Genomic DNA, 56,956 nt, shown 5'->3' with positions numbered 1-56,956 from the left:
GATCCTGCTCCTGGAGCTGGCCGGCACCACAGCGCTGCTGCTGGACGAGCCGACGGACAACCTCGACCTGGAGTCGGCCGAGGCCCTGCAGGACGGGCTGGAGGCGTACGACGGCACGGTCATGGCGGTCACGCACGACCGCTGGTTCGCGAAGTCCTTCGACCGGTACCTGGTCTTCGGGTCGGACGGGGTGGTGCGGGAGACCAAGGAGCCGGTCTGGGACGAGCGCAGGGTCCAGCGGGAACGGTAGGGACGGCGCGTTTTGACCCGTCCCCACAGGGGCGGGTACTGTCGGGGGTTGTTATACGTACCGGCTCGGTCGTTCTCACGCGATGAGCCCGTACGTAGGTTCTCTGGAGCAGTTACCAGTGGCTCGCATACGGGCATCGTCCCCGGCAGTGTGAGCCCCAGCTGCATGATCGCTTCAGGGGTGCCATGTGTCTGGACCTCATCCACTGAAGAAGCGAAGGCTACGAAGTGCGTACGTACAGCCCCAAGCCCGGCGATGTCACTCGCCAGTGGCACATCATCGACGCCGAGGACATCGTTCTCGGCCGTCTGGCCACCACGGCTGCCAACCTCCTCCGCGGCAAGCACAAGGCGACCTACGCCCCCCACATGGACATGGGCGACTTCGTCATCATCATCAACGCCGAGAAGGTTCACCTCTCCGGTAACAAGAAGACCCAGAAGATGGCGTACCGCCACTCGGGCTTCCCGGGCGGTCTCCGTTCGGTGCGTTACGACGAGCTTCTCGCGAAGAACCCCGAGAAGGCTGTCGAGAAGGCCATCAAGGGCATGATCCCCAAGAACACCCTGGGTCGTCAGATGCTCTCGAAGCTGAAGGTCTACGCGGGCGACCAGCACCCGCACGCTGCGCAGCAGCCTGTCCCGTTCGAGATCACCCAGGTCGCGCAGTAGTTCCGGCCTCCCCCCTAAGACGTAAAGAAAGATCTGAGGAGAATCGTGGCCGAGACCACTGCAGAGACGCCCGTCGAGGGCACCGACGGCGAAGAGACCTACGCCGAGGTGACCACCTTCGAGTCGGAGGTCCCCGTCGAGGGTGAGTACACCTCCGAGTCGCTCGCGGGCCGCTTCGGCGACCCGCAGCCCGCGGCCGGCCTTGGCCGTCGCAAGAACGCCATCGCCCGCGTCCGGATCGTCCCGGGCACCGGCAAGTGGAAGATCAACGGTCGCACCCTTGAGGACTACTTCCCCAACAAGGTGCACCAGCAGGAAGTCAACGAGCCCTTCAAGGTGCTCGAGCTCGACGGCCGCTACGACGTCATCGCCCGCATCTCGGGTGGCGGCGTCTCGGGTCAGGCCGGCGCCCTGCGCCTCGGTGTGGCCCGCGCGCTGAACGAGGCCGACGTGGACAACAACCGCGCCACGCTGAAGAAGGCCGGCTTCCTCTCCCGCGACGACCGTGCGGTCGAGCGCAAGAAGGCCGGTCTCAAGAAGGCCCGCAAGGCCCCGCAGTACAGCAAGCGCTAAACCGCCTGCTCGTCTGCTTTACACGTTCGCCCCGGCGGCACGCATTGTGCTGCCGGGGCGTTCGTTTATCAGTCCTTGCGGGCGTATAACGGCTTAAGACGTTTACACGTTCATAGGACTGACGGCCTCAGGTGCGTCCACTTTTGCCGCGCCTCGCCGCGCTTTGCCCTATTTTGTTTACTTTGGTTTTGCGGTTTCGGAGCATCTTCGGAGGACACCAGTGGGACGACTCTTCGGCACGGACGGCGTACGCGGTGTCGCCAACGCGGATCTGACGGCCGAGCTCGCGCTCGGTCTCTCGGTCGCGGCGGCGCACGTACTGGCCGAGGCGGGCACCTTCGAGGGGCACCGGCCGACCGCCGTGGTGGGCCGTGACCCACGCGCGTCCGGAGAGTTCCTGGAGGCCGCGGTGGTGGCCGGCCTGGCCAGCTCAGGGGTGGACGTGCTGCGCGTCGGCGTGCTGCCGACGCCCGCGGTGGCGTATCTGACCGGAGCGCTCGGCGCCGACATCGGTGTCATGCTCTCCGCCAGTCACAACGCGATGCCGGACAACGGCATCAAGTTCTTCGCCCGCGGCGGGCACAAGCTCGCCGACGAGCTCGAGGACCGCATCGAGACCGTCTACGAGCAGCACCGCACGGGTGAGCCCTGGTCCCGGCCGACCGGCGCCGGCGTGGGCCGCGTCACCGACTACGCGGAGGGCTTCGACCGGTACGTCGCCCACCTCATCGGTGTCCTCCCGAACCGGCTCGACGGCCTGAAGATCGTCCTCGACGAGGCGCACGGCGCCGCCGCCCGTGTCTCTCCCGAGGCGTTCGCCCGGGCCGGTGCCGAGGTCGTCACCATCGGCGCGGAGCCGGACGGCCTGAACATCAACGACGGATGCGGCTCCACCCATCTCGCGCTGCTCAAGGCGGCCGTCGTCGAGCACGGCGCCGACCTCGGCATCGCCCACGACGGCGACGCGGACCGCTGCCTGGCCGTGGACGCGTCCGGCGAGGAGGTCGACGGGGACCAGATCCTGGCCGTGCTCGCCCTCGCCATGCGTGAGGCCGGGCAGCTGCGCAAGGACACAGTCGTCGGCACCGTCATGTCGAACCTCGGCTTCAAGCAGGCGATGGAGCGGGAGGGCATCCAGCTCGTCCAGACCGCCGTCGGCGACCGCTACGTCCTGGAGTCGATGAAGGCCGAGGGCTTCGCGCTGGGCGGCGAGCAGTCCGGCCACGTCATCGTCCTGGACCACGCCACCACGGGGGACGGCACGCTCACCGGGCTGATGCTGGCCGCCCGGGTCGCCGCGACCGGCCGTTCGCTCGCCGAACTCGCCGGTGTGATGCAGCGCCTCCCGCAGGTCCTCATCAACGTGCCGGACGTCGACAAGTCCCGCGTGGAGACCTCGCCCGAGCTGGCCACCGCGGTGGCCGTCGCGGAGCGCGAGCTGGGCGACACCGGACGCGTGCTCCTGCGGAAGTCCGGCACCGAGCCGCTGGTGCGGGTCATGGTCGAGGCGGCCGATCTGGAGCAGGCACGCGCCGTGGCCGGACAGCTGGCCGACGTCGTCAAGTCCGCGCTGGGCTGACCCGGCATCGGCTGTGCCGCGGGCCCGGCCTCATGGCCGGGCCCGCGGTGCTTCCTCGGCCCGGGGTGCGAGACCCAGTTCGGCGGTGAGGCGGGCCAGTACGGCCGGAGCGGCGGCCAGGCGCACCGGCACACCCGCGTCGTCGAGTTCGGCGATGTGCCACCCCACGGGAACGGTGTCGCCGTCACCGCCCCGGGGACGCCGTACGGCGGTGAGGGTGAGCCGCTCCACCGGTATCCGGTGCGCCGCGAAGCGGCCCGGACCGCTGTGGGGGACCACGGCGGGCGGGCCGCCACCGAGGACGATGTGGGTGCCGAAGCCATGCGGGTTGTAGTCCGTGTCGTCGAGGAAGCGGGCGGTCACGAACTCCTCCTCGTCCTCGGCCCGTGCCCGTGCGCTGCCGGTTCCGCCACCCGCCCGACAGCCGGTACCGCCCCGCCTGCCCCGAGCAGAGCCAGCGAGTGCAGGGCGCGAGTGCGTCCGGTTCGGCAAATCACCTGGTGGGCTTCGGTCATGCGCCGGATCGTGCCACCGGCCGAGCGGCAGCCACCAGTGCCGGGTCCGGCAGCGATGCCCTGCCGCACGCTGCCGGACCCGCGCGGCGGGCCGGGGCGGCGTCAGCCGGAAGCGCCCGCCTTCACCCGGCGGACGGGGGCGGAGGCGCGCGTGAGGTTCCACAGTGCCTTCTGGATCAGCAGCGTCACGGTGCCCGCCAGGACGATGCCGCCCAGGTTGGCCAGCAGCTGCACGGACGACCCCCAGGCCTGGTCCAGGTCCTGGTAGCTGAAGGCGACGGCCGCGTTGGCCGCGGCGGGCACCGTGGTCACGGAGATGGCGACGCCGATCAGCGCCCCCGATTTCGCCGAGGTCAGCGACAGTGTCCCCGCGATACCGGCCAGCAGGGCCACCACGAACGACATCCAGTCCGGGTGCCAGATGAAACCGGTCTGCGGCCGCGGAGCGGTGATCATGTCCTCGTTGAACAGGTCCAGCGCGTCCATCAGCCAGGCGAACCCGGCGGTGAGCACCATCGCCGCGAGGAACCCGGCGATCAGCGCCCACAGCGACCTGGCCACCAGCCGGGGCGCGCGCTGCACCAGCGCCGTCGAGATGCCGGCGAGCGGACCGAACTCCGGACCCACCGCCATCGCCCCCACGATCAGGACCGCGTTGTCCAGCATCACGCCGCAGGCGGCGAGCATCGTGGCGACGGCGAGGAACGTCACGTAGGTGGCGCTGAACGTCGACTCCTCGTGGGTGACCTCGCTCAGTTCCTCCCAGAGCACGGCGTCCATGCCCTCACCCGGCGCCTCCCGCTCCGCCTCGTCGGCACGCCTGGATAGGGTGAGGTCCATGTTCTCGACCGTGATCGAACCGCAGTCGTCGATGCCCAGTTTCCGCAGGCCGCCGATGAGTTCGTCGCCCGCCTCACGTGCCACGTCGCACAGGACGACGTCCCCGGCGGGATTGCGTGCCGCCCCCGAGAGCACCGCGACATGGGCCGTTCCCACCGTCGCCTCGATCAACTCCAGCACCTCGTCGGTGCGTTCTGCGGGCACGATGAGGCGCAGATGCAGCACGGTGCACCCTTTCCTGGATCAGCGGAGCAGCGTGGGACAGCGGATCAGAGCTTGCGCAGGGAGAGGCGCTGGACCTTGTGGTCCGGCCCCTTGCGCAGCACGAGCGTCGCACGGCTGCGCGTCGGTGCGACATTCTCCAGCAGATTGGGCCTGTTGATGGTCCGCCACATGGTGCGCGCGTAGTCCAGCGCCTCCCCCTCGGAGACCTGGGTGTACTTGCGGAAGTACGAGAACGGGTTCTGGAACGCCGTCTCGCGCAGCCTCCGGAAGCGGTGGAGGTACCACTGCTCGATGTCCTTCTCCTTCGCGTCCACGTACACGCTGAAGTCGAAGTAGTCGGCGAGGCCCACCCTGGTGCGGCCGTCCTTGCCGGGCAGCGCGGGCTGGAGCACGTTGAGGCCCTCGACGATGAGGATGTCGGGACGCCGCACGGTCAGCCGCTCACCCGGCACGATGTCGTAGATCAGGTGGGAGTAGACCGGGGCGGTGACCTCGTCCTTGCCGGCCTTGATGTCGGCGACGAAGCGGGTCAGCGCCCGCCTGTCGTACGACTCGGGGAAGCCCTTGCGCGACATCAGCCCGCGCGACTCCAGCTCCTTCATCGGGAGGAGGAAGCCGTCCGTCGTCACCAGCTCGACGCGGGGGTGCTCCGGCCAGCGCGCGAGCAGTGCCTGCAGGATGCGGGCGGTGGTGGACTTCCCGACGGCGACGCTTCCCGCGACTCCTATGACGAAGGGGGTGCCCCGCTGCTCACCGTGACCGTTGCCGGCGTCGCCCAGGAAGGTGTTCAGCGCGCCCCGCAGGCCCGATGTGGCCTGGACGTAGAGGTTCAGCAGCCGCGAGAGCGGCAGATAGACGTCCCGGACCTCGTCGAGGTCGATGACGTCACCGAGCCCTCTCAGTCTCTCGACCTCCTCGGCGCTCAGTGGGAGCGGCGTCTTGTCACGCAGGGCGCTCCACTCGGCCCGGGTCAGGTCGACGTAGGGCGTCGGCGCGTGCTCGGTGCGGCGGGTGCTCCGTGCGGGTGAGGTGATCACGTGTTCATTGTCGCGGGACTTCCGGCGGAGTGGGGGGTGGGGTGGGTCACGTGGGTGCGGGTCATCCGGCCGGGGAGGTGCTGCCCGGACTACCCGCCGCCGAGTTCCGCTCCGAGCGCCCGCGCGATGTCGTCCGCCCGCCCCTCGGTCACCTGCTGCTCCGCCGGGCGCCGCAGCAGGCCGAAGACGCCGGGCCCCCGGTACTCCGCCGGCAGGTCCGCGGCGCGTGGCACGACGTGGAAGTGCACATGAGCGAAGCCCTCGGCCTCGGCGAACTGGACGACGTACGTCTTCTCGCAGCCCGTCACCGCGCGCAGCGCCCTGCTGAGCCGGACCTGCCACGCCCCCAGCCCGGCCGCCTCCGCGTCGGTGAGCTCGTGCACCGCGGTGATGTGCCGCCGCGGCAGCAGCACCAGCCACCCGGGCAGTGAGGTCCCGGTCGCGTGGGCCACCCGCCAGTACCGGTCGTACGCGACGCGCTCGCGCGGCGGCAGCGCGTCGAACTCCGCTTCCATGGCGCACGTGTGGCAGTCCGGTGCTGTCATGGCGCGCAGCGTAGCCCCGGCCGACGGGTCCGCCCGGGCCCACCGGGGACACCGCGCGGCGCACCCCTGCTGTCCCCCGCCCCTTCCCGGCCTTATGGTGCCGATATGTGCGGAATCGTGGGTTACGTCGGAGCGCAGTCGGCGCAGGATGTCGTCGTCGCGGGGCTGAAGCGGCTGGAGTACCGGGGGTACGACTCCGCGGGGGTCGCCGTCCTCGCGGACGGGGGGCTGGCCGCCGCGAAGAAGGCGGGGAAGCTCGTCAACCTGGAGAAGGAACTCAAGGACCGGCCGCTGCCCTCCGGGAACACCGGTGTCGGGCACACCCGTTGGGCCACGCACGGGGGGCCCACCGACGCCAACGCCCACCCGCACCTCGACAACGCGGGCCGGGTCGCCGTCGTGCACAACGGGATCATCGAGAACTTCGCCGCGCTGCGCGAGGAGCTGGCCGGACGCGGGCACGACCTGGCCTCCGAGACCGACACCGAGGTCGTCGCCCACCTGCTCGCCGAGGCCTACTCGTCCGGTGGGGATCTCGCCGAGGCCATGCGGCAGGTGTGCCGGCAGCTGGAAGGCGCGTTCACCCTGGTGGCCGTGCACGCGGACGAGCCGGACGTGGTGGTCGGGGCCCGGCGGAACTCACCGCTCGTCGTCGGTGTGGGGGACGGCGAGATGTTCCTCGCCTCCGACGTCGCCGCCTTCATCGCGCACACCCGCGATGCCATCGAACTCGGCCAGGACCAGGTCGTCGAGCTGCGCCGTGACGGGGCCACCGTCACCGGGTTCGACGGCTTCCCCGCCCCCACACGCGACTACCACGTCGACTGGGACGCCTCGGCCGCCGAGAAGGGCGGCTACGCCTCCTTCATGCTCAAGGAGATCGCCGACCAGCCCAAGGCCGTGGCCGACACCCTCCTCGGCCGGGTCGACGGCTCCGGCACCCTCCACCTGGACGAGGTGCGCATCGCGCCGGGGGTGCTCCGGGAGGTCGACAAGGTCGTGATCGTCGCCTGCGGGACCGCCTTCCACGCCGGGATGATCGCCAAGTACGCCATCGAGCACTGGACCCGGCTGCCCTGCGAGACCGAGCTGGCCAGCGAGTTCCGCTACCGCGACCCGATCCTCGACCAGCGCACCCTGGTCGTCGCGATCTCGCAGTCCGGCGAGACGATGGACACCCTGATGGCGGTGCGGCACGCCCGTGAGCAGGGGGCGAAGGTCCTCGCCATCTGCAACACCAACGGCTCGACCATCCCGCGGGAGTCCGACGCCGTGCTCTACACGCACGCCGGCCCCGAGGTCGCCGTCGCCTCCACCAAGGCGTTCCTGACGCAGCTCGTCGCCTGCTACCTCGTCGCCCTGTACCTGGGGCAGGTACGCGGCACCAAGTGGGGGGACGAGATCCGTACCGTCGTGCGCCAGCTCACCGAGATGTCCGGGGCCGTGGAACGCGTCCTCGGCACGATGGAGCCGGTACGCGAGCTGGCCCGCTCGCTCTCCGGACACGACACGGTCCTCTTCGTCGGACGGCACGTCGGCTACCCGGTGGCCATGGAGGGAGCGCTGAAGCTCAAGGAGCTCGCCTACATGCACGCCGAGGGCTTCGCCGCGGGAGAGCTCAAGCACGGGCCGATCGCCCTGATCGACGAAGGGCTCCCGGTGGTGGTGATCGTGCCGTCCCCGCGCGGGCGTTCGGTCCTGCACGACAAGATCGTGTCGAACATCCAGGAGATCCGGGCCCGTGGCGCGCGTACCGTCGTCATCGCGGAGGAGGGCGACGAGGAGGTCGTGCCGTACGCCGACCACCTCATCCGGATCCCCGCTACGCCTACGCTGCTTCAGCCGCTGGTCGCCACGGTGCCGTTGCAGGTGTTCGCCTGCGAGCTGGCGACGGCCCGGGGCAACGAGGTGGACCAGCCGCGCAACCTGGCGAAGTCCGTGACAGTCGAGTGAGTGAGTGAGCGCGTGATCATTGGGGTCGGGATCGATGTGGCGGAGATCGAACGCTTCGGCGCCGCGCTGGGGCGCACACCCCAGCTGGCCGAACGGCTCTTCCTCGACCGGGAGCTGACGCTGCCGGGCGGGGAGCGGAGGGGGATCGCCTCGCTCGCGGCCAGGTTCGCGGCCAAGGAGGCCCTGGCCAAGGCGCTCGGCGCCCCCGCCGGGCTGCTCTGGACCGACGCCGAGGTGTGCGTCGAGGAGAGCGGGAGGCCCCGGCTGGAGGTCCGGGGGACCGTCGCCGCCCGGGCCGCGGAGCTCGGCGTACGCAGCTGGCACGTCTCCCTCAGCCATGACGCGGGGGTGGCGTCGGCCGTGGTGATCGCCGAGGGTTGAGAGCATGCGACACGCCTACAGCGTCGAGACGGTACGGGCCGCCGAGAAGGCCCTCATGGCACGGCTCCCGGAAGGGGCGCTCATGCAGCGCGCCGCCGCCGGGCTCGCGGTGGCCTGCGGTGACCTGCTCCGGCGCGACGGGCGGGTGTACGGCGCACGGGTGCTGCTCCTCGTCGGCAGCGGGGACAACGGCGGGGACACCCTCTACGCCGGAGCCCGGCTGGCCCGGCGCGGAGCGGGCGTACGAGCCGTCCTGACCTCCCCCGGCAAGGTCCACGGCCCCGCGCTCGCGGCGCTGCTCGCCGCGGGCGGGCAGGTCCTGGACGGACCGGACCTCGGCCCCTTCGGCCCCGTCGACCTCGTCGTCGACGGCATCACCGGCATCGGTGGACGGGGCGGTCTGCGACCCGGAGCAGCGGAACTGGTGGACGCCGTCACCCGGGGGCACGCCCCGGTCGTCGCGGTCGACCTGCCGAGCGGGGTCGAGGCGGACACCGGGCAGGTGCTCGGACCGGCCGTACGCGCCGACGCCACCGTCACCTTCGGCACGTACAAGCCCGGGCTGCTCATCGATCCGGCGGCCGGGCACGCCGGGGCGCTCCGACTCGTCGACATCGGCCTGGCGGCCACCCTGCCCGAACGGCCCGACCTGGAGGCACTGCAGTACGCCGACGTCGCCGCCCTGCTGCCCGAACCCGCCGCCGAGAGCGACAAGTACCGCCGCGGGGTGGTGGGTGTGGCCGCCGGCTCGGAGCGGTACCCGGGGGCCGCCGTACTCGCCGTCGCGGGGGCGCTGCGCGGCGGAGCCGGAGCCGTGCGCTACGCCGGACCGGGCGCCGCCGCGGTGATCGCCCGCTTCCCGGAGACCCTGGTGCACCCCGGGCCGCCCTCGGAGGCCGGACGGGTGCAGGCCTGGGTGGTGGGCCCCGGGCTCGGCGACTCGGCGGCCGCGGCCGCCGCGGTGGCCGACGTGCTGGCGACGGACGTCCCGGTGCTGGTGGACGCCGACGGGCTGCGGCTGATGGACGCCGAAGCCGTGCGCGGACGGGCCGCCGCCACCGTCCTCACCCCGCACGCCGGTGAGGCCGCCGCGCTGCTCGGGGTGGCCCGCGACGAGGTCGAGGCCGGGCGGCTCGCCGCCGTGCGCGAACTTGCCGCACGCTACCGCGCCACCGTGCTGCTGAAGGGCTCGACGACGCTCGTCGCGGAGGCCGGGGACACGCCCGTGCGGGTCAATCCGACCGGCACGCCGTGGCTCGCCACCGCGGGCAGCGGCGACGTGCTGTCGGGGCTGACCGGCTCTCTGCTGGCCGCCGGACTCGCCCCGCGTGACGCGGCGTCGGTGGGCGCCCACCTGCACGGGCTCGCCGCGCGCCGGGCCTCCGCGGGGGCGCCGGTCGCCGCGTCGGACGTGGCAGACGCGCTGCCCGCGGCGTGGCGGGACGTACGGGCCTGATCCACGCTGGAGGGGACCGGTACGGGAGGTCCGACATGAGCGGTGGCAGCGGGAGCAGGATCCGGGTGCGCAGGGTGTACGACCCTCCGGAGGAGGACGACGGCACCCGGGTGCTGGTCGACAGGCTCTGGCCGCGCGGCATCTCCAAGGAGGACGCCGCCGTCGGCCTCTGGGCCAAGGACGCCACTCCGTCGAAGGAACTGCGCACCTGGTACCACGAGGACCGCACCGGCGGCCGGTACGACGCCTTCGTCGACCGCTACCGCACCGAGCTGGGCGATCCCGACCACGTGGAGGCGGTCCAGACACTGCTCGCGCTGCTCCGAGAGGGGGGCGCCGTCACCCTCGTCACGGCGGTGAAGGACGTCCCGGCCAGCCATGTCCCGGTCCTGGTCGAGCATCTGGAACACGCCCTGGACCACCGCTGACCGCCTCACCGGGCACCGAGGATCGAGGGCACGGGCGTACGGCTCTGAGAGACTGGGCGCGATGAACGAGACAGCGACCCTGAGAGCCCGTGCCGAGATCGACCTCGCCGCGTTGCGCGCCAATGTGCGCGCCCTGCGTGCGCGGGCGTCCGGGGCGCAGCTCATGGCCGTGGTGAAGTCCGACGCCTACGGGCACGGCGCGGTGCCCTGCGCCCGTGCCGCTCAGGAGGCCGGCGCGTCCTGGCTGGGCACCGCCACGCCGCAGGAGGCGCTCGCGCTGCGGGCGGCGGGCATCGGGGGCCGGCTGATGTGCTGGCTGTGGACGCCCGGCGGCCCCTGGCGGGAGGCGGTCGAGGCCGACATCGATGTCTCGGTGAGCGGGATGTGGGCCCTCGACGAGGTCGTCGCCGCGGCCACGGCGGCCGGGATCCCGGCCCGGGTCCAGCTCAAGGCCGACACCGGGCTCGGGCGCAACGGGTGCCAGCCCGCCGACTGGCCGGCGCTCGTCGGCGCGGCCCGGGCGGCGGAGGAGGCGGGCGTCCTGCGCGTCACCGGGCTCTGGTCGCACTTCGCCTGCGCCGACGAGCCGGGGCACCCCTCGATCGCAGCCCAGCTGAACGTCTTCCGCGACATGGTGGCGTACGCCGAGAAGGAGGGCGTGCGCCCCGAGGTGCGGCACATCGCGAACTCGCCGGCGACCCTCACGGTGCCCGAGTCGCACTTCGACCTCGTGCGCACCGGCATCGCCATGTACGGCATCTCGCCCGCCCCGGAGCTGGGCACCCCGGCCGACTTCGGGCTGCGTCCCGTCATGACGCTCGCCGCCTCGGTCGCCCTGGTCAAGCAGGTGCCCCCGGGGCACGGCATCAGCTACGGCCACCACTACACGACCTCCGCCGAGACGACGCTCGCGCTGGTGCCCGTCGGATACGCCGACGGGGTGCCGCGCCACGCCTCGGGCCGGGGCCCCGTCCTCGTGGGCGGCAAGGTCCGTACGGTCGCGGGCAGGGTCGCCATGGACCAGTTCGTCGTCGACCTCGGGGGCGAGTCCCTGGAGGCCGGTGCGGAGGCGGTGCTCTTCGGGCCGGGCGACCGGGGCGAGCCGAGCGCCGAGGACTGGGCGGTGGCGGCGGACACGATCGCCTACGAGATCGTCACCCGCATCGGGGCACGCGTCCCCCGCGTCCACCTCCACGAGGACGCCGGCCGGGACTGAGCCCGTACCCGCGAGATCATGGCCCGACGACGACGAGAACGACGACGAAGGAGCGCGGCACGGTGAGCGAGACCAGCGCGGAGGACGTGGTGGCGACGGCGGCCGTCGCGGCGGCCGGCTGGCGCCGGGCGGGCGTGGCCGGGGCGGCGATAGGCGTCATCGCGGCGGGAGCGGCCGCCGGGGTCGCCGTCGAGAGGCTCACCGTCGGCCGCGGCATGCGGAAGAAGGCCCGGCTCGCGCTGGACGCCTCGGGCCCGTACGGCTCCCTGCGGGGGACGCCGGGGCGCGCGGTCGCGGACGACGGCACCGAGCTGTACTACGAGGTCGACGAGATCGAGCCGGAGGCGGTCACAGGCGGCCGTGCGGGCAAGGGCTCCGGGACGGCGGACCGGGCAGGTTCCGGTTCCCGGCGGCGGCGGCTCTTCGGCAGCAAGGACCCCGCGCCCCTGACCGTGGTCTTCAGCCACGGGTACTGCCTGGGCCAGGACTCCTGGCACTTCCAGCGGGCCGCCCTGCGCGGGCTGGTCCGTACCGTCCACTGGGACCAGCGCAGCCACGGCCGCTCCGAGCGGGGCCGCGCGCAGGCCGCGGGCGAGCCGCTGGGAATCGACCAGCTCGGGCGCGACCTCAGGGCGGTCATCGACGCGGCGGCCCCCGAGGGCCCGCTGGTGCTCGTGGGCCACTCCATGGGCGGCATGACGATCATGGCGCTGGCCGACCGCCACCCCGAGCTGATCCGTGACAGGGTTGCCGCGGTCGCCTTCGTCGGTACGTCGAGCGGGAAACTCGGCGAGGTGAACTTCGGACTCCCGGTGGCCGGCGTGAACGCGGTGCGGCGGGTGCTGCCGGGGGTGCTGAAGGCGCTCGGCTCGCAGACGGAGCTCGTGGAGCGCGGACGGCGGGCGACCGCCGACCTGTTCGCCGGGCTGATCAAGCGGTACTCGTTCGGGTCGAGGGACGTGGACCCGGCGGTCGCGCGGTTCGCCGAGCGGCTGATCGAGTCGACCCCCATCGACGTGGTCGCCGAGTTCTACCCGGCGTTCACCGAGCACGACAAGAGCGGGGCGCTGCCCGCCTTCGGCGGCGTCCCGGTGCTGATCCTGGCCGGCGACAAGGACCTCGTGACACCCAGCTCCCACAGCGAGGCCATCGCGGACCAGCTCCCGGACGCCGAACTGGTCATCGTGCCGGACGCCGGCCACCTGGTGATGCTGGAGCACCCGGAGACGGTCACCGACCGGCTCGCGGACCTCCTCGTGCGGATAGGAGCCGTTCCGGCCGGGACGCGCTGATCCTCTAACGTTGGTCGGCATGGAAGCAGCGCACAACGTTCCGGTGGCGGGCTCCGCCGCACCGGAGACCGTCACCCTGGACGTCGCCGTCGAGTCCCCCGAAGAGATGAAGCGGCTGGGCCGCCGGATCGCCGCCGTGCTGGCCCCGGGCGACCTGGTCATGCTCACGGGCGAGCTCGGCGCGGGCAAGACCACCCTGACCCGCGGTCTCGGTGAGGGCCTCGGGGTGCGCGGTGCGGTGACCTCGCCGACCTTCGTGATCGCCCGGGTCCACCCGCCGCTGGGCGAGGGCCCCGCCCTGGTCCACGTCGACGCGTACCGCCTGGGCGGCGGGCTCGACGAGATGGAGGACCTGGACCTCGACGTCTCCCTGCCGGACTCCGTGATCGTCGTGGAGTGGGGCGACGGCAAGGTGGAGGAGCTCTCCGACGACCGCCTCCACGTGGTGATCGACCGCGCCGTCGGCGACACCGACGACGAACGCCGCAGGGTGACGCTGGTGGGCGTCGGCGCGCGCTGGGCGGGGCTGGGGAACGCGCTCGCGGAGCTCTGAGCGGCGTCCGCGGCGGCGCCCGGCGTTCCGCGGCCGCCGGACGGGGATGCTTTCCGACAGGCCGTCGGTAAAATGTTGCGCGGGAGAGCTCTGCCGTGGTCACATGGGAGCAGAGAGGGGTTAGGTCTACCTAACTCCGCCTCTCATCGAGGCCCGAGGAGGCATCCATGCCGGCACCCGAGCACGACGCGCGGCCGCAGTCGCCGCAGGCGCAGACACCGGTGGCTTCAGGTGTGTCGATGAAGGACCTGCTGGCGTCCTGCGCGGCCGCCACCGCGGTGTCCACGCCGCCCGCCGAGGCCGACGAGGATGCGGCAGAGGGCGACCGGCCCGCCGAGCGGCGCGACGCGGCCTGACCCCCGGGCGCGGGAGCGGCCCACGGGGTTGTCTCGCGCGAGCGCGGCCACGGGGCGAACCGCCCACGAGCGCTAAGGGACGACGACGACCTTCACGCCCACCGTGGCGAACGTCCACATCGCGTTCCCGTCGGGGCGCTTCATCCGCACCCCGCCGGTCCTCAGGGTGGGGTCGGGGCTCTCCATCGAGTTGTCCTGCGCGGCACTGAAGCCGATCACCACGTCGTCCACACTCGCGAAGCGCACCACGTGCTCGATCAGCACGCCGTCGGAGCCCTTGATGCTGCCGGAGCGTGAGGTGACCTGGTAGACGCCGGGCTCCGGGTTCACCGAGCTCGGCATGACCGGGAACGTCCGGAGCGCCTTCCCGGCGTCGTCCACGAGCCAGACGCGGCGGTCCTTCAGGGCGTACACGACCCGGGTGCCCGCGTCGGATCCCGCGGGCACCGCGAGCGGGTCCTTCGGGGGAGCGGGCTTCCTGGACGGGGTGGCCGAGGGGCCCGGGGAACCGGCGGAGGGTGCCGCGACCGAGTCCGGTGCGTTAGCCGACGCCTGGTAGGCGAGGAAACAGACCGCGGCCAGCGCCGCGGCGGTGAGCCCGGCCACGATTCCCGAGCTGCCCCTTGCCACCGTGAGGTCCCCTTTCACATGCGCCCGTCGCATGTCGTACAAGCATTTACGTCGTACACGCGTATACCCGGCGACGGTACCAGCAGCGGAAGGCGAGACCCGGACGCTGTACGGCCGGGCCATGGCCCAGTCGGCGGAGCCGTAGGCTGTTTGTGTGCTGCTGCTCGCCATGGATACCGCAACCCCCGCCGTCACCGCCGCCCTCCACGACGGCACCTCCGTCATCGCCGAGACCGGGCAGGTCGACGCCCGCCGGCACGGGGAGCTGCTGCTTCCCGCCGTGCACCGGGTCCTGGCGGAGGCCGGGACGACGCTCGACGCGGTGACCGGGGTCGTCGTCGGGGTGGGACCGGGCCCGTACACCGGTCTGCGTGTCGGCCTGGTCACCGCGGCGACCTTCGGTTCCGCCCTGTCGGTGCCCGTGCACGGCCTGTGCACGCTGGACGCCCTCGCGTACGCCGCCGGCCGGGACGGCCTGGAGGGCCCGTTCGCCGTCGCGACGGACGCGCGCCGCAAGGAGGTCTACTGGGCGCGGTACGACGCGTCCGGCGCCAGGGCCGGCGAACCCGGCGTGGACAGGCCCGCCGACATCGCGGAGCGCCTCGCCGGACTCCCCGTCGCCGGCGCCGGCGCCCTGCTGTACCCCGAGGCGTTCCCCGACGCCCGCGGGCCGGAACACGTCTCGGCGGGCGCGCTCGCCGCCCTGGCCGCCGAGCGCCTCGCCGCCGGGGCCGAACTGCTGCCGCCGCAGCCCCTCTACCTGCGCAGGCCCGACGCCCAGGTCCCGAAGAACTACAAGGTGGTCACCCCCAAGTGACCACCGCGACCGCTGTGCTCCGCGAGATGCGCTGGTGGGACATCGAGCCGGTGCTGGACCTCGAACACGAACTCTTCCCGGACGACGCGTGGTCGCCCGGCATGTTCTGGTCCGAACTGGCCCACGCCCGCGGGCCCGGCGCCACCCACCGCTACGTCGTCGCCGAGGACCCCGCCGACGGCCGGATCGTCGGCTACGCGGGCCTCGCGTCGGCCGGCGACCTCGCCGACGTCCAGACGATCGCCGTCAGCCGCTCCCACTGGGGCGGCGGACTCGGATCCGAACTCCTGACCGACCTCCTCAGGCACGCCACCGCCTTCGAGTGCGCCGCCGTGCTGCTGGAGGTCCGTGTCGACAACACACGCGCGCAGAAGCTCTACGAACGCTTCGGCTTCGAGCCCATCGGCTTCCGCCGGGGCTACTACCAGCCCGGGAACATCGACGCACTCGTCATGCGCCTGACCGTACAAGGAACAGAGACAGACTGATGGCTGACGAACCGCTCGTACTCGGTATCGAGACCTCCTGCGACGAGACCGGCGTCGGCATCGTGCGCGGCACCACGCTGCTCGCCGACGCCGTCGCCTCCAGTGTGGACACCCACGCACGCTTCGGCGGCGTCGTCCCCGAGATCGCCTCCCGCGCGCACCTGGAGGCGATGGTCCCCACCATCGAGCGCGCCCTGAAGGACGCCGGGATCAGCGCCCGCGACCTCGACGGCATCGCCGTCACCGCCGGACCCGGGCTCGCGGGAGCGCTGCTCGTCGGCGTATCGGCGGCCAAGGCGTACGCGTACGCGCTGAACAAGCCGCTGTACGGGGTGAACCACCTGGCCTCCCACATCTGTGTGGACCAGCTGGAGCACGGCCCCCTGCCCGAGCCGACGATGGCGCTCCTGGTGAGCGGCGGGCACTCCTCGCTGCTGCTGGCGCCGGACATCACCAACGACGTACGGCCGCTGGGCGCGACCATCGACGACGCGGCGGGCGAGGCCTTCGACAAGATCGCCCGGGTGCTGGACCTCGGCTTCCCCGGCGGTCCCGTCATCGACCGGCTGGCCAGGGAGGGCGACCCGAAGGCGATCGCCTTCCCGCGCGGACTGACCGGCTCACGCGATCCCGCCTACGACTTCTCCTTCTCCGGCCTCAAGACGTCCGTGGCCCGCTGGATCGAGGCCAAGCGCGCGGCCGGCGAGGACGTCCCCGTACGGGACGTGGCGGCCTCCTTCCAGGAGGCGGTGGTGGACGTGCTCACCCGCAAGGCCGTCCGGGCCTGCAAGGACGAGGGCGTCGACCACCTGATGATCGGCGGCGGAGTGGCGGCCAACTCGCGGCTGCGCGCCCTCGCCGAGGAGCGGTGCGAGCGGGCCGGTATCCGGCTGCGCGTCCCCAGGCCGAAGCTGTGCACCGACAACGGCGCCATGGTCGCCGCCCTCGGCGCCGAGATGGTCGCCCGCAACCGGCCGGTCTCCGACCTCGGCCTCTCGGCGGACTCCTCGCTGCCGGTCACCGAGACCCATGTGCCGGGAGCGCACGGACACGGGCACACGCACGGCCACGACCATGTGCACGAGGTCAGCAAGGGCAACCTCTACTCATGAGCGTCGCCCTGATGTGGGAGGCCCGCGCGGCGGAGGGCCGCGGCGCGGAGCTGCTGGAATGGGCCGAGGCGCGGGCCGGCGAGCTCGACCCGCGGCCGCTGCGCGGCGAACTGCTGCGCGCCCCCCAGGACCGGGTGCTGGTCCTGACCTGGTGGGACGCGGCGTACGACGCCGAACTGCCCGAGCTCCCGGAACCGGAGGCGGGGCTCACCGCCCGCCCGGTGCACCGGTGGCGCTTCGAGTCCCTCGGACCCACGGGCCGTTGACGGCCGGGGCCCCGCGTGTCCGATGAGTTCACGGGGCTGGACCGGTCTACCTTGCACGCGGACCACGATGTTCCGAGGCGAGGAGAAGACCATGCAGAAGATCAGGCCCTGTCTCTGGTTCGACGACAAGGCGCAGGAGGCCGCGGAGTTCTACGTCTCGGTCTTCGGCGGGGACTCCCGCATCGTCGAGATCACCCACAACTCCGACTCGGCCCCCGGTGAGACCGGCGCGGTCCTGACCGTGGACTTCGTGCTCGCCGGACAGGAGTACATCGGCCTCAACGGCGGCCCGCACTTCACCTTCAGCGAGGCGGTCTCGCTCAGCGTGGACTGCGCGGACCAGGAGGAGGTCGACAGGCTGTGGGCGGCGCTGACCGCCGACGGCGGCGAGGAGAGCATGTGCGGATGGCTGAAGGACAGGTACGGGCTGTCCTGGCAGATCGTCCCCCGCGTGCTGCCCGAGCTGATCGGCGGCGCCGACCGCGAGCGCGCGGACCGGGTGATGAAGGCGATGATGGGGATGCGGAAGCTCGACGTGAAGGCGCTGCAGGAGGCCTGAGCCCGGCCCGCACGCCGTGCGTCGCGCGGGGAACGGGCGCACCCTGGAGTGAGGGAAACTCCGGGAGGTGACCGTGATGATGGAGACGACCGTCGGATGGCATGTCGAGCTGGAGTTCGAGGAGGACGCGCACCGCACCCGTGCGGCGGCCCTCGTGCGACTCAGCGACGGGACCGAGGTACGGGCCCACGGATATGCCAGCCGCCACCCCTCCGACGCGCAACAGCCGCGAGTGGGCGAGGAGATCGCCGGGGCCCGCGCACTCAACGAACTCGCGATGAAGCTGCTCACCAAGGCACACGACGAGATCGACGAGGCGTCAGGCCGGACGTCGTATCCGCTGACCTGAGCGTGGGGTCCGGATCCAACTGCCGCAGTCCGGCAGGGAGTCGGTAGTGTCTGGCGCATGTCACGCCGTGCGCCGCTGCCGCCCCCGCCCCCGCCGACGGAGCTGCGGTCCTGGCCGGACCGGGACGCGCTGCTGCGCGACCGAGCGCTGGTCCTCGGCGAGCTGACCAGGACGTTCATGGGGCCCGGCAGCCTGGGCCTGCTCTGGATGTGGGCGGGTGCCGCGGTGGTCGGCTGGTCCCTGGTGGGCCTCGCGCTCGTCTCGTTCGAGGAGGGGGCGGACCCCTTCTCCGCGCTCCTCGGTGCCGTCTTCCTCGCCGTCGGCGCGGCGGTGATCATCCCCGCGGTGGCCTTCGTCGCCGTGGGCGCCGCCAGGGACCTGCGGGTCCACCGGCTCCTGACGCAGTGGGGCGGGCTGGACCGCGATCCGGCGGTGGACCTGCCCCTGCGCATGCCGCGGGTGGCGCTCGTCTGGCTGACGACGTCGTTCGCGCTCTGCGCGGTGGGCCTCTTCCTCTGTGTCGCGGTCCCGGCGAAGGCCAGGGCGGGCGAGGACACCTACGCCCAGGTGGCCTGGCTGATGGGTATCGGGTTCCTGGCGTGGCTGACCGGGCTGACCGGACTGGTCAAGGCGTTCGCCCACCGCCGCTGGGTCGTCCGGGTGCTGGCCGGGGTGCCCGCGCGGCCGCTGCTCTCCGTGGACCGGTGATCCGGGCCGCCGGCCGGGCGCCGCTGACGAAACCGCCCGCCGGCGGGCGTGAATCAGGGCCGGTCACCAGGGGCCGGTCACACCAGGGCCGGTCCTCAGGACCGTCTCGGCGCGACGGCCACCCGAGCCGCTGATCAGGACAACCCGGCCGGCCGGCCGATCAGCATGGTCGGGGCACCGGCCACCCGTGTGAGGAAGACGGTCGCCACGTGCGGCCCCCGGAGCTTCATCTTCCGCCGGAGCTCCTCCGGTTCGACGGCGGAGCCGCGCTTCTTGACCGTCAGCACCCCGACCTCACGCTCCCTCAGCAGCGCCTTCAGCTTCTTCATGTTGAAGGGGAGCTGGTCGGTGATCTCGTATCCGGACACCGCCTCGGAGGCGTACGGGCTGTCGCTCGTCACGTACGCGATCGTCTCGTCGACCAGCCTTCCCCCGGACTCCTCGACGATCCGGGCGACCAGATGCGCCCGGATCACGGCGCCGTCCGGCTCGTACAGGTACCGGCCGACGGGGCCCACCGGCGGGGCGGGGAGCGGACCCGCGGCGAGGAGCGTCGTGCGGGACGGGAGCAGCGTCGCCCGGTACCCGCCGGGCGTGAAGCCCTCACCGAACCAGAGCACGGCCTCCTTCACGTCGCCGCCGTCCGAGATCCATTCCGCCTCGGCCCGGGGCTCGATCGCCTCGTGCGGCACGCCGGGGGCGATCTTCAGCGCGGCGCGAGGCGCGTCGAGCGCGGCACGCGTCGCCCAGGACAGCGGCGGGGAATAGGCCTCGGGGTCGAAGATCCTGCCCCGTCCGCCGCGTCGCGCGGGATCGACGAAGACCGCCTCGTACGCGGACGTGTCGGTCTCCGTGACGTCCGCGCACCGCACCTCGATCAGGTCCTGGAGGCCGAGCGCCTCCGCGTTCGCGGCGGCGACCGCCGCGGTGAGCGGGTCACGGTCCACGGCCAGTACCGAGATGCCCGCCCTGGCCAGCGCGATCGCGTCACCGCCGATGCCGCAGCAGAGGTCGGCCACGCTCCGCACGCCGAGCTGGGCGAACCGTCCCGCGCGGTATCCGGCGACCGAGGTGCGGGTGGCCTGTTCCACGCCGTCGGGGGTGAAGAACATGCGGTACGCGTCCTGCGTACCGAACTTCGCGACCGCCCGCTGACGCAGGCGCGCCTGCCCGAGGGCCGCCGACACGAGCGCCGCGGGGTGCGACCGGCGCAACCGGGTCGCGGTCGCCAGTTCGCGGGCGGGGTCGTGGTCGCGCAGCTCCTCGAGGAGCGCCGCCCCCTCGGGGGTGCGGAGTGCGCCGAAGGCCGCGAGCGGGTCCGCGGGGTCGGTGTGGCCGGGAGGGGGGAGGGCGTTCACCGGTCCATTGTGAGCCAGCCGGGGGACCCGGGGGATCCGCCGAGGTGTCTTACGGGGGTACCGGGCGCCCCGGTGGCAGGATGCGGCGCCATGCAGCTAGTACGACAAAACGACAAATCAGCCATGAAGCGGGGTAAACCGATCCGCGCGGTGCTGGCCGCACTGCTCGTCGCCGCCGTCGCCTCGGGGTGCGCGGACGGTGCCGGCGGCACGGCCGGCCGGGACGACGCCCGGGAGAAGGCGGAGGCCGGCCAGCAGGGCCCCGCGGCCGCTCCCGCCGGCCCGGTCGCGGCGGCGGAGGCGCGCGTCGAACGGCTCAGGAAGCAGCACGCCGCGCGGGTCGCCGCCGTGCGGAAGTGGGGCCTGGCGAAGACCCCGCTGGCCCCTCCGGAGCCGCCCGCCGAGAAGCCCCGCATCACCACCCGCAAGGGGTTCGAGGTGGAGGGGGGTGAGAACCTGCCGCCGGTGTTCACCACCGTTCCGACCAAGGAGCGCGTCGTCTTCCTGACGATGGACGACGGGGCGGAGAAGGACCCCGAGCTGCTGAGGATGATGACGGAACTGAACATCCCGTACAGCGCCTTCCTCAGCGACTACCTCACCAGCGACGACTACGGGTACTTCAAGGACATGCAGGCCCGGGGCGTCACGCTCAACAACCACACGCTCAACCACCGCTACCTCCCGGGGCTCTCGGCGTCCGAGCAGCGGAGGGAGATCTGCGGCGAGCAGGACAAGATCGAGAAGTACTTCGGGAAGCGCCCCACCCTCTTCAGGCCGCCGTACGGCAACTACAACGGCGACACCCTGCGCGTCGCCAAGTCCTGCGGCGTCGAGGCCGTGCCGCTGTGGGCCGCGGAGGCGTTCCCCGACCACATGGAGTGGCGCGAGGCGGACCAGGACCTTCACCCCGGCGACATCATCCTCACCCACTTCCGGGGCGAGGAGGACTGGGACGGTTCCATGGCCGACATGATCCGGCAGGTCATGAAGACGGTCACGGACAAGGGGTACGCGGTCGCCAGGCTGGAGGACTACGTCTGAGGCGCCGTGCGGGGCACGCCCGGTACGGGGCACGTGTCCGGCGACTGTGGGGCGGACCGCGCGGCGGTCCGCCCCACAGCCGTGGGGGCCTCGGGGTGCCCGCGGGGCCCCCGGCGCCACGCGAGGGTGGTGAATTGGCACTCCGCTTGACCGAGTGCTAATCGCGGTCATAGTCTCAGGTCTGGCACTCCCCGAGGGAGAGTGCCAGCACAGCCGCGCGACAGGGCAGGTCCGGCACCCGCGACGACGGATCCACCTGGTCGCCATCCACAGACTGTTAAACCCCGTGAGATCTCCGAAGGGGGAGACCGGATCGTGTCGACCACCAGCTCCAAGGTTGCGATCAAGCCGCTCGAGGACCGCATTGTGGTCCAGCCGCTCGACGCCGAGCAGACCACGGCTTCCGGCCTGGTCATTCCGGACACCGCCAAGGAGAAGCCCCAGGAGGGCGTCGTCCTGGCCGTGGGCCCGGGCCGCTTCGAGAACGGCGAGCGCCTTCCGCTCGACGTCAAGACCGGCGATGTCGTCCTGTACAGCAAGTACGGCGGCACCGAGGTGAAGTACAACGGCGAGGAGTACCTCGTCCTCTCGGCCCGCGACGTGCTCGCGATCGTCGAGAAGTAATTCACCCACGTTTGCTTCTGTTCTGCGCCCCTGGCCCCCTGCGAAACGACTAGCCGGGCGGCGAGGGGCGCAGTTCGTTTGAGAGGACAGCTCAGCCCATGGCGAAGATTCTGAAGTTCGACGAGGACGCCCGTCGCGCCCTTGAGCGCGGCGTCAACAAGCTTGCCGACACGGTGAAGGTGACGATCGGTCCGAAGGGCCGCAACGTCGTCATCGACAAGAAGTTCGGCGCCCCCACCATCACCAACGACGGTGTCACCATCGCGCGCGAGGTCGAGCTCGACGACCCGTACGAGAACCTCGGTGCCCAGCTGGTGAAGGAGGTCGCCACCAAGACCAACGACGTCGCCGGTGACGGCACCACCACCGCCACCGTGCTCGCCCAGGCCCTCGTCCGCGAAGGCCTGCGCAACGTCGCCGCGGGTGCGTCCCCGGCCGCCCTGAAGAAGGGCATCGACGCCGCCGTGAAGGCCGTCTCCGAGGACCTCCTCGCGAGCGCCCGCCCGATCGAGGACAAGGCCGACATCGCCGCCGTGGCCGCGCTCTCCGCGCAGGACCCGCAGGTCGGCGAGCTCATCGCGGACGCGATGGACAAGGTCGGCAAGGACGGTGTCATCACCGTCGAGGAGTCCAACACCTTCGGTCTGGACCTCGAGTTCACCGAGGGCATGGCCTTCGACAAGGGCTACCTGTCCCCGTACATGGTGACCGACCAGGAGCGTATGGAGGCCGTCCTCGACGACCCGTACATCCTGATCCACCAGGGCAAGATCGGCTCGATCCAGGAGCTGCTCCCGCTGCTGGAGAAGGTCATCCAGGCGGGTGGCTCGAAGCCGCTGCTGATCATCGCCGAGGACGTCGAGGGCGAGGCGCTCTCCACCCTCGTCGTCAACAAGATCCGTGGCACCTTCAACGCCGTCGCGGTGAAGGCCCCCGGCTTCGGTGACCGCCGCAAGGCCATGCTCGGCGACATCGCCACCCTCACCGGTGCGACCGTCATCGCCGAGGAGGTCGGCCTCAAGCTCGACCAGGCCGGTCTGGACGTGCTGGGCACCGCCCGCCGCGTGACCGTCTCCAAGGACGACACCACCATCGTCGACGGCGGCGGCGACTCCGCCGACGTCAAGGGCCGGGTCAACCAGATCAAGGCCGAGATCGAGGCCACGGACTCCGACTGGGACCGCGAGAAGCTCCAGGAGCGCCTCGCGAAGCTGGCCGGCGGCGTCTGCGTGATCCGCGTCGGTGCGGCCACCGAGGTGGAGCTCAAGGAGAAGAAGCACCGCCTGGAGGACGCCATCTCCGCGACCCGCGCCGCGGTCGAGGAGGGCATCGTCTCCGGTGGTGGCTCCGCCATCGTCCACGCCGTCAAGGTCCTCGAGGGCAACCTCGGCAAGACCGGCGACGAGGCCACCGGTGTCGCGGTCGTGCGCCGCGCCGCCGTCGAGCCGCTCCGCTGGATCGCGGAGAACGCGGGCCTCGAGGGCTACGTCATCACCTCGAAGGTCTCCGACCTCGACAAGGGCCAGGGCTTCAACGCCGCGACCGGCGAGTACGGCGACCTGGTCAAGGCCGGCGTCATCGACCCGGTCAAGGTCACCCGCTCCGCCCTGGAGAACGCCGCGTCCATCGCGTCGCTGCTGCTCACGACCGAGACCCTGGTCGTCGAGAAGCCGGCCGAGGAGGAGGCCGACGCCGGTCACGGCGGCCACGGCCACTCCCACTAGTACGGCTCCGTACGCCACCGAGGCCCGGTGCCCCCGTCGCGGGGGCACCGGGCCTCGGTGCGTCGGCGGCCCCGGGGCCGGTCCGGCTACTTCGGGCCGTAGCTGCGGCCCGCGCGGTTGGTGACGCCCCCCAGCACGCTGCGGGGCGTCAGCTTCACCAGACTCATCAGCGCCTTGTACCGGGGGTCCGGGATGGACACCGACCGGCCCCGGGCCAGGTCGGCCAGGGCCGCCGCCACCAGCTTGTCGGCGTCCAGCCACATCCAGCCGGGGATGTCGCCCGTCCCCATCCCCGCGCGCGCGTGGAACTCCGTGCGCACGAAGCCCGGGCACAGCGCCATCAGCCGCACCCCCGTACCCGCCAGGTCCCTGGCCGCGCCCTGGGTGAACTGGACGACCCACGCCTTCGACGCGCCGTACGTCCCGCGCGGCAGGAAGGCCGCGACGGAGGCCACGTTGACGACACCGCCGCGACCGCGCTCCCGCATCGAGCCGGCCGCGGCCGAGGTGAGACGGAGCACCGCCTCGCAGTGCACCTTCAGCATCGTCAGCTCGTCGGCGATCGAGACGTCCAGATAGCGGCCCTTGTTGCCGAAACCGGCGTTGTTCACCAGCAGGTCGACCGGGCTCACCCGGTCCGTCAGCCGCGCTTCGACCGCCTCGATCCCGGAGTCCGTGGAGAGGTCCGCGGTCAGCACCTCGGCCTCGATGCCGTGCCCGTCGTGCAGCTCCGTGGCCTGGGCGCGCAGCCGCTCCGTGTCGCGGGCCACCAGCACCAGGTTGTGCCCGTCAGCCGCGAGCCGCCGCGCGAAGGCGGCCCCGATCCCCGCCGTGGCGCCCGTAATCAGTGCAGTCGTCATAGGCGGCACGTTAGCGTCCGGCCGGAGGCGCGGCGGACCCGCCCGTGCGCTCCTGGACGGCAGGTGGGACGTGTGCGGGACCCGGCGGTCAGGTGACGGGGCTCTGCCTCGCGACGTACTCCCTCGCGGCTCGCAGCGCCTCGGGGTGCAGGGCGTCCCCGGCGTCGAGCAGCCGCGGGAGCAGCTCGCGTTCCGTGGTCGTCGCCCTGAACTCCATCGCGGCGGTGACCTCGTGACGGGGTGTGTGCACCACCTCGACCACGTCGCCGGAGCGGATCGTCCCCGGTTCGATCACCCGCAGGTAGGCGCCGGTGGCCCCCTCGCGGGTGAACCGCTTCACCCAGCCGCGCTCGCCCAGGTGGCCCGCGAACGTACGGCAGGGGATGCGGCCGGACGTCACCTCCAGGACCAGCTGGTCGCCGATGCGCCAGCGCTCCCCGATGAGCGCCTCGCTGACGGTGAGGCCGAGCGTCGTCAGGTTCTCGCCGAACGCCCCGTTGGGCAGCGGGCGGCCGAGCTCCCGCTCCCAGGCGTCGAGCTCCTCGCGGGCGTAGGCGTAGACCGCCTGGTCGGTGCCGCCGTGATGCCGCAGGTCGCACACCGCGTCCCCGGCCAGACCGCTGCCGCCCCTGCCCTTCGGCCCGGGGTCCGCCACCCGCACCGGACCGTCGTGCGGCTGCTTGGCGATCCCGGTGAGCCCGCCGGCGCCGTCGGAGTCGGGCGATGCGGTGGGACGGCCGATGTTCACGGTGAGGACCTTCATGGACGAAGAGCTTACGGGCCGGTCACCCAAAGGCGCCCGCGAATATTCTCCGAAAGCTGCAAGCGCCGCTTATGGTTGAAGGGTGATCGAAGCCCGTCATCTCCGAGTCCTGCGCGCCGTGGCCACCACCGGTTCGTTCTCCGCCGCCGCGCGGGACCTGGGGTGCACCCAGCCCGCGGTCAGCCAGCAGATGAAGGCGCTGGAGAGCTCCGCCGGCACGCCCCTGCTCATCCGCACGGGGCGCGAGATGCGTCTCACCCAGGCCGGTGAGGCGCTGGTGCGTCACGCCTCCGGCATCCTCGCGGGGCTGACCGCCGCGGAGGAGGAGGTCGCCGCGATCGCCGGACTGCGGGCGGGCAGGGTCCGGCTCGTGTCCTTCCCGAGCGGCAGTTCGACGCTCGTACCCGGCGCCCTGGCCGCCCTGCGCGCCGAGCACCCGGGGACCAGGGTCTCCCTCGTCGAGGCGGAGCCGCCGCGCTCGGTGGAGATGCTGCGCGACGGCGACTGCGACATCGCCCTGGCGTTCCGCTACGGCGGCTCCGGCGGCGAATGGGACGACCTGGTCGTCCGCCCGCTGCTCAGTGACCGCCTCATCGGCCTGGTCCCCGAGGGGCACCGGCTGGCCGGAGCGGACTCCGTGGGCATCGAGGACCTCGCCGACGAGCCGTGGATCGCGGGGTGCCCGCGCTGCAGGCGTCAGCTGGTGGAGGTCTGCGAGGCCTCAGGCTTCACCCCCCGGATCGACTTCGCCACGGACGACTACCCGGCGGTCATCGGCCTCGTCGGGGCAGGCCTGGGTGTCGCCGTGCTGCCCGGCCTGGCCCTGGAGTCCGTCCGGCCCAAGGGGGCACTCACCGTGACGGTGGAGCCGGCCGTGGAGCGGGAGGTGGTCGCCCTCACGCTGCCGGACCTGGCGCGCGTCCCGGCGGTGGAGGCGACCCTGGACCAGCTGGCACGGGCCGCCTCGCGCTGACGCACCGGACGCCCGTGCCCGGCGTACGCGTCCGGGGAGTGGGCGCCGGGCGGCCGAAAAAACGTTTCTGCGTTCGATGGGTCAGGGGGCGTCGCCGCCCTCCTGGGCGGAGCCCGAGTGGGCGGTGATCAGGCGGTTGCGGGCGCGTCCCATGAGTTCCTCGCGCTCGTCCTCGGTGAGGCCGCCCCATACGCCGTAGGGCTCGCGTACGGCGAGGGCGTGCGCCGCGCACTCGGCGCGCACCGGGCAGCGCATGCAGACCTCCTTCGCCGAGGTCTCACGGGCGCTCCGGGCTGCTCCGCGTTCCCCCTCGGGGTGGAAGAAGAGCGAACTGTCGACCCCGCGGCATGCGGCCAGCAGCTGCCAGTCCCACAGGTCCGCGTTGGGTCCGGGAAGGCGGGAGAAATCTGCCATTGCGTGTCCCCTCGAAACCTTGCTGGTTCGGAAACGGCGTCCTCGACGGCTGTCGCTCGTCCGTCTCGATGACCGGAGTCCCGACCGTACATCTACGGTGTTAGTAGATGTAAATATGACTGATTGCGAATCTAGCCATAGACGCCAGCAAAAGGGAAGAAAACCCGCTAAATGGGGCATGGCGTCGGTTGGGCGGCCGGTTCGGTCGCGGGCGACCCCGTGTCGTTCTCCTCCGTGCGCGGTCCCTCACTTAGAGTGCCGAACCGGATGCTTCGGCCCGTAACTCTTTCGAGTGACCGTCGTTGATGAGGACGAGGCGGTTGACGGAGATCGAGCTCGGGCAGATGTCCGAGGGGGTCGACCGCACAGGTGACGACTTGTATCAGCCTGGAGGCTCAAGGTGACGCGCATCAGCTGCGGAGGACGGTCATGACATCCGTCCTCGTCTGCGACGACTCCCCGCTTGCCCGAGAGGCGCTCCGCCGCGCGGTTGCGACCGTGCCCGGCGTCGAGCGTGTGACGACGGCGGCCAACGGCGAGGAAGTCCTCCGCCGCTGGGGGGCCGATCGTTCGGATCTGATTCTGATGGACGTACGCATGCCCGGTCTGGGGGGTGTGGAGACGGTCCGGCGGCTGCTCTCCGCCGACCCCGGGGCCCGGATCATCATGCTGACCGTCGCCGAGGACCTGGACGGCGTCGCGCTCGCGGTCGCCGCCGGCGCCCGCGGGTATCTGCACAAGGACGCCTCGCGTGCCGAACTGCGCGCCACCGTGACCCAGGCGCTGGCCGATCCGACGTGGCGGCTCGCCCCGCGCCGGCTGCGGTCCGCCGAGATGGGCGCGGCGCCGACGCTCACCGCGCGGGAGATCCAGGTGCTCGAGGGCATGAGCCACGGCCGCTCCAACGCCGAGATCGGCCGTGAGCTCTTCCTCTCCGAGGACACCGTGAAGACGCACGCGAGGCGTCTCTTCAAGAAGCTCGGCGCCTCGGACCGCGCGCACGCCGTCGCGCTCGGATTCCGCTGGGGCCTGGTCCGCTGACACCCCGGCACGGACGGTAGCCGTGCGATCCCGTCCGCGCGCCGGCGGACGGGGTGACGGTGGCGGGTGGACCTGCGGCCGGGGCCGTCCCCACCAGCGTTGTGTGACGCTTTCCGGCCGATGCCGCATCCTTGGGGTGTGGAGTTCCTCGGGGAACATTCGGTCGAGCGGAAGGGGAGGGCGCAGGACATGACATCCGGCGCACCCGCTCAGAACGCTGGAGCACGCGCGGGCGAGGCGGCAGGCGCGCCCGCTCGCGATGCCGACGGCGCAGGGGCCGAAGCCCGTCGCGACCGGACCGGCACCGGCATGCCCGCTGATAACGCTTCGGTGCACAACTCGGGACGCGGTGCCACGGACCGGTCGAGGCCGGGGCACGATGGTCCGATGCGCGAGGACGGGACGACGGCGATCGGTGCACTGGTGCACCGTGCCGTCGACGGTGACGCGCAGGCCACCCATGACCTGCTGGCCCATGTGCACCCCCTCGCCCTGCGTTACTGCAGGTCCAGGCTGAACCGGCTGCCCGGTGACGCCCGTCACTTCGTGGAGGACCTCGCGCAGGAGGTCTGCGTCGCCGTGCTCATGGCGCTCCCGCGGTACAAGGACACCGGCAGGCCCTTCGAGGCGTTCGTCTTCGCCATCGCGGGGCACAAGGTCGCCGACCTCCAGCGCGCCGCGATGCGGCACCCCGGCTCGACGGCCGTGCCCTCCGACGAGATGCCGGAACGGCCCGACGACTCGCTCGGTCCCGAGGAGCGGGCGCTGCTCAGCAGTGACGCGGCGTGGGCGAAGAAGCTGCTGGCGAACCTCCCGGAGAACCAGCGCGAGCTCCTGGTGCTGAGGGTCGCGGTCGGGCTGACCGCCGAGGAGACCGGGCAGATGCTCGGAATGTCCCCGGGCGCCGTCCGGGTCGCCCAGCACCGCGCCCTGAGCAGGCTGCGGGCCCTCGCGGGCCAGTAGCGGAAGCCGGTTCCGGAGGCTCCCGCGGTGTGGAGGAAGCCACAGAATCCGCGGGTGATCTTGATCGTGGAATGAGACACCCCGCGAGGCCGTTAGCATGGACATCCGCACCGATCAAGGCCATTTGGGGAAGGTGTCATGACTGCATACGTCGACGGAGTGCCCGAGAAATTCGCGACGCTCGGGCTGACATACGACGACGTGCTGCTGCTGCCCGGCGCATCCGAGGTGCTGCCCAACGCGGTCGACACCTCGACGCTCATCTCGCGGAACGTGCGGGTGAACATCCCGCTGCTGTCCGCCGCGATGGACAAGGTGACCGAGGCACGCATGGCCATCGCCATGGCCCGGCAGGGCGGCGTCGGTGTCCTGCACCGCAACCTCTCGGTCGAGGACCAGGTCAACCAGGTCGACCTGGTGAAGCGGTCCGAGTCCGGCATGGTCTCCGACCCCATCACCGTCGCTCCGGACGCCACGCTCGACGAGGCGGACGCCCTCTGCGCGAAGTTCCGCATCAGCGGTGTGCCGGTCACCGACCCGGCGGGGAAGCTGCTCGGCATCGTGACCAACCGCGACATGGCGTTCGAGTCGGACCGCTCGCGCCGGGTGCGTGAGGTCATGACGCCGATGCCGCTGGTCACAGGGCGTGTCGGCATCTCCGGCGTCGACGCCATGGAGCTGCTGCGCCGCCACAAGATCGAGAAGCTTCCGCTGGTCGACGAGGCGGGCGTCCTCAAGGGCCTCATCACCGTCAAGGACTTCGTCAAGGCCGAGAAGTACCCGACCGCGGCCAAGGACTCCGACGGCCGCCTGCTCGTCGGCGCGGCCGTGGGCGCCAGCCCGGAGGCGCTCGACCGCGCCCAGGCGCTGGCCGAGGCCGGGGCGGACTTCCTGATCGTCGACACCTCGCACGGCCACAACAGCAACGCCCTCAACTGGATGGCGAAGATCAAGTCGGCCGTGAACGTGGACGTCATCGGCGGCAACGTCGCGACCCGCGACGGCGCCCAGGCCCTGATCGACGCCGGTGTGGACGGCGTCAAGGTGGGTGTCGGCCCCGGTTCGATCTGCACCACCCGTGTGGTCGCCGGCATCGGCGTCCCGCAGGTCACCGCGATCTACGAGGCCGCGCTGGCCGCCCGCGCCGCCGGCGTCCCGGTCATCGGCGACGGTGGCCTGCAGTACTCCGGCGACATCGGCAAGGCGCTCGCCGCCGGTGCCGACAGCGTCATGCTGGGCTCGCTGCTCGCCGGCTGCGAGGAGTCCCCGGGCGAGCTCCTCTTCATCAACGGCAAGCAGTTCAAGTCGTACCGCGGCATGGGTTCGCTGGGCGCGATGCAGTCCCGCGGACAGGGCCGCTCGTACTCGAAGGACCGCTACTTCCAGGCGGAGGTGGCCTCCGACGACAAGCTCGTCCCCGAGGGCATCGAGGGCCAGGTTCCCTACCGCGGCCCGCTCGCCAACGTGCTGCACCAGCTCGTCGGCGGCCTCCGCCAGACGATGGGCTACGTGGGCGCCGCCTCGGTCGACGAGATGGAGAGCAAGGGCCGCTTCGTCCGGATCACCTCGGCGGGTCTCAAGGAGAGCCACCCGCACGACATCCAGATGACGGTCGAGGCACCGAACTACAGCAGGAAGTAAGAGAACGGCGCTGATGAGGGGCGGACCGGGTTCCCCGGACCGCCCCTCACGCGTGCGTCGGGGATACTGGTCAGCGCAGACGTAGAGGGAAAGGCCACATCATCGTGACTGAGATCGAGATCGGGCGCGGCAAGCGCGGCCGCAGGGCATACGCGTTCGACGACATCGCCGTCGTCCCGAGCCGCCGTACCCGTGACCCGAAGGAGGTCTCGATCGCCTGGCAGATCGACGCCTACCGTTTCGAGCTGCCCTTCCTGGCCGCTCCGATGGACTCGGTGGTCTCCCCGCAGACCGCCATCCGCATCGGTGAGCTGGGCGGGCTCGGTGTCCTCAACCTCGAAGGGCTGTGGACGCGGCACGAGGACCCGCAGGCGCTGCTCGACGAGATCGCCGAGATGCCCGTCGAGGCCGCGACCCCCCGGCTCCAGGAGATCTACTCCGCCCCGATCCAGGAGGAGCTGATCGGCCGGCGCATCAAGGAGGTGCGCGACTCCGGTGTCGTCACCGCCGCCGCCCTGTCGCCGCAGCGCACCGCGCAGTTCTCCAAGGCCGTCGTCGACGCCGGTGTGGACATCTTCGTCATCCGCGGCACGACGGTCTCCGCGGAGCACGTCTCGAGTGCCGCCGAGCCGCTCAACCTCAAGCAGTTCATCTACGAGCTGGACGTCCCGGTGATCGTCGGCGGCTGCGCCACGTACACCGCCGCGCTGCACCTGATGCGGACCGGCGCGGCCGGTGTCCTCGTCGGGTTCGGCGGCGGCGCCGCGCACACCACGCGCAACGTCTTCGGCATCCAGGTCCCGATGGCGACCGCGGTCGCCGACGTGGCCGGGGCGCGCCGCGACTACATGGACGAGTCCGGCGGCCGTTACGTGCACGTCATCGCCGACGGTGGTGTCGGCTGGTCCGGCGACCTGCCGAAGGCCATCGCCTGCGGCGCCGACGCCGTGATGATGGGCTCCCCGCTGGCCCGCGCGACGGACGCGCCGGGCCGCGGCCGCCACTGGGGCATGGAGGCCGTGCACGAGGACGTGCCGCGCGGAAAGCTGGTCGACCTCGGCTCCGTCGGGACGACGGAGGAGGTCCTCACCGGTCCCTCGCACAGCCCCGACGGCTCGATGAACATCTTCGGCGCGCTGCGCCGCGCGATGGCCACCACCGGCTACAGCGACCTCAAGGAGTTCCAGCGCGTCGAGGTGACGGTGGCCGACTCCCAGCACCGCCGCTGACACCGCGCACTCCTGCCACGACGGCCCGGACCACCTCGGTGGTCCGGGCCGTCGGCTGTGTGCGGGCGGGTCAGCCGGCCTTGCGCACGCCCGCGAAGGCTCCGACCGGGCCGAGGACGAAGAAGACGAAGCTCATGAAGTCGAACTCCTTCTTCCAGAAGGTGACGAGGTCACCGAAGTGGTCGAAGAAGACGTCGGAGAAGCCGACGCCCAGGCCGTCCGCCGCGATCATCGAGGCGCCGATGAGCTGGCCGAGGAAGACGGCGCCCAGGGACAGGACGGCGGCGGCGATGCCGAGGGCCGGGAGCGGTCCGCCGACCTTGCTCGCCGCGAAGCCGATCAGGAAGCCCACGCCGATGGCCGCGTAGCCGACCTCGCGCTCGATGGCACCGGCGATGACGCCGTAGAGGATGGCGGCGACAATCGCCGCACCGAGGGCGGCCAGCAGGCCCATGCCGATGTTGTTGCGCGCCGCCGGGGCGGGCGCGAAGGGGGCGCCGCCGCCGAACTGGCCCGGCTGCTGGCCCGCGAACGGGTTGCCGCCCTGCTGTGCGCCCGGGTGCGGGGCGTACGGGGCGCCGGGTGCGGGCTGCTGGCCGGCGTACGGGTTGCCGTCGGCCGGCTGCTGCGGTGGGTTCGGCGGCTGCACGGGCTGGCTCATCTGGAATTCCCCCCTGGGAAGGTACGCGTGCACGAATGTGCGAGAAGTGACGCCGCGGGCTAGCAGCCCGCGGCGACATCGCCCAGGGGAATCCGGACGGCCCGATGAGGGCTACAGCCGGTGCGCCGCTCCCGCCGGGGTGGCTCCCCTTGTGTCCAGGAGGAGTTGGGCCTTCACCGCGAGTCCCTGGAGGTCGTAGGTGCGGTGGTTCTGGAGGAGCACCGTCAGGTCGGCGCCGGCGGCGGCCTCGTAGAGGGAGTCCGCGCGGGGCACGGGCAACCCGCGTGGCCGCCAGTCCAGGACGTGCGGGTCGTGGTAGCCGATCTGCGCGCCCATGTCCGTGAGCCGGGTCGCGATCTCGCGGGCGGGGGAGGACTCCTGGTCGGCCAGGTCGGGCTTGTAGGTGACCCCCAGCAGCAGCACCCGTGCCCCGCGGACGGACTTCCCGTGCTCGTTGAGCAGGGTCGCGCAGCGCTGGATGACGTAGCTCGGCATCCGGTCGTTGATCTCCTTCGCCAGCGAGACCATGCGCAGGGGGTGGCCGGGCGTACGGCTGCTGTACGGGAAGCAGCCGGGGTCCACCGGGGCGCCATGGCCTCCGACGCCGGGGCCGGGGCGGAAGGCCTCGAAGCCGAAGGGCTTGGTCTCGGCGCACCTGATGACGTCCCACAGGTCGACACCGAGGTCGTGGCAGAGCACCGCCATCTCGTTGACCAGGGCGATGTTGACGTGCCGGAAGTTGGTCTCCAGCACCTTGGTCATCTCGGCCTCGCGCGGTCCGCGGGCCCGTACGACCTTGTCGGTGAGCCGTCCGTAGAAGGCGGCCGCCGACTCGGTGCACGCCGGGGTGAGGCCCCCGATGACCTTCGGGGTGTTGGCGTAGGTGTGGATCCGGTTCCCGGGGTCGAGGCGGCCGGGGGAGTGGGCGAGGTGGAAGTCGCGTCCGGCGCGCAGCCCCGAACCCTCCTCCAGCAGGGGGCGCACGACGTTCTCGGTGGTCCCCGGGGGCACGGCGGACTCCACCAGGACGGTGGTGTGCGGGCGCAGCCGGGCCGCGAGCGCGCGGGTCGCGGCGGTCACGGCGCCGAGGTCGATGGTGCGGTCCGGCCCGAGGGGGGTGGGGGCGCAGATCGCGGCCGTGCGGACGCGTCCGAGGGCGGCGGGATCGGCGGTCGGACGGAAACCGCCGGAGATCATGCGGCGGATGTCGGATGCGCTGAGGGATCCCTCGACCGGCGTACGGCCCGCCGAGAGTTCGGCGAAGGTGCGTGGGTCGGTGTCGTAGCCGACGGTGTGGATACCCACGCCGACGGCCGCCTGGGCGAGAGGCAGGCCGAGGTGTCCGAGTCCGATGACGGCGAGGTCTGCGGGCATGTGGGCCGTCCTTCCCTAAGGCCAGGAGACAGAAAGCGCAACCGCTGCGGACCGCGCAATGTCAGAATAGGCGTAAATATGACCTATATGTCGCATTCTGTGGCTCGTGTGGGGCGGGTGTTGTCCACAGGCGGTGGCTGAAGTCGTGGACCGCGGACAGAATCGAGTGGTGGGCACGGGCGCCCGGCCATCCGGTCGGTCCCCGCTCCCGTGCCGTACCACCCCGATGCACCGGGATGACCGGGAGGCAGCAGTGAGGACAGCGACACTGGGACCCGCGGAGCGCGCCGGAGCGCTGACCGCGATGGCCGAGCGCGAACTGGACGTGCTGGTCGTGGGAGCGGGCGTGGTCGGCGCCGGGACGGCGCTGGACGCGGTCACCAGAGGGCTCTCCACCGGGCTGGTCGAGGCGCGCGACTGGGCGTCCGGCACGTCCAGCAGGTCGAGCAAGCTGATCCACGGCGGGCTGCGGTATCTGGAGATGCTGGACTTCGCGCTCGTACGGGAGGCGCTGAAGGAGCGGGGGCTGCTGCTGGAGCGGCTGGCACCGCACCTGGTCAAGCCGGTCCCCTTCCTCTACCCGCTGCAGCACAAGGGCTGGGAGCGACTGTACGCGGGCTCGGGCGTCGCGCTGTACGACGCGATGTCGGTGTCCTCCGGCCACGGCCGGGGGCTCCCCGTGCACCGGCACCTCTCGCGCCGGCGCGCCCTTCGGGTCGCCCCCGCCCTCAGGAAGGACGCCCTGGTCGGGGCGCTGCAGTACTACGACGCCCAGATGGACGACGCCCGCTATGTGGCGACCCTGGTGCGCACCGCCGCGGGGTACGGCGCGCACGTGGCGAACCGGGCCCGGGTGACGGGGTTCCTCCGGGAGGGCGAGCGGGTCGTGGGCGCCCGCGTGCAGGACGTGGAAGGGGGTGGGGAGTACGAGGTCAGGGCCAAGCAGGTGGTCAACGCCACCGGGGTGTGGACGGATGACACCCAGGCGCTGATCGGGGAGCGAGGGCAGTTCCACGTCCGGGCGTCGAAGGGCATCCACCTCGTCGTGCCCAAGGACCGGATCCACTCCTCCACCGGGCTGATCCTCCGGACGGAGAAGTCCGTGCTCTTCGTGATCCCGTGGGGGCGGCACTGGATCATCGGCACCACGGACACCGACTGGGATCTGGACAAGGCGCATCCGGCCGCGTCCAGCGCCGACATCGACTATCTGCTCGAACACGTCAACGCGGTGCTGAACACCCCGCTGGGCAGGGACGACGTCGAGGGGGTCTACGCGGGGCTCCGGCCTCTGCTGGCCGGCGAGTCCGACGCCACCAGCAAGCTCTCCCGCGAGCACACGGTGGCCCACCCGGCGCCCGGACTGGTCGTGGTGGCGGGCGGCAAGTACACGACGTACCGGGTGATGGCGAAGGACGCCGTGGACGAGGCGGTGCACGCCCTGGACCAGCGGGTCGCGGAGTGCGTCACCGAGGACGTCCCGCTGCTGGGCGCCGAGGGGTACCGCGCCCTGTGGAACGCCCGCGCGCGGATCGCCGCCCGCACGGGGCTGCACGTCGCCCGGGTCGAGCACCTGCTGAACCGCTACGGCTCGATGACGGAGGAACTCCTGGACCTGGTGGTCCACGACGCGTCGCTGGGGCAGCCGCTGGCCGGCGCCGACGACTACCTGAGGGCCGAGGTCGTCTACGCGGCCTCGCACGAGGGCGCCCGGCACCTCGACGACGTCCTCACCCGGCGCACCCGGATCTCCATCGAGACCTTCGACCGGGGCACCCGTTGCGCCAGTGAGTGCGCGGATCTGATGGCACCCGTCCTCGGCTGGGACACCGACCAGGTGGAGCGCGAGGTCGAGCACTACCGCAAGCGGGTCGAGGCGGAGCGGGAGTCGCAGCGCCAGCCCGACGACCTGACGGCGGACGCCGCACGGCTGGGGGCGCCCGACATCGTGCCGCTCTGACAACGTGCGGCTGCGACAACGTGTGGCTCCGGCATCGTGCCCCTCCGGCAACGGGCGGCCGCGGCATGGTGCCGCTCCGGCTCCGTGTCGTTCCGCCCGCCGTCGGCCCGGCTCCCTTCCGCTCCGCCCGCCGTCGGCCCCGCTCCGTTCCGTTCCGATCCGGTGGATCGGAACGGGTTCCCCCCGAGGTCCCGGGCGGGTCACGCCCAGGGCCCGCCAGGACCTCGGGCCAGGGCCGGGTGAGATCCCGTCCTCTCCCCGCGGCCGGGGCGCCGCGGCCTTCCGGGGGCGCACCGCTCTCGACGCCGGGCCGACGAGGTAGGACGATGCGGGCGCGGGATGTGGTTCGCTGGGAAGGCCGCCGGTTCACAGGGGCCCGGTTCACAGGGCTCGGTCGCGAGGCCCGGCGCGGTGGTTGCGGCCCCCGCGGCGGGAGGCACCGCGCACACGGGCACGCCAGGGCTCCTTCCCGCGGACGTACGACGGCCGACCTCGGACCCGGCACCATGACCGGTCCCCGGGTGAGGGACAATGAACGCTCTGCCAGGGCGGGTTGATCGCAGAGGGGACGCATGTCGGAGGCGGAGCAGGCGCGGGAGCCCCAACGGGACAAGGAAGGACGTCTCCTCGCGGGGCGTTACCGTCTCGGGGAGGTGCTCGGCCGGGGCGGCATGGGCACGGTCTGGCGTGCTGCCGACGAGACGCTGGGACGGACGGTCGCGGTCAAGGAACTGCGGTTCCCCTCCTCGATCGACGAGGAGGAGAAGCGCCGCCTCATCACGCGGACACTGCGTGAGGCGAAGGCGATCGCGAGGATCCGCAACACCAGTGCGGTGACGGTCTACGACGTGGTCGACGAGGACGACCGGCCGTGGATCGTCATGGAGCTCATCGAGGGGAAGTCCCTCGCCGAGGTGATCCGTGAGGACGGGACGCTCACGCCCAGGCGTGCGGCCGAGGTCGGGCTCGCCATCCTCGACGTACTGCGCTCCGCGCACCGCGAGGGCATCCTGCACCGGGACGTGAAGCCGTCCAACGTGCTGATCTCGGAGGACGGCAGGGTCGTCCTGACCGACTTCGGGATCGCCCAGGTCGAGGGCGACCCGTCGGTGACCTCGACCGGCATGCTCGTCGGGGCACCCTCCTACATCTCGCCGGAGAGGGCCCGCGGCCACAAGCCCGGCCCACCGGCCGACCTCTGGTCGCTCGGCGGGCTGTTGTACGCGAGCGTCGAGGGCCGACCGCCGTACGACAAGGGCTCGGCCATCGCGACCCTGACGGCGGTGATGACGGAGCCGGTGGAGAAGCCGGTCCACGCGGGCCCGTTGGAGGACGTGATCTACGGTCTCCTGGCCCGGGACCCCGACCAGCGTCTCGACGACGCGGGTGCTCGCGTCCTGCTCAACGCGGTGGTCAACGCTCCGGAGGAGCCCGTCGTGCCGCCGGCCGAGCGCACGCAGGTCATGGCGCTGCCCGGCGTCGGTGACACGGGTGGCGGCAAGGCGGGCCGGGGTGGCAAGGCGAGCGGCGGCAAGGCCGCCGCGGCCGCGGCGGCAGCGGGAGGCGACAAGCCGCCTGCCGGCCCGGCGGTTTCAGGAGCAGGCGCTCCGGGAGCCACCGCCTCACCGGGTTCGTCCTCCGCGAAGACGCCGACCGCTCCCACGACTCCGGCAACCCCGGTGGGCGCCCCGGGCATCGCCGAGGGCACGAAGGAACGGCTGCGCGGTGCGCTCAAGTCCGTACGCGACGCCAAGGCCCGCGCCACCACGGCATCGGCCCCGGGGAGTGCCGCCGTACCGCCCGGTCGTCCGGGGGCTGCCCGCGCCTCCATCACCGACGTCGTGCCCCGCCGCACGCTGGTGATCATCGCCGGCATCGTCGTGCTGGCAGTGCTGGGCACGGTCCTGGCGCTCGCGCTCGGCGACGGGGGTTCGGACACCGAAGGCGGCACGGGCAAGGGCGCGACCACGCCTTCGGCCGGCGCGTCCGCCGGTTCCGGCACGGAGGGCGGCTCGGGCAAGGGCGAGGACGATCCGCAGGACGGGGGCAAGGAGACGGGCAAGGACGGTCAGGGCGAAGAAGGGGGCGAGACGCCCGGCGACGCCTCGGGGTCGCCCGCCACCGGCGACCCCACCCCGGACCCGGACGCGCTTCCCAGCGGATTCGAGACCGTCACCAACAAGCAGTTCCACTTCGCCATGGCGATGCCCGGGACGTTCAAGCTGGACGGCATAGCGGGCCGGAACTCCGGTGCCATCTACAACGCCGACGGCGGATTCCCCCGCGTCCAGGTCGACTACAACTCCTCCCCGAAGGACGACGCGGCGGCCGCGTGGGCCGGCGCGGTGGCGGCCACCAGGTCCCTCAGCAACGGCTACGACCACATCGGGATAAGGAAGGTCGAGTACAACGGCTACCCGACCGTGGCCGACTGGGAGTTCACGCGTAATCAGCAGGGCATGCGGGTACGCGTCCTCAACCGGGGCTTCAAGGTGGACTCCACGCACGGCTACTCGATCATGGTCAGCTGCAAGGCCGACGAGTGGGACGGCGACGAGTGCCGGACCCTGCGGGAGACGGCGTTCGCCACGTTCGAACCCACCGACTGACGGGCCGTGCGGCGGGTTCCGCCCGCCGCACGACTCCGCCGGGGCCTCCCGGGTTGCGGCGACCCGGCGCGCCGCCACGCGTTGCCACGTATTGTGAGAGGCCGAGGACCGTACGCAGCCATAATCGTGAGTCAATTGCACAGCAAATGACCGCAATTGATGCATCCATGCGGTCTCGGTGACCGGGGGAACAGCGCGCTCTGGGGAGGCGTCGTGGACGACTACGCGGGTCGGGTACTCGCCGACCGCTACCGCCTTCCGCTGCCTCCGTCCGACGCGTACGAACTGGTCGAGACCCGGGCGTTCGACACGTACAGCGGCCAGGAGGTCCTGGTCCGCCAGGTGCCGCTGCCCGAGGTCGTGGACGCGGAGGTGCTCGACCCCGACGGGATGACCTCGGCCCGGCGCGCCACCGGCCGCGCGGCACGACGGCCCACGGACCCGGCGGTCCGGCGGGCCATCGAGGCGGCGCAGGCGGCGGCCCAGGTGCCCGATCATCCGCGGCTGGACCAGGTCTTCGACGTGTTCGCCGAGGCGGGATCGCTCTGGATAGTGAGTGAGCTGGTGGCCGCCCGGCCGCTCGCGGCGCTCCTCGCGGAGCGGCCCCTCAACCCCTACCGTGCCGCGGAGATCGGCTCCGACGTGCTCACCGCGCTGCGGGTGCTGCACGCCCACGGCTGGACCCACCGCAACATCACGGTCCGTACGGTGCTGGTCTGCGACGACGGCCGTGTGGTGCTGACCGGCCTGGCGGCGGGCGCGGCCGAGGAGGCGCTCTGCGGATACGTTCCGGCGCCGCAGCCGGACGAGGAAGGCGCCTACGGGCCCCCGGCCGTCGAGTCCGGTCCGACCGGCCCGTACGAGCCCCCGGCCCCCGAGCCCGGGAGGTACGAGCTTCCCGCGGCCGGACCGCACGCGCCCGGGGAGGGGTACGCGGGCCCGAACGACGGGCCGGTACCACCCGGGGAGGCGCCCGGACGCACCGCGGCCGGTTCCGTGCCCGGGGGGCCCTACGGGCCGCCCGCTTCGTACGGCCGGGGACTCGCGCTGCCCGGGCCCGCCGAGCCCGACGCGTCGCCCGCCCCGGAAGGCCTTCCCGCGCCCAGGACGTCCGGTGACGGCGTGCCCGCGTCCGGCGCCGGCCTCGAACCCGCCCGCCAGGCGCTTCCCCCGGCGGAGCCGGGGGCGGGGAGCGCGGCCCAGTTGCGCGCCGCCCGAGCGGGCGCCATCGCGGCCTACCGTGCGGGGGCCCGTGCGGCGGCACGAGCCGGCGAGGACCGCAGGCGCGCGGAGGCGGCCGGGCCGGACACCCCCGGCACGGGTGTTCCGGAGCGGACGGAGGGGCCCGGGGATGGTGTTCCGGAGCGGACGGACGGTCCCGGCGCGGCTCAGCAGGGGCGATCGGACGGCTGGGACGGCTCCGGCGGGGACCGCCCGGAACCGCCCGCCGCCGGCGCGGCTCCGCAGGAGCGGACCGGCCGCCCGGGCACGGACACCGCGGAGGGCGGCACCGGGGAGCCGGAGGCCTTCGGCGCGGCGGATCCCGGTACCTTCCCGCCCCCCGGACACCCGCAGCTGACCGGTGCTTGGGGCGGTACGGCGGGGGCCCCGTACCCGTACCCCTACGACGACGAGGACGACGAGGACGACGACGAGGGCCCCGACGGCCCGACCGCCCCCGGCCGGCGGGTGCACCTCGCCGGCACCTGGGGCGACGGTCCCGGCGCCGGCCGTCCGGTGCCCGCCGGTGGCAGCGGAGGCGGGCGCTCGGGAGAGGACGCCCTGCGCGCCGACGCCCGGCGCCTCGGCAGCGGTCCCGCCGGGCGCCCTGACCGGCTCCCGCTGCCGGCCCCCGCCCGGGGGCCCGCCGGAGGGTGGGACGAGGTGGTCGCGGAGAGCGGCGGCGCCCCCGCCTACCGGGGCCCGGCCACCCCGCTCGCGGCCGAACGCGCCCGGCAGGCCCGTATCGCCGTCGTCGGAGCGGTCACCGAGCGGTGGGCGCCCGAGCAGGCGGGACCGGTCCACGACAACTGGCAGCTCGCCCCGCCCATCGGTCCTTCTACCGATCTGTGGGCGCTCGGCGCGCTGCTCTACCGCGCCGTGCAGGGCCACGCCCCGTATCCGGAGGAGAACGCCGCGGAGCTCGTCCAGATGGTCTGCGGCGAGCCGCCCGCCTTCGCGGAGGAGTGCGGTCCCCTGCGGCCCGTCGTCGAGTCCCTGCTGCGCCAGGACCCCACGGAGCGGCCGGACTTCGAGGAGCTCCGGGGCTGGCTGCGCTCCCTGGTGCGGTCGGCGCCCGAGCCCGAGGCCGGGACCGACGTCGTCACCCTGCCCCCGGCCGACGCCACCCGGCTCCCGGTCGTCCGCCGCAGGGGCGAACTGGTGCGCCGCCGGCGGGGCCGCGGCGCGGCCCACGGGCGGCACCGCCAGGGCAGGCAGCAGCGGCGGACCGCCGAACGGCCGCCGGCGTACGAGGAGCCGCAGGCGTACGAGAGGCCGCGCCCGCCCCGCGAGCCCAAGGGCCCCAAGGTGCTGCGCCAGCCGCCGCCCGGGGGCCGGGCGCCGCGCCGGCTCGGCAGGGTGCTGCTCGTACTGATCCTGCTGCTGATGGCCGCCGCCGTCGCCTACGCCATGCTGTTCATGCCCAAGCAGGGCGCGGACTCCGGAGCGGCACCCTCGGACTCGGTCGCACCGGTGGACCCGGGTGCCGGTGGCGATCCGTCGCCCGGGGCGTCGTCGGGGCAGCCGCCGTCCACCGAGCCGGCTTCGCCTGGATCGGAGAAGCCGCAGACCAGCCGCTCGGCCGTCGCCCTCGCGCAGGGATACGAACTGCGCAAGGACACCGAGGGGTTCGAGATCGGGGTGCCCAAGGGGTGGCAGCGCAGCCCGGCCAACGCGAACCGGCAGATCCGCTACGGAAGCGACGGGTTCAGCATCCTCGTCGTACCGGGCCGTGACACGGTGAAGGCCAACGGCTCCGATCCGCTGGACTACCAGCGGACCGCGGAGCCGGAGTTGAAGCCCTTCCGCGATTCGAGCTGGGCGACGTCCACCGGACTGCGCCGCGTCGACGTCGGCAGGCAGGCCATGGCCGAGGGGCAGTTCACCTGGCAGGAGAGCGACGGACGTCAGGTCTACGTCCGCAACCTGGCGTTGATCGTCGAGGGCCGCTACCACATCGTGCAGGTCATCGGCCCGGAGAACGAACGGGACAAGGTGTCGGAGATCTACGCGCAGGCCATCTCCTCGTACCGCGTCGGCTCCTGACGGACCGGCAGCAGAAGGCGACCCGCATCACAGTGCGGTCTCGTGGGGCGGTGCGAGGTTACGTCGCACCGTCTCCTCTCCGTACCCTGGCGTCCGAGGAACGGGGCGAGGACACACGTGGAACACGGGCAGGGAACGGGCGCGGGGATCGTACTGGCAGGTCGTTACCGGCTCGGTGACGTCCTGGGGCGCGGTGGCATGGGCAAGGTGTGGAGAGCCCATGACCAGGTGCTCCACCGGACCGTCGCCGTGAAGGAACTGACCGCGGGACTCTACGTCTCCGAGGCGGACCGGGCCGTGCTGCACGCCCGCACGCAGAAGGAGGCGCGCGCCGCGGCACGGATCACGCACCCCGGGGTCGTCACCGTCCACGATGTCGTCGAGTACGACAGCCGGCCCTGGATCGTCATGCAGTACGTCGACGGTCCCTCGCTCGCGGACGCGGTGAAGGAGTCGGGGGCCACCGAGCCCCGCGAGGCGGCCAGGATCGGGCTCCGGGTGCTGGGCGCCCTCCGCGCCGCCCACGCGGCGGGCGTCCTGCACCGGGACGTGAAGCCGGCCAACGTCCTGCTCGCCCGGGACGGGCAGGTGCTGCTGACCGACTTCGGGATCGCCGCGATAGAGGGCGACTCCACCATCACCCGCACCGGGGAACTGGTCGGGTCCATCGACTACCTGGCGCCGGAGCGGGTCCGCGGCGGTGACCCGGGCCCCGCCTCCGACCTCTGGTCGCTCGGTGTCACGCTCTACACAGCCGTCGAGGGGACCTCGCCCTTCCGCCGTACGTCCCCGATCTCCACCATGCAGGCGGTGGTCACCGAGGAACCGCCCCCGCCGCTGAACGGCGGAGCGCTCGCACCGGTGATCACGGCTCTGCTCCGCAAGGATCCGGCCGGCCGTCCGGGCGCGGAGGAGACGGAGCGGATGCTCCTGGACGCGATGGAGGGGCGAAGGCCGCGCGCCGCGCAGGCGCATGTGCCGACGCAACGGGTCCCGGAGGAGGAGCTGCGTTCCCTCTCCGCCTCCGAGGGGTCCACCGTCAGGCTCCCCGGGCAGCCGCTCCCCGTACCCCCGTACGCCTCGCCGCCCCCGCCGCGGCGCGGTCCGGGCCGGTGGCGCACCGTGCTGCTGGTCGTCGTGGCGGCCGCGCTGATCGGCGGGGCGGCGGCCGGAGTGGTGGCGATGAGGCAGAACGGCGGCGGCGGTACGTCCGGCGGTTCGGAGGGGCGGAGCGGCTCCCCGTCGCCTTCGGTGACCTCCTCGGCCTCCTCCTCCACCGGGGCGGACGAGCGGGGCGCGAAGGGCGTGCCCGAGGGCTGGACCCGGATCGACGCCCCCGAGGGCTTCGGCCTCACCCTTCCCGAAGGCTGGGAGCGTCAGCCGGACGAGGGGCAGATCGACTACAGCCCGGACGGCGGCGCGCACAGGCTCCGCATCAGCATCGATCCGCAGCCCGACTTCGACGACTCCCACGCCCACATGCAGAGCATCGAGAAGGACCTCGCGCGGCGGCTGCCGGACTACGAGCGGCTGACTCTGGAGCCGAACGTCTTCCGCGACCGCCCCGGAGCCCGGTGGGAGTTCGACTGGACCGAGTCGAAGGACCACCCGGGGCCCCGGCACGGAATCGACCAGATGTACTTCGCCGAGCGGGGTGGGCCGGAGTACGCGCTGTACATGACCGGACCCCAGGAGGACCGGGAAGCCACCCGGAAGCTCTTCGAGACGATGTTGCGGAGCTGGCAGCCGCCGGATCGGCCGGGCTGAGGGCGTTCACCCGGAAGGAGCACCCCCGGACGCCGGTGAGGGGTCCGCGCGGGCCGTTCCCGGGGCCGGTGCCCGGCGGATGCGCGAAGATTCACGATTCCTGACCCCTACCTGTGCCGGGAGTGGCGGATCGCACCTGATCAGGGCTTATGTCGCCAGTGATCACTGGCTGTATGGCTGAGGGTGTCGACCGTCCTTGGCGGGCTCTGTGAAAACCTGTTACCCACGGGTACCCAAAGCGGGCGGGTGGACATACTCTCGCCCTCATGACGGACTCGCAGGCTTCCTCGACCAGCACCTCCGCCGCCCCGGGCAGCCGCTCCGGCACCAACCCGGTGGCCGCGGCGCCGGCGGGTGCGCGCACCGCGGCCGACGTGGTCACGCCCGAGCTGATCGCCAGGCTGGGCCGCGGCGTCGTCGGCTCGGGCCGCACGGCCAACCACAGTCCGCTCACCGGTGAGAAGCTGGCCGACCTGCCCGAGTCCGGCCCCGACGACGTGCGGACGGCCTTCGAACGCGCCCGAGCCGCCCAGCCCGCCTGGGCGGCGACGCCCGTCCGGGCCAGGGCCGCTGTGCTGCTGCGCTTCCACGACCTCGTCCTGCGGCGCCAGTCCGAGGTACTCGACCTGATCCAGCTGGAGACCGGCAAGGCCAGGCTGCACGCCCACGAGGAGGTGCAGGCCGTCGCCGTGTCGGCCCGGCACTACGGGCGCAAGGCCGCCGCTTACCTCAGGCCGAAGCGCCACACCGGGGTCGTCCCGACGCTGACCAAGGTCACCGAACTGCGCCAGCCGCGCGGTGTCGTCGGCCAGATCGCCCCCTGGAACTACCCGCTCGAACTCTCCGTCGGCGACGCCCTGCCCGCCTTCGTCTCCGGCAACGCCGTGGTGATGAAGCCCGACACCGAGACGGCCCTGACGGCGCTGTGGGCCCGTGAGCAGCTCATCGAGGCGGGGCTGCCGCCCGAGGTGTTCCAGATCGTCCTCGGTGAGGGGCCGGTCGTCGGTCCCGAGGTCGTCCAGCGAGCCGACTACGTCTCCTTCACCGGATCGACAGCGACCGGCCGCGACGTCGCCCAGCGCGCGGCGGCCCGGCTGGTCGGCGTCTCACTGGAGCTCGGCGGCAAGAACCCCATGCTGGTCCTGGAGGACGCCGACGTCGAGAAGGCCGCCGAAGGCGCCGTGCGCGCCTGCTTCTCCTCCGCGGGACAGCTCTGCATCTCCATCGAGCGGCTGTACGTCCACGCGTCCGTCGCGGACGCCTTCGTCGAACGGTTCGCCGCCCGCACCAGGGCGATGCGGCTCGGCAAGTCCCTCGCCTACGGCGCCGAGATGGGTTCGCTCGTCGGCGCACGGCAGCTGGAGACCGTCACCCGCCACGTCGCCGAGGCGGTGGAGAAGGGCGCGGTCGTCGTCGCCGGAGGGGCCGCCCGCCCCGACATAGGCCCGTTCTTCCACGAGCCGACCATCCTCGACAACGTGCAGGAACCGATGGCCGTCTGCACCCAGGAGACCTTCGGTCCCGTCGTGTCCCTCTACCGCTTCACCGACGAGGACGAGGCGGTGGCCCTGGCCAACGCCACGCCGTACGGCCTGAACGCCAGCGTCTGGACCAAGGACGCCCGACGCGGCCACCGGGTCGCGGCCCGGCTGCGCGCGGGCACCGTCAACATCAACGAGGGTTACGCGCCCGCGTACGGCAGCGTCCAGTCGCCCATGGGCGGTATGAAGGACTCCGGTCTCGGCCGGCGTCACGGCTCCGAGGGCATCCTGAAGTACACCGAGGCCCAGACGGTCGCCCAGCAGCGGCTGATGCCCCTGGCGCCGGCCTTCGGGATGGACGACGAGAAGTACGCGGCCTTCATGAGCCGGAGCCTCAAGGCGATGAAGGCCTTCCGGCTGCGCTGAGCCCCAGCACCTCCGCCCCCCCCGCCCTTTTCGTACCGAGGAGAGCCATGTCCCAGGACAGCCATGCCCAGAACCAGGCCGGCCCGGCCGTCGCGGCGGACGACGACGCGTACGACTACGACGTCCTCGTCGTCGGGTCCGGCTTCGGCGGCGCGGTCTCGGCCCTGCGGCTGAGCGAGAAGGGCTACCGGGTCGGAGTGCTGGAGGCGGGGCGGCGCTTCACGCGCGACACCCTTCCCAGGAACTCCTGGGACATCAAGAACTACCTGTGGGCCCCCGCGCTCGGCCTGTTCGGCATCCAGCGGGTGCATCTGCTGGGCAAGGTGATGGTCCTGGCCGGTGCGGGCGTCGGGGGCGGCTCCCTCAACTACGCCAACACCCTCTACGTGCCGCCCGCGCCCTTCTTCGAGGACGGCCAGTGGTCGGCCATCACCGACTGGAAGGACGAGCTGGCGCCCTACTACGACCAGGCGCAGCGCATGCTCGGGGTGCGGCTCAACCCGACCGTCACCCCGGCGGACGTCCACCTCAAGGCCGTCGCCGAGTCCATGGGGGTGGGCGACACCTTCCACCTCGCCCCGGTCGGTGTCTTCTTCGGCGACGGCGAGGACGCCGACGGTACGGCCCGGGCGAAGCCCGGCGACGAGACCGCCGACCCCTACTTCGGAGGTGCCGGCCCCTCCCGCAAGGCGTGCTCCCAGTGCGGTGAGTGCATGACGGGCTGCCGTCACGGCGCGAAGAACACGCTCAACGAGAACTACCTGTACCTCGCCGAGAAGGCCGGCGCGGTCATCCACCCGATGACCTCCGTGGTCGCCGTCACCGATGACCCGGACGGTGGTCACCGGGTGTCGACCGTGCCGACCCACCGGCGCCGCAAGGCCCGGCCCTCCGTGCTGCGGGCCCGCCAGGTGGTCGTCGCCGCCGGTACGTACGGAACCCAGACCCTGCTGCACACCATGAAGGACGAGGGGCTGCTGCCCCGGCTGTCGGCCCGGCTGGGGGAGCTGACCCGCACCAACTCCGAGGGGCTGGTCGGGGCGCAGACCAGCGACCGCCGGTACCGCAGGAAGCACGGCACCGCCAAGGCGGACTTCACCCGGGGCGTCGCCATCACCTCGTCGATCCACCCCGACGAGAACACCCACATCGAGCCCGTGCGCTACGGCAAGGGTTCCAACGCCATGGGCGCGCTGACCATCCTCCAGGTGCCCTACAGCACCCACCGGGTGCTGAGCTGGTTCGGCAACGTGGCCAGGCACCCCTGGCTCACCATGCGTTCGCTGTCCAACCGGCGCTGGTCGGAACGGACCATCATCGGCCTGGTCATGCAGTCGCTCGACAACTCGCTGACCGCGTACCGCAAGCCCGGCGGAGTCGGCAAGGGCCTGCTCACCGCCCGGCAGGGCCACGGTTCGCCCAACCCGACGCAGATCGCCGAGGCGACCCAGGGCGCCACGCTGCTGGCGCAGGAGATCAACGGTTTCGCCGGTTCCAACATCGGGGAGCTCATGGGCACCCCGCTGACCGCGCACTTCCTGGGCGGCTGCCCGATCGGGGCGAGTGCCGAGGACGGTGTCATCGACCCGTACCACCGGCTCTACGGGCACCCCGGGATCTCCGTGGTCGACGGCTCGGCGGTCTCCGCGAACCTCGGGGTCAACCCGTCACTGACGATCACCGCACAGGCGGAGCGGGCCATGTCGTTCTGGCCCAACAAGGGCGAGGAGGACCCCCGCCCCGCCCAGGGCGCCGCCTACGAACGGCTCGCGGCCGTGGAACCGCGGACTCCCGCCGTGCCGAAGGAGGCGTTCGGCGCGCTGAAGCTGCCGTTCCTGGGCATTCCGGTGGTTCCCCCGAAGAAGGCCGGCTCCGGGGCATGAGCCCCGCCCGGCCGGAGGGCGGGACGCCAGGGGGCTGCACCCCCCTCCGAGTGCAGCCACCTGACGACCTGCCGGGTGACCCGCCTCGCGCGGCGGGCCCACCGTCCCCGGCGCCGCGCGGCGGACCCGCGAGCCCGGGTGTACGGGCCCGCCCCTGACGGGGCGGTGTGTGCGGGCCGGTGCGCGGGCGAACCGGTGTGTTCGTCATGCATGACCCCTGACCCCGGCCAACGGTTGTCCCTGAGTTCACAGAATCTCCATGTGTCACTCGTCACACAGACGTGTGTGGCCGATTCGTGATCACGCGCGGGACAACCGTCGGCGCGCCCGCCCGGTCCAACCTCTGTCGAGTCACAGCAGTCACACAGCTCCGCCGATCCTCAGAGGTTCGCGAATGTCACGCACTTCCCCGAGAGCAGCTCTGCGTCGTACGGCGGGCGGTCTCGTCGCCACCGGGCTGCTCGTCGCCGGTCCACTGGCCCTCGGCGCCCCGGCGCACGCGGCCGACCCCGTCTTCACGCTCGGCGGCCCCGCCGGGACGGCCCTCCACCCCTACCCGGAGTCGGGATCCCCGGAGGGGTCCGAGCTGGAGATCACCGTCCACAACCCCGACACGGACGAGGAGAGCACGGGGTACGAGGGCGAGGTGACGTACACACTCGACCTGAGCGGAATCGCGGGGATCGCCGACGTCACCCCGTCCGAGGACACGGGTGCGGAGTGCGAGGTCACCGGAACCAAGGCCGTGTGCCACGACTGGGGCGTCCACACCGGCCTCAGCGCAGTCGCCGACTTCGACCTCGTCGCCGCCCGGGGCAGCGAGGAAGGCGCCTCCGGCACCATCGAGGTGACCGGATCGGCTGAGGGGGCCACCTTCACCCCGTTCTCCACGCAGGTGACCGTCGGAGGACCCGACCTGGTCATGAAGCGGCTCCCCTTCGAGCAGGAGCTGAAGCCGGGCGACACACAGCCCGCCCCGATCACCTTCACCAACAAGGGCACCCGGGCGGCCGACGGGGTCCTGCTGACCCTCAGGTACTCGCGCGGCCTTGAGATCCCCGAGCGGTACGCCAACTGCGAGTACGACGGCGAGGCCGGCGACGACCCGTTCGACAGCTACGCCTGGGCCACCACCCTCTGCTACGTCGAGGGCTCCTACGAGCCGGGCGCCACGTACACACTCGGCGTGCCGCTGTCCGTCAGGGCGACCGAGCGCGCGTTCTACGACACCTTCGTCTACCGCATAGGCGAGGACGGCGGAGCCCAGCGCTCCGCCCAGCGCGCGGGCGCGCCCCTCACCCGCGGGACCGGCCCCGAACTGACCCTGCGGAAGGTCACCTCCTCCGCCCGGAGCGCGGACCTCGACCCCTGGGACAACCAGCAGGAGGTGGACTTCCGCACCGAGAACACCGCGGACTTCGTCGCGGTCGGCGGCAAGGCCGGCGGCGCCGTCGGCGACACCGTCACGGCCGGGATCGGCTTCCGTAACGACGGACCGGCCTGGATCGGCTACATCCGCTCCGGTGAACCCGTCGCCACCCTCGACTTCACCGTCCCCGAGGGCGCCGAGGTCACCGGCAAGCCGGACGCCTGCCGGGGTGTCACGGCCGACGGCAGGTTCCGCGAGGACCAGACCGCCGCCCCGCGCTACGTCTGCGACACCCGGATGACCGTGCGCGACGGTTCGGAGCGCACCTGGCCGTTCGACCTGAAGATCACCAAGGTGGTCCCGAACGCCACCGGTGAGGTCCGGATCCGCAACACCTGGCTGGTGGACCCGGAACTGCCCTTCGACACGACGCCGGCGAACAACATCGCGAAGCTCGTGCTCAACGGCGACGGCGCCGGCTCCGAGGACACGGGTGGCCCGTCCGGCGGAACCGCGGGGACGGGCGGTGGCACCGGAGGTGACACCGAGGGCTCCGGGACGACCGGTACTCCGGACGCCACCCCCGGTCCGGGCTCCACCGCAAGCACCGGCACCTCCGGTTCCGCGACGTCGGGCACCGGCGGGGACCTCGCCTCCACCGGCTCCACCGTGCTGATGACGTCCGCGATCGCGGCGGTTGCCCTGGCCGCGGGCGGCGTGCTGTACGCGACGACGCGGCGCCGGGCCCGCCGGGCCTGACGCCGTCGGCGTGGGGACCGCCTCAGGGCGGTCCGGAGGCGGCCGGCCCGGGCGTCCCCGGGGGCCGGCCGCACTGGGTGACCGGTCCGCTGTCCCCTGCCGACCGGTCACACGCGCCGGGTCGTGGTCCCACGGCGTACCGAGGTACGCCACACGATCCGGCGGAGTCACACGTGGGTTCCCGCCTGTGCCGCCCCTGGCCGACGCGGACAACCGGATCAACGAGGCCGTCCCCGGCCCGGTCACGCGCCGTACGGGTGAGACCGGGCCCGAACGCGGGTGCGGCCGTACAGCCTTCCCGGGCACGGCATCGCGGAGGGGCGGTCACACACGGCCGCGGCACAGCTCCAGCAGCGTCATCGCGAGAGCCGTGCCCGGCTTGCCGACGGCGTCGCTGTAGTGGCTGAGGACCTCCATCTCGCGGGCCAGGTTCACCCGGCGGCCACCGGACGTGATCCGGGCCTCCTGGATGACCGCGGAGACCGCCATCCGTTCCTGGACGAGACCGATGATCCGGTCGTCCAGCGCGTCGATGCGCGCCCGGGCGTCCCCGATCAGGGAGGCGGCCTCGTCGGTGTGCGCGCCCGTCCACTCGGTGGCCGACTTCGAGGGCGCGGTGCTGGTGCTGTTCATCCGTGAACTCCCGGTGGGTGAAGGCCCCCGGAACCCACCGGCCCGGAACGCCAGAACGCCCCGGACCTGTCGGTCCGGGGCGCCTGGAGAAGTGCTTGTCAGTTGCTCAAGCAGCACGACCATGGCAGCCGGCGGACCGGGTGCCATAGGTAAAGACGAAGATCGTGTGCTGACGCATGGCGACAAGTATGGCCCCCTCCCGGCCCCGGGTCCACGCCGGGCCCGGATGGTGAGACGGAAGCCCGGCGGGGAGCCGCTCCACGGCCGGTAGAATTGGCAGGACCGACCCCTCTCCACCGCCGGAAGGCCGCCCCGTGCCAGCAGCACCCCCCGCCGCCCCCGACACCGCGACCGACGTCGTCCTGGTTGTCGACTTCGGCGCCCAGTACGCCCAGCTCATCGCCCGCCGCGTCCGCGAGGCCCGGGTCTACAGCGAGATCGTTCCGTCCACCATGCCGGTGGCCGAGATGCTGGCGAAGAACCCCCGCGCGATCATCCTCTCCGGCGGTCCCTCCTCGGTGTACGCGGAGGGCGCGCCCAGCATCGACCGCTCGCTCTTCGAGGCCGGGGTCCCCGTCTTCGGCATGTGCTACGGCTTCCAGCTGATGGCCACCACCCTCGGCGGCACGGTCGACGACAACGGCGCGCGCGAGTACGGGCGCACCCCGCTCTCCGTCTCCAAGGCGGGCTCCACCCTGTTCGAGGGCACCCCCACCGAGCAGTCGGTCTGGATGTCGCACGGCGACGCCTGCTCCGCCGCCCCCGAGGGCTTCACCGTCACCGCGTCCACCGACGTCGTGCCGGTCGCCGCCTTCGAGAACGACGAGAAGAAGCTCTACGGCGTCCAGTACCACCCGGAGGTCATGCACTCGACCCACGGGCAGCAGGTCCTGGAGCACTTCCTCTACCGGGGCGCCGGCATCGAGCCGACCTGGACGACCACCAACGTCGTCGAGGAGCAGATCGCCCTGATCCGCGAGCAGGTCGGCGACAAGCGCGCCATCTGCGGCCTCTCCGGCGGCGTGGACTCCGCGGTCGCCGCCGCGCTCGTCCAGAAGGCCATCGGCTCCCAGCTGACCTGCGTGTACGTCGACCACGGTCTGATGCGCAAGGGCGAGAGCGAGCAGGTCGAGAAGGACTTCGTCGCCTCGACCGGCGCGAAGCTGAAGGTCGTCGACGCGGAGAAGCGCTTCCTCGACGCCCTGGCCGGGGTCTCCGACCCCGAGCAGAAGCGGAAGATCATCGGCCGCGAGTTCATCCGCGTCTTCGAGCAGGCGCAGCTGGAGATCCTCCAGGAGGAGGGCCCCGAGGTCGCCTTCCTCGTGCAGGGCACCCTCTACCCGGACGTCGTCGAGTCCGGCGGCGGCACCGGCACCGCCAACATCAAGTCCCACCACAACGTGGGCGGGCTCCCCGAGGACATCGAGTTCCAGCTCGTCGAGCCGCTGCGCCAGCTGTTCAAGGACGAGGTCCGGATGGTCGGCCAGGAGCTCGGCCTGCCCGAGGAGATCGTCCAGCGCCAGCCGTTCCCCGGCCCCGGCCTCGGTATCCGCATCGTCGGCGAGGTCACCAAGGACCGCCTGGACCTGCTGCGCGAGGCCGACGCCATCGCCCGCGAGGAGCTGACCGCCGCCGGCCTGGACCGCGACATCTGGCAGTGCCCCGTGGTCCTGCTCGCGGACGTCCGCAGCGTCGGCGTCCAGGGCGACGGCCGCACCTACGGTCACCCGATCGTGCTGCGCCCGGTCTCCTCCGAGGACGCCATGACGGCCGACTGGTCGCGGCTGCCCTACGAGACGCTGGCGAAGATCTCCACCCGCATCACCAACGAGGTCGCCGAGGTCAACCGCGTGGTGCTCGACGTGACAAGCAAGCCGCCGGGGACCATCGAGTGGGAGTGATCCCCTCGCCCTGAGGTCAACGCCGATGCCGTCGCTCATTCGTCCGGGCGGCGGCATCGTCGTATCCGCTGGGTGCTCTGGCCGTGGAGACGAGACTCAGCCCCATGGGAGCACTCATGAGCGCCGCATCCGAGGAACGGCGGTACCGCTGGCCCATCCCCCTGAGGGCGGATGGACGTCGGACGACCTCGACCGGATCCCGGGCCTCCCGCCCCACACGGAGTTGATCGACGCGAGTCTCGTTTTCATGAGTCCGCAGCGCAAGTTCCACACGGGGATCCACCACAACAAGATCAAGGTGGACTCGCCGTTCCGGTCGAGGCGGACCTCACGGAGATCTGCAGCCGGGGCCGGTAGAAAGCCCCTGGCCTCCGCGTGCGGTTCCGTGCCAGGCTCACGGTCATGTCCACCGCAGAGATCAGAGCCCTCATGGCCGCCCCCGGAAACGACCGCCTGACCTGGAACACCCCGCTGTCGGAGGAGCACGCGGCCACGCTGGTCGCCGCCTGCGCCCCCGCACCGGGCGCCCGCATCGCCGACTTCGGCAGCGGCTGGGGCGAACTGCTGATGCGCCTGGTCGAGGCGGCGCCGGGCGCCACCGGAGACGGCATCGAGACCGACCCGGACGCCGTGACGCGGGGCATGCTGCTCGCCCGGGAGCGAGGTCTCGCCGACCGGGTGCGATTCCACGAGGTGTCCGCGGCCGCGTACGCCGAGGCCGGGTACGACCTCGCCGTGTGCATCGGGTCCTCGCACGCCTGGCCGGGAGGGACCTCCGAGGCGCTGAAAGCCCTGCGGGCGGCGGTGCGTCCCGGAGGGCGGGTGCTGTTCGGGGACGGCTTCTGGGAGCGCGAGCCCTCGCCCGCCGCGCTGGAGGGGCTGGGCGCCGAACCCGGTGACTTCGGCTCGCTCCTGGAACTGATCAGGCAGGCGGAGGCCGCCGGCCTCAGGCCGCTCCAGGTGACCGTGGCGGACCAGCGGGAGTGGGATCTCTTCGAGTCGGCCGCCAACATCGGGCGGGGCGAACGCTGGACGCTGGAGAACCCCGGCCACCGGCTGCACGCCGGGGTGAGGGAGGCGGTCGACGCCCGCCGGACGGGGTACTACGGGGGATACCGGGGCACCCTGGGCCTCGCCTACCTCGTGCTCGGCACCTGAGAATCGCACATTTCCGCGACACGCGCCCCCGGGCCGCCCCGATGCGGGGCGGGCCCGCCGCGTACGGCACAATTCGCAGAAATCACAGGCGAGTTGGTTGCACCCGGGTGAGAAGGGGCGGATTCCTCCGTGGCGTTGGACGAGGCGAGGGCGAAGAGCGCGCACGGCGGCGGCTGCACGTGCGGCGACTGCCCGCACGGGGCACGCGAAGGACACCGTCGCGCGGTGGCTGCCTTCCTCGCCAAACGGGACGAACTCGCCTCGGGGAAGGGCCTGCCCGCCGGCGTCGCGCAGTCCGTCTCGGCGTCACGGCAGTGGGTGTCGGACGAGCTGACCGAATCGGCCCGCGCGGTCGCGGAACGCGGCCGGGAGGCCGGCGACGCCTGGCTCCACACGCTCTGGCGCCGCACCCTGACCGTCGTCTGGGGCGGTGTCGCCCTGCTGGTCGTCGTCGAGGCCGTCACCGCCATCGGCGCGGGCTGGTCCACGGCGCGCACCGCCGGCCTGATCGCCGCGCTCGTCACCGCCGGCCTGCTGACCGGCGCCGCCCGCCTCCACCGGGCCAGGGGCGGTCTGCTCGCCCCGCTGATCGGTGAGGACAACCGGCTCTCCACCTCGCGTACCGTCGCCGCGTCCTGGGTGCTGCTCGCCGCGTTCTCCGTGCTCGTCCTCGCGCTGCAACTGGCCGGAGCCTCCGACCACGCCGACCGCGACGCCCTCATCGAAGGGCTCGACCTGGTCCGTTCGGCGGGCGTGCTGACCGTCCTCGCCCTGGTGTGCGCGGTCGCCGTCGTCGTACGCCGTGTCGTGACGGTGCGGGTGCTCGCCCAGCGGCTGCAGAAGCTCCGTGCCGACCGGCCCCGCGCCGCCGATCTGCTGACCGACGACTCAGGGCGCGGCAGCTTCACCGATGTGCAGTACGTGCTGGTCAGCGCCGTCGCCGTGCTGTTCGCCGCGGTCCGCCTGGCCCGCCGCCCGGAGCAGTTGCCCGACCTGCCGTGGGGCCTGGCGGTCCTGGTGGCCGTGTCGGCCGCCACCTACTTCGCCGGGAAGTACGCGGAGGGCGGCCGCCCCGTCGTCCTGTCCGTCGTCCGGGCCAGGGAGGCCGGCGACCTGGACGCCCCGATCCGCACCGGCGACGACATCGAGATCCGCGGCGCGGGCTTCGTCCCGCCCGGCGCGGGCAGCCCCGACCGGCTCGCGAGGGTGGTCGTCAGGATCGGGCGGGTGCATGTGCACGTCCCCCTCGTCCCGGTCACCGGCGGCTTCGCCAACCCGGCGGACACCGTGCTGACCGTGCCGGTGCCCGTCGAGGTCGAACCGGGCACCGTCGAGGTGCAGGTCGTCACGGCGGCGGGCGTCGAGACGAACGCCTGCCGCATCGACGTCACGGACTGAGCCGCACACCTGGTGAGCACCGCCGAACCGGCGTACGTATGGTCTTCGGAGGGCCAACGGAAGGCGGAGCGGTGATGCGCGGGTACAGGGGCGGTTCCTACGGACTGGACGAGCCGAGGAGCCTGAGGGACAGGGCTGGGCGGTACGCGCTGCTGCCCCTGCGGATCTTCCTCGGCGTCACCTTCGTCTACGCGGGGATCGACAAGCTGGCCGACAGCTCGTTCCTGGCGGCGAGCGGGCCCGGCTCCATCGGCGAGATGATGCACGGCGTACGGGACAGCGCGGCGATCCCCGGCTTGGTCGACCTCGCGCTGAAGAGCCCGGAGGGCTTCGGCTACGCCATCGCGATCGGCGAGCTGCTCGTCGGCCTCGGCACCCTCGCCGGGCTCTGGGCCCGCGTCGCGGCCCTCGGGGGCGCCCTGATCTCGCTGAGCCTGTGGCTGACCGTCAGCTGGCAGAGCACGCCCTACTACTACGGGAACGATCTCGTCTACCTCATGGCCTGGCTGCCGCTGCTCCTCGCGGGTGCGCCGTACATGTCGGTGGACGCACTGAGGCGGCCCCGGGGTGCCGCCGACACGCTGAGCGGGCCGCGGATCCGGTAGCAGGAGCACCGGGGCGGGGCGGTCAGGACACCCTGGTCGCCCCGCCCCGCGCCGTCGGGGCACCGTTGGCCTCCGCTGAGGCCCGCCGTGCCCGGCGACGGCGCAGCCGGTAGTTCACCCAGGTCATGGTCGCGGCGAGCCAGAGACCGCCGACCAGCACGGGGACGAAGAACGTCCACGGGGCGTCCCACACACCCCGGGCGTCCGCCGCGTAGCCGCCCGCCAGGGTCAGCATGGCGAGGCCGGCCACCGCGCGGCCCGGGCGGATCTCATGAAGTGGCACGGGTGACCTCCAGTTGTCCGACGCCGGCCTTCAGGGCGAGCTCGATCGTTCCCGTGGGCCTGCCGCCTCCCGGGGGGTCGACCGTCCGCCGGGTGTGGTGGTCGGCGGCGATGTTCACGTCGTCGCGTGCGTCGGACGGGAACCGGATGTCACCCAGGCCCACCTCGGCGTCCACCCGCACCCGCACCCCCTCGGGGACCACGACGACCACCCGGCCCGCCCCGATCTCGACGCCGGTGCGCAGGGTGCCGTCCTTCGGGAGGGCGACCCCGGAGAGGTCGAGCCGCGCGTCGCCCAGGTCCAGTTCGTAGCGGGGCTGGACGGCGGCGACCGAGGCCGGGCGCCACTCCTCGCGCACCCAGTCGGTGCCGATGTCCCGGGGGATCAGTGTGGACCCCGCCAGCAGCCCCGCCGTGAGCACAGCCAGCACGATCGTGCCGAAGCCCGTCCTGCCGACGACGGACGCGACCAGCAGGCCGAGGCCGAACACCCCGAGCGCGGCGGCCAGCCCCAGCTGCACGCTGGTACCCAGCGGATGGGTGTCCCAGCTCAGCCCGGCGCCCAGACCACCGGCGACCACGGCCAGCAGGAAGACGGAGCCGCCGATCGAACGCGGGCCGCGGGTCCCGCGGGAACGGCCGTGCGGGCGGATCGAGGAGCGTGGCGCCGCCCCGCCCCGGCCGGACTTCCCGTCCGGGGAGAGCGCGCTCTCCGGGCCCCACAGATAGCCCGTGCCCGCGGGACCGGTCGTGCCGTCCTTGACGATCGGATCCCGCCACCAGGACGGTCCACCCGTCGTCGGAGGAGCCTTCACCTCGGGCGGGGCCCCGTGCCCGGCGGAGTGCGCGGTCGTCCCCGGGGAGTGTGCCGATGCGCCCGACGGCTCCTCGGGCGGAGCCGTCCGGCGGTGCTGCGTCCACACGAAGAAGCCGACGACCGTCAGCGACAGCATCGCGGCGAAGGCGAGCATCCCGCCGTTGTGCAGCATCGACAGCAGCAGCCCGCAGCCGACCAGGGCCAGCAGAAGGGCGATCAGCGCGGGACCCTCGACCCGGCCGGACAGCAGCCGGCGCGCCTCGTTCTCCTCCTCGCCGTCCACGGGGAGCAGCAGCCAGGCGAAGCCGTAGAAGATGAGGCCGATGCCGCCCGTCACCGCGAGGACACCGAACACGATCCGGAAGATCACCGGATCCACGTCGCAGTAGCGGCCGAGTCCGCCGCACACCCCGGCCACCACCTTCTGCCGCTTGCTGCGCTGCAGCCGTGGTGCCGGCTCGGGGGGCGGAGCGACGCCGGGGGAGGCGCCCTGGGGAACGGTCATGGATCCATGGTGACGGGCGGTACGCCCTCACGGGACCCGGGACGACCCTGGACCGACCCTGATATCGCGTCCCTGACTCCCGGGGGAGGGGCTTCACGGCGCGGCCCTCAGGGTCGGCTCCGGGCAGACCCTGATGCCACCGCCCCCCGGGACGTGTGACGATCGGTCCATGCCAGCAGCGACGAGCCGAGCCCAGAGCTCCCACGCCCCGGACCCGGAGGAGCCGGCACCGCGCAAGCTGTACCGCAGCGACGACGGGCGGATGCTCGGCGGAGTCGCGCGCGGGCTCGCCGGACATCTGGGGCTGCCGGTCGCCTGGGTGCGGTTCGTCTTCCTCGGGCTGTTCTTCGCGGACGGTCTGGGGGCCGTGCTCTACGCCGTGTTCTGGATCGTCGTACCGCTCGGGGTCGGCGGGGGTGCCGGGGCGGAGGCGCGGTCCCTCTTCGAGACCGCCCCCGACGGCAGGCGAAGACTCCGCAAGCCCGACAGGGGTCAGGTCTTCGCGCTGGTCGCGCTGCTCGTCGGGGCCCTGATCTTCGTCGGCAACGTCGACATGGGCAGCAAGGCGGACCGGTACGTCTGGCCGGCCCTGCTGATAGGCGCGGGCTCCGTCCTGGTCTGGCGGCAGGCCGACAACGCCCGCAGGGCCCAGTGGATCGAGGTCGGCC

52 protein-coding genes and 2 pseudogenes (2 of these 54 running past the window's edge) are annotated in these 56,956 nt (G+C 72.4%); 40 read left to right on the top strand and 14 right to left on the bottom strand.

All coding sequences use genetic code 11. From position 1 onward, the window contains the following. From ACFXOA_RS06170 to glmM, 4 genes are all read left to right on the top strand, one after another. A protein-coding gene (locus tag ACFXOA_RS06170; RefSeq protein ID WP_385023122.1) for an ABC-F family ATP-binding cassette domain-containing protein crosses the window boundary here: on the top strand, positions 1-250 show its final stretch. Its footprint begins 1,370 nt before the window's first position; the window shows 250 of its 1,620 coding nt (coding positions 1,371-1,620); its start codon lies beyond the left edge, outside the window; the stop codon is at positions 248-250. Between the two features lie 227 nt (positions 251-477). Next, the gene (gene rplM, locus ACFXOA_RS06165; RefSeq protein WP_385023120.1) at positions 478-921 is read left to right on the top strand and encodes a 50S ribosomal protein L13; all 444 of its coding nucleotides are present in this window, start codon (positions 478-480) and stop codon (positions 919-921) included. Positions 922-966: 45 nt separating this feature from the next. Continuing rightward, positions 967-1,494: a 30S ribosomal protein S9 gene (rpsI, locus tag ACFXOA_RS06160; RefSeq protein ID WP_362552711.1), complete on the top strand. Its 528-nt coding sequence runs from the start codon at positions 967-969 to the stop codon at positions 1,492-1,494. A 220-nt stretch (positions 1,495-1,714) separates the two neighbouring features. Continuing rightward, positions 1,715-3,073 carry a phosphoglucosamine mutase gene (gene glmM / locus ACFXOA_RS06155; protein WP_385023117.1) on the top strand — a complete coding sequence of 453 codons (1,359 nt, stop codon included), beginning with the start codon at positions 1,715-1,717 and terminating at the stop codon, positions 3,071-3,073. A gap of 30 nt (positions 3,074-3,103) precedes the next feature. Here glmM and ACFXOA_RS06150 read toward each other — a convergent pair. The 4 genes and pseudogenes from ACFXOA_RS06150 to ACFXOA_RS06135 all read right to left on the bottom strand — a co-directional run. Further along, positions 3,104-3,475 (bottom strand): annotated as a pseudogene (locus ACFXOA_RS06150) (PH domain-containing protein); the annotation flags it as partial. A gap of 215 nt (positions 3,476-3,690) precedes the next feature. Continuing rightward, the gene (locus tag ACFXOA_RS06145; protein ID WP_385023115.1) at positions 3,691-4,653 is read right to left on the bottom strand and encodes a DUF389 domain-containing protein; all 963 of its coding nucleotides are present in this window, start codon (positions 4,651-4,653) and stop codon (positions 3,691-3,693) included. Positions 4,654-4,697: 44 nt separating this feature from the next. After that, complete coding sequence (gene coaA / locus ACFXOA_RS06140) at positions 4,698-5,690, bottom strand: type I pantothenate kinase (protein ID WP_385023113.1); 993 nt, start codon at positions 5,688-5,690, stop codon at positions 4,698-4,700. 89 nt (positions 5,691-5,779) lie between these two features. Next, positions 5,780-6,235, bottom strand: a complete 456-nt coding sequence (locus ACFXOA_RS06135; RefSeq protein WP_385023111.1) for an HIT family protein — start codon at positions 6,233-6,235, stop codon at positions 5,780-5,782. Between the two features lie 105 nt (positions 6,236-6,340). Between ACFXOA_RS06135 and glmS the strand changes: the two genes are divergently transcribed. From glmS to ACFXOA_RS06095, 8 genes are all read left to right on the top strand, one after another. Next, entirely contained in the window at positions 6,341-8,188 is a 1,848-nt protein-coding gene (gene glmS, locus ACFXOA_RS06130; RefSeq protein WP_385023109.1) for a glutamine--fructose-6-phosphate transaminase (isomerizing), read from the top strand. 12 nt (positions 8,189-8,200) lie between these two features. Beyond that, a complete protein-coding gene (locus tag ACFXOA_RS06125) occupies positions 8,201-8,569 on the top strand; it encodes a holo-ACP synthase (protein WP_362552781.1) in 369 nt (122 codons plus the stop codon). Between the two features lie 4 nt (positions 8,570-8,573). Continuing rightward, positions 8,574-10,025 (top strand): NAD(P)H-hydrate dehydratase, encoded by a 1,452-nt coding sequence (locus tag ACFXOA_RS06120; RefSeq protein ID WP_385023107.1) that lies wholly within the window; start codon positions 8,574-8,576, stop codon positions 10,023-10,025. Between the two features lie 35 nt (positions 10,026-10,060). Beyond that, positions 10,061-10,453: a DUF488 domain-containing protein gene (locus ACFXOA_RS06115; RefSeq protein ID WP_385023105.1), complete on the top strand. Its 393-nt coding sequence runs from the start codon at positions 10,061-10,063 to the stop codon at positions 10,451-10,453. A 61-nt stretch (positions 10,454-10,514) separates the two neighbouring features. Then, positions 10,515-11,669: an alanine racemase gene (alr, locus tag ACFXOA_RS06110; RefSeq protein ID WP_385023103.1), complete on the top strand. Its 1,155-nt coding sequence runs from the start codon at positions 10,515-10,517 to the stop codon at positions 11,667-11,669. A gap of 62 nt (positions 11,670-11,731) precedes the next feature. Beyond that, on the top strand, positions 11,732-12,961 hold the full coding sequence (locus tag ACFXOA_RS06105; protein WP_385023101.1) for an alpha/beta fold hydrolase: 1,230 nt from the start codon (positions 11,732-11,734) through the stop codon (positions 12,959-12,961). A 19-nt stretch (positions 12,962-12,980) separates the two neighbouring features. Beyond that, positions 12,981-13,514 carry a tRNA (adenosine(37)-N6)-threonylcarbamoyltransferase complex ATPase subunit type 1 TsaE gene (gene tsaE, locus ACFXOA_RS06100; protein WP_385023099.1) on the top strand — a complete coding sequence of 178 codons (534 nt, stop codon included), beginning with the start codon at positions 12,981-12,983 and terminating at the stop codon, positions 13,512-13,514. A gap of 167 nt (positions 13,515-13,681) precedes the next feature. Then, positions 13,682-13,870 carry a hypothetical protein gene (locus ACFXOA_RS06095; protein WP_385023097.1) on the top strand — a complete coding sequence of 63 codons (189 nt, stop codon included), beginning with the start codon at positions 13,682-13,684 and terminating at the stop codon, positions 13,868-13,870. 72 nt (positions 13,871-13,942) lie between these two features. Here ACFXOA_RS06095 and ACFXOA_RS06090 read toward each other — a convergent pair whose 3' ends face one another. Beyond that, positions 13,943-14,533, bottom strand: a complete 591-nt coding sequence (locus ACFXOA_RS06090; RefSeq protein ID WP_385023095.1) for a hypothetical protein — start codon at positions 14,531-14,533, stop codon at positions 13,943-13,945. 136 nt (positions 14,534-14,669) lie between these two features. On the opposite strand from ACFXOA_RS06090, the gene tsaB reads away from it, so the two are divergent. From tsaB to ACFXOA_RS06055, 7 genes are all read left to right on the top strand, one after another. Beyond that, entirely contained in the window at positions 14,670-15,317 is a 648-nt protein-coding gene (gene tsaB / locus ACFXOA_RS06085; protein ID WP_385023093.1) for a tRNA (adenosine(37)-N6)-threonylcarbamoyltransferase complex dimerization subunit type 1 TsaB, read from the top strand. Continuing rightward, positions 15,314-15,805, top strand: a complete 492-nt coding sequence (gene rimI, locus ACFXOA_RS06080) for a ribosomal protein S18-alanine N-acetyltransferase (protein ID WP_385023091.1) — start codon at positions 15,314-15,316, stop codon at positions 15,803-15,805. Before tsaB ends, rimI begins: the two co-directional genes overlap by 4 nt. Beyond that, entirely contained in the window at positions 15,805-16,917 is a 1,113-nt protein-coding gene (gene tsaD / locus ACFXOA_RS06075; RefSeq protein WP_385023089.1) for a tRNA (adenosine(37)-N6)-threonylcarbamoyltransferase complex transferase subunit TsaD, read from the top strand. The genes rimI and tsaD overlap by 1 nt, the downstream gene beginning before the upstream one ends. Then, positions 16,914-17,183 carry a hypothetical protein gene (locus ACFXOA_RS06070; RefSeq protein ID WP_385023087.1) on the top strand — a complete coding sequence of 90 codons (270 nt, stop codon included), beginning with the start codon at positions 16,914-16,916 and terminating at the stop codon, positions 17,181-17,183. Before tsaD ends, ACFXOA_RS06070 begins: the two co-directional genes overlap by 4 nt. Positions 17,184-17,274: 91 nt before the next feature. Further along, positions 17,275-17,742: a VOC family protein gene (locus tag ACFXOA_RS06065; protein ID WP_385023085.1), complete on the top strand. Its 468-nt coding sequence runs from the start codon at positions 17,275-17,277 to the stop codon at positions 17,740-17,742. Positions 17,743-17,818: 76 nt separating this feature from the next. Further along, positions 17,819-18,091, top strand: a complete 273-nt coding sequence (locus tag ACFXOA_RS06060) for a DUF1876 domain-containing protein (protein ID WP_385023083.1) — start codon at positions 17,819-17,821, stop codon at positions 18,089-18,091. Positions 18,092-18,148: 57 nt separating this feature from the next. Then, entirely contained in the window at positions 18,149-18,799 is a 651-nt protein-coding gene (locus ACFXOA_RS06055) for a hypothetical protein (protein ID WP_385023081.1), read from the top strand. 134 nt (positions 18,800-18,933) lie between these two features. Here the strand turns inward: ACFXOA_RS06055 and ACFXOA_RS06050 are convergent, their stop codons facing one another. Further along, positions 18,934-20,157, bottom strand: a complete 1,224-nt coding sequence (locus tag ACFXOA_RS06050) for an SAM-dependent methyltransferase (protein WP_385023079.1) — start codon at positions 20,155-20,157, stop codon at positions 18,934-18,936. A gap of 123 nt (positions 20,158-20,280) precedes the next feature. Between ACFXOA_RS06050 and ACFXOA_RS06045 the strand changes: the two genes are divergently transcribed. The 3 genes from ACFXOA_RS06045 (at position 20,281) to groL (ending at position 23,549) form a co-directional block, all read left to right on the top strand. Continuing rightward, positions 20,281-21,201 (top strand): polysaccharide deacetylase family protein, encoded by a 921-nt coding sequence (locus ACFXOA_RS06045; protein WP_385023077.1) that lies wholly within the window; start codon positions 20,281-20,283, stop codon positions 21,199-21,201. A gap of 315 nt (positions 21,202-21,516) precedes the next feature. After that, entirely contained in the window at positions 21,517-21,825 is a 309-nt protein-coding gene (gene groES / locus ACFXOA_RS06040; RefSeq protein WP_003966899.1) for a co-chaperone GroES, read from the top strand. A 98-nt stretch (positions 21,826-21,923) separates the two neighbouring features. After that, entirely contained in the window at positions 21,924-23,549 is a 1,626-nt protein-coding gene (gene groL / locus ACFXOA_RS06035) for a chaperonin GroEL (RefSeq protein ID WP_362552778.1), read from the top strand. Positions 23,550-23,635: 86 nt separating this feature from the next. Here groL and ACFXOA_RS06030 read toward each other — a convergent pair whose 3' ends face one another. Further along, on the bottom strand, positions 23,636-24,409 hold the full coding sequence (locus ACFXOA_RS06030) for an SDR family NAD(P)-dependent oxidoreductase (protein ID WP_385023074.1): 774 nt from the start codon (positions 24,407-24,409) through the stop codon (positions 23,636-23,638). A gap of 88 nt (positions 24,410-24,497) precedes the next feature. Beyond that, positions 24,498-25,172, bottom strand: a complete 675-nt coding sequence (locus ACFXOA_RS06025) for an MOSC domain-containing protein (protein ID WP_385023072.1) — start codon at positions 25,170-25,172, stop codon at positions 24,498-24,500. A gap of 82 nt (positions 25,173-25,254) precedes the next feature. Here ACFXOA_RS06025 and ACFXOA_RS06020 point away from each other — a divergent pair, with 82 nt between their 5' ends. Then, complete coding sequence (locus ACFXOA_RS06020) at positions 25,255-26,145, top strand: LysR family transcriptional regulator (RefSeq protein ID WP_385023070.1); 891 nt, start codon at positions 25,255-25,257, stop codon at positions 26,143-26,145. 81 nt (positions 26,146-26,226) lie between these two features. On the opposite strand, the gene ACFXOA_RS06015 is transcribed toward ACFXOA_RS06020, so the two are convergent. Beyond that, complete coding sequence (locus ACFXOA_RS06015; RefSeq protein WP_385023068.1) at positions 26,227-26,559, bottom strand: WhiB family transcriptional regulator; 333 nt, start codon at positions 26,557-26,559, stop codon at positions 26,227-26,229. A 429-nt stretch (positions 26,560-26,988) separates the two neighbouring features. Between ACFXOA_RS06015 and ACFXOA_RS06010 the strand changes: the two genes are divergently transcribed. From ACFXOA_RS06010 to ACFXOA_RS05995, 4 genes are all read left to right on the top strand, one after another. Next, positions 26,989-27,600, top strand: coding sequence for a response regulator transcription factor (locus tag ACFXOA_RS06010; RefSeq protein ID WP_003948568.1), 612 nt, complete (start codon positions 26,989-26,991; stop codon positions 27,598-27,600). Between the two features lie 387 nt (positions 27,601-27,987). Beyond that, positions 27,988-28,563 carry a sigma-70 family RNA polymerase sigma factor gene (locus tag ACFXOA_RS06005; RefSeq protein WP_385023066.1) on the top strand — a complete coding sequence of 192 codons (576 nt, stop codon included), beginning with the start codon at positions 27,988-27,990 and terminating at the stop codon, positions 28,561-28,563. A 138-nt stretch (positions 28,564-28,701) separates the two neighbouring features. Next, positions 28,702-30,204, top strand: a complete 1,503-nt coding sequence (gene guaB / locus ACFXOA_RS06000) for an IMP dehydrogenase (RefSeq protein ID WP_385023064.1) — start codon at positions 28,702-28,704, stop codon at positions 30,202-30,204. Positions 30,205-30,308: 104 nt separating this feature from the next. Further along, the gene (locus ACFXOA_RS05995) at positions 30,309-31,433 is read left to right on the top strand and encodes a GuaB3 family IMP dehydrogenase-related protein (RefSeq protein WP_385023062.1); all 1,125 of its coding nucleotides are present in this window, start codon (positions 30,309-30,311) and stop codon (positions 31,431-31,433) included. A 70-nt stretch (positions 31,434-31,503) separates the two neighbouring features. Here the strand turns inward: ACFXOA_RS05995 and ACFXOA_RS05990 are convergent, their stop codons facing one another. After that, positions 31,504-32,094 carry a hypothetical protein gene (locus ACFXOA_RS05990; protein WP_385023060.1) on the bottom strand — a complete coding sequence of 197 codons (591 nt, stop codon included), beginning with the start codon at positions 32,092-32,094 and terminating at the stop codon, positions 31,504-31,506. 111 nt (positions 32,095-32,205) lie between these two features. Further along, a complete protein-coding gene (locus tag ACFXOA_RS05985) occupies positions 32,206-33,468 on the bottom strand; it encodes a nucleotide sugar dehydrogenase (RefSeq protein ID WP_385023058.1) in 1,263 nt (420 codons plus the stop codon). Between the two features lie 253 nt (positions 33,469-33,721). Between ACFXOA_RS05985 and ACFXOA_RS05980 the strand changes: the two genes are divergently transcribed. The 7 genes from ACFXOA_RS05980 to ACFXOA_RS05950 all read left to right on the top strand — a co-directional run bounded on the left by ACFXOA_RS05980 (position 33,722) and on the right by ACFXOA_RS05950 (position 48,989). After that, entirely contained in the window at positions 33,722-35,428 is a 1,707-nt protein-coding gene (locus tag ACFXOA_RS05980) for a glycerol-3-phosphate dehydrogenase/oxidase (RefSeq protein WP_385023056.1), read from the top strand. A 572-nt stretch (positions 35,429-36,000) separates the two neighbouring features. Then, positions 36,001-38,037, top strand: a complete 2,037-nt coding sequence (locus ACFXOA_RS05975) for a protein kinase (protein ID WP_385023054.1) — start codon at positions 36,001-36,003, stop codon at positions 38,035-38,037. A 213-nt stretch (positions 38,038-38,250) separates the two neighbouring features. Then, positions 38,251-41,304 carry a protein kinase gene (locus ACFXOA_RS05970; protein ID WP_385023152.1) on the top strand — a complete coding sequence of 1,018 codons (3,054 nt, stop codon included), beginning with the start codon at positions 38,251-38,253 and terminating at the stop codon, positions 41,302-41,304. 117 nt (positions 41,305-41,421) lie between these two features. After that, positions 41,422-43,071 carry a serine/threonine-protein kinase gene (locus ACFXOA_RS05965; RefSeq protein WP_385023052.1) on the top strand — a complete coding sequence of 550 codons (1,650 nt, stop codon included), beginning with the start codon at positions 41,422-41,424 and terminating at the stop codon, positions 43,069-43,071. Between the two features lie 266 nt (positions 43,072-43,337). Beyond that, entirely contained in the window at positions 43,338-44,978 is a 1,641-nt protein-coding gene (locus ACFXOA_RS05960) for a succinic semialdehyde dehydrogenase (RefSeq protein WP_385023050.1), read from the top strand. Positions 44,979-45,025: 47 nt separating this feature from the next. Then, entirely contained in the window at positions 45,026-46,861 is a 1,836-nt protein-coding gene (locus ACFXOA_RS05955) for a GMC oxidoreductase (protein ID WP_385023048.1), read from the top strand. Positions 46,862-47,255: 394 nt separating this feature from the next. After that, entirely contained in the window at positions 47,256-48,989 is a 1,734-nt protein-coding gene (locus ACFXOA_RS05950; RefSeq protein WP_385023046.1) for a peptidase, read from the top strand. Between the two features lie 324 nt (positions 48,990-49,313). Here ACFXOA_RS05950 and ACFXOA_RS05945 read toward each other — a convergent pair whose 3' ends face one another. Further along, on the bottom strand, positions 49,314-49,622 hold the full coding sequence (locus tag ACFXOA_RS05945) for a chorismate mutase (RefSeq protein WP_385023044.1): 309 nt from the start codon (positions 49,620-49,622) through the stop codon (positions 49,314-49,316). 314 nt (positions 49,623-49,936) lie between these two features. On the opposite strand from ACFXOA_RS05945, the gene guaA reads away from it, so the two are divergent. From guaA to ACFXOA_RS05920, 5 genes and pseudogenes are all read left to right on the top strand, one after another. Beyond that, positions 49,937-51,523: a glutamine-hydrolyzing GMP synthase gene (gene guaA, locus ACFXOA_RS05940; RefSeq protein WP_385023042.1), complete on the top strand. Its 1,587-nt coding sequence runs from the start codon at positions 49,937-49,939 to the stop codon at positions 51,521-51,523. Between the two features lie 116 nt (positions 51,524-51,639). Next, positions 51,640-51,797: pseudogene (locus tag ACFXOA_RS05935) on the top strand (Uma2 family endonuclease); the annotation flags it as partial. A gap of 128 nt (positions 51,798-51,925) precedes the next feature. Beyond that, positions 51,926-52,681: an SAM-dependent methyltransferase gene (locus ACFXOA_RS05930; protein WP_385023040.1), complete on the top strand. Its 756-nt coding sequence runs from the start codon at positions 51,926-51,928 to the stop codon at positions 52,679-52,681. A gap of 129 nt (positions 52,682-52,810) precedes the next feature. Then, the gene (locus ACFXOA_RS05925) at positions 52,811-54,079 is read left to right on the top strand and encodes a hypothetical protein (RefSeq protein ID WP_385023038.1); all 1,269 of its coding nucleotides are present in this window, start codon (positions 52,811-52,813) and stop codon (positions 54,077-54,079) included. A gap of 74 nt (positions 54,080-54,153) precedes the next feature. Then, positions 54,154-54,684, top strand: a complete 531-nt coding sequence (locus ACFXOA_RS05920) for a DoxX family protein (RefSeq protein ID WP_385023036.1) — start codon at positions 54,154-54,156, stop codon at positions 54,682-54,684. A 22-nt stretch (positions 54,685-54,706) separates the two neighbouring features. On the opposite strand, the gene ACFXOA_RS05915 is transcribed toward ACFXOA_RS05920, so the two are convergent. Both ACFXOA_RS05915 and ACFXOA_RS05910 read right to left on the bottom strand, forming a co-directional pair. Beyond that, entirely contained in the window at positions 54,707-54,967 is a 261-nt protein-coding gene (locus tag ACFXOA_RS05915; protein ID WP_385023034.1) for a hypothetical protein, read from the bottom strand. Next, entirely contained in the window at positions 54,954-56,288 is a 1,335-nt protein-coding gene (locus tag ACFXOA_RS05910) for a PspC domain-containing protein (protein ID WP_385023032.1), read from the bottom strand. The genes ACFXOA_RS05915 and ACFXOA_RS05910 overlap by 14 nt, the downstream gene beginning before the upstream one ends. Before the next feature lie 169 nt (positions 56,289-56,457). Between ACFXOA_RS05910 and ACFXOA_RS05905 the strand changes: the two genes are divergently transcribed. Continuing rightward, positions 56,458-56,956, top strand: the 5' portion of a protein-coding gene (locus ACFXOA_RS05905) for a PspC domain-containing protein (RefSeq protein ID WP_385023030.1). Its footprint extends 794 nt past the window's final position; 499 of the gene's 1,293 nt are visible here — the first part of the coding sequence; the start codon lies at positions 56,458-56,460; its stop codon lies beyond the right edge, outside the window.

Origin of the sequence: Streptomyces sp. NPDC059166, from assembly GCF_042755185.1 — a bacterium.
In the GTDB taxonomy this organism is placed as follows: domain Bacteria; phylum Actinomycetota; class Actinomycetes; order Streptomycetales; family Streptomycetaceae; genus Streptomyces.
The sequence above is the reverse complement of the archived record's forward strand: the minus strand, read 5'-3'. Positions and strand labels throughout refer to the sequence as shown.

Bases quoted from the DNA above. Each gene is read 5' to 3' on its own strand.
- ACFXOA_RS05985 (WP_385023058.1), bottom strand. From the start codon at position 33,468: ATGCCCGCAGACCTCGCCGTCATCGGACTCGGACACCTCGGCCTGCCT.
- ACFXOA_RS06055 (WP_385023081.1), top strand. From the start codon at position 18,149: ATGTCACGCCGTGCGCCGCTGCCGCCCCCGCCCCCGCCGACGGAGCTG.
- ACFXOA_RS05950 (WP_385023046.1), top strand. From the start codon at position 47,256: ATGTCACGCACTTCCCCGAGAGCAGCTCTGCGTCGTACGGCGGGCGGT.
- groL (WP_362552778.1), top strand. From the start codon at position 21,924: ATGGCGAAGATTCTGAAGTTCGACGAGGACGCCCGTCGCGCCCTTGAG.
- tsaD (WP_385023089.1), top strand. From the start codon at position 15,805: ATGGCTGACGAACCGCTCGTACTCGGTATCGAGACCTCCTGCGACGAG.
- ACFXOA_RS06025 (WP_385023072.1), bottom strand. From the start codon at position 25,172: ATGAAGGTCCTCACCGTGAACATCGGCCGTCCCACCGCATCGCCCGAC.
- ACFXOA_RS05910 (WP_385023032.1), bottom strand. From the start codon at position 56,288: ATGACCGTTCCCCAGGGCGCCTCCCCCGGCGTCGCTCCGCCCCCCGAG.
- ACFXOA_RS06065 (WP_385023085.1), top strand. From the start codon at position 17,275: ATGCAGAAGATCAGGCCCTGTCTCTGGTTCGACGACAAGGCGCAGGAG.
- ACFXOA_RS05975 (WP_385023054.1), top strand. From the start codon at position 36,001: ATGTCGGAGGCGGAGCAGGCGCGGGAGCCCCAACGGGACAAGGAAGGA.
- ACFXOA_RS06070 (WP_385023087.1), top strand. From the start codon at position 16,914: ATGAGCGTCGCCCTGATGTGGGAGGCCCGCGCGGCGGAGGGCCGCGGC.
- glmS (WP_385023109.1), top strand. From the start codon at position 6,341: ATGTGCGGAATCGTGGGTTACGTCGGAGCGCAGTCGGCGCAGGATGTC.
- ACFXOA_RS05990 (WP_385023060.1), bottom strand. From the start codon at position 32,094: ATGAGCCAGCCCGTGCAGCCGCCGAACCCACCGCAGCAGCCGGCCGAC.
- ACFXOA_RS05930 (WP_385023040.1), top strand. From the start codon at position 51,926: ATGTCCACCGCAGAGATCAGAGCCCTCATGGCCGCCCCCGGAAACGAC.
- alr (WP_385023103.1), top strand. From the start codon at position 10,515: ATGAACGAGACAGCGACCCTGAGAGCCCGTGCCGAGATCGACCTCGCC.
- ACFXOA_RS05920 (WP_385023036.1), top strand. From the start codon at position 54,154: ATGCGCGGGTACAGGGGCGGTTCCTACGGACTGGACGAGCCGAGGAGC.
- ACFXOA_RS05945 (WP_385023044.1), bottom strand. From the start codon at position 49,622: ATGAACAGCACCAGCACCGCGCCCTCGAAGTCGGCCACCGAGTGGACG.
- ACFXOA_RS05960 (WP_385023050.1), top strand. From the start codon at position 43,338: ATGACGGACTCGCAGGCTTCCTCGACCAGCACCTCCGCCGCCCCGGGC.
- ACFXOA_RS06095 (WP_385023097.1), top strand. From the start codon at position 13,682: ATGCCGGCACCCGAGCACGACGCGCGGCCGCAGTCGCCGCAGGCGCAG.
- ACFXOA_RS06090 (WP_385023095.1), bottom strand. From the start codon at position 14,533: ATGCGACGGGCGCATGTGAAAGGGGACCTCACGGTGGCAAGGGGCAGC.
- ACFXOA_RS06005 (WP_385023066.1), top strand. From the start codon at position 27,988: ATGCGCGAGGACGGGACGACGGCGATCGGTGCACTGGTGCACCGTGCC.
- ACFXOA_RS06030 (WP_385023074.1), bottom strand. From the start codon at position 24,409: ATGACGACTGCACTGATTACGGGCGCCACGGCGGGGATCGGGGCCGCC.
- ACFXOA_RS06135 (WP_385023111.1), bottom strand. From the start codon at position 6,235: ATGACAGCACCGGACTGCCACACGTGCGCCATGGAAGCGGAGTTCGAC.
- ACFXOA_RS05955 (WP_385023048.1), top strand. From the start codon at position 45,026: ATGTCCCAGGACAGCCATGCCCAGAACCAGGCCGGCCCGGCCGTCGCG.
- ACFXOA_RS06010 (WP_003948568.1), top strand. From the start codon at position 26,989: ATGACATCCGTCCTCGTCTGCGACGACTCCCCGCTTGCCCGAGAGGCG.
- guaB (WP_385023064.1), top strand. From the start codon at position 28,702: ATGACTGCATACGTCGACGGAGTGCCCGAGAAATTCGCGACGCTCGGG.
- ACFXOA_RS06060 (WP_385023083.1), top strand. From the start codon at position 17,819: ATGATGGAGACGACCGTCGGATGGCATGTCGAGCTGGAGTTCGAGGAG.
- tsaE (WP_385023099.1), top strand. From the start codon at position 12,981: ATGGAAGCAGCGCACAACGTTCCGGTGGCGGGCTCCGCCGCACCGGAG.
- ACFXOA_RS06045 (WP_385023077.1), top strand. From the start codon at position 20,281: ATGAAGCGGGGTAAACCGATCCGCGCGGTGCTGGCCGCACTGCTCGTC.
- tsaB (WP_385023093.1), top strand. From the start codon at position 14,670: ATGGATACCGCAACCCCCGCCGTCACCGCCGCCCTCCACGACGGCACC.
- ACFXOA_RS06115 (WP_385023105.1), top strand. From the start codon at position 10,061: ATGAGCGGTGGCAGCGGGAGCAGGATCCGGGTGCGCAGGGTGTACGAC.
- ACFXOA_RS06120 (WP_385023107.1), top strand. From the start codon at position 8,574: ATGCGACACGCCTACAGCGTCGAGACGGTACGGGCCGCCGAGAAGGCC.
- ACFXOA_RS06015 (WP_385023068.1), bottom strand. From the start codon at position 26,559: ATGGCAGATTTCTCCCGCCTTCCCGGACCCAACGCGGACCTGTGGGAC.